This is a genomic window from Echinicola pacifica DSM 19836, from assembly GCF_000373245.1.
Taxonomy (GTDB): Bacteria; Bacteroidota; Bacteroidia; order Cytophagales; family Cyclobacteriaceae; genus Echinicola; species Echinicola pacifica.
The window spans coordinates 346,030-403,700 of the sequence record NZ_KB890750.1 but is presented as its reverse complement, the minus strand read 5'-3'; the positions used below and the strand labels follow the sequence as shown (position 1 = coordinate 403,700).

32 protein-coding genes and 1 tRNA gene (1 of these 33 running past the window's edge) are annotated in these 57,671 nt (G+C 43.5%); 12 read left to right on the top strand and 21 right to left on the bottom strand.

The annotated features are described in order from the left end of the window. From surE to B050_RS0112215, 5 genes are all read left to right on the top strand, one after another. Positions 1 to 65 carry the 3' portion of a 5'/3'-nucleotidase SurE gene (gene surE / locus B050_RS0112240; protein ID WP_026235843.1) on the top strand. The gene continues 706 nt to the left of window position 1, outside the view, so only the last 65 of its 771 coding nucleotides appear in the window; its start codon lies off the left edge, out of view; its stop codon occupies positions 63 to 65. A gap of 326 nt (positions 66 to 391) precedes the next feature. Next, entirely contained in the window at positions 392 to 970 is a 579-nt protein-coding gene (locus B050_RS0112235) for an RNA polymerase sigma factor (protein WP_018474212.1), read from the top strand. 254 nt (positions 971 to 1,224) lie between these two features. Next, positions 1,225 to 2,319 carry a FecR family protein gene (locus tag B050_RS0112230; RefSeq protein WP_018474211.1) on the top strand — a complete coding sequence of 365 codons (1,095 nt, stop codon included), beginning with the start codon at positions 1,225 to 1,227 and terminating at the stop codon, positions 2,317 to 2,319. Positions 2,320 to 2,576: 257 nt separating this feature from the next. Further along, positions 2,577 to 5,951: a SusC/RagA family TonB-linked outer membrane protein gene (locus tag B050_RS0112220; protein WP_044202344.1), complete on the top strand. Its 3,375-nt coding sequence runs from the start codon at positions 2,577 to 2,579 to the stop codon at positions 5,949 to 5,951. A gap of 4 nt (positions 5,952 to 5,955) precedes the next feature. Then, on the top strand, positions 5,956 to 7,620 hold the full coding sequence (locus B050_RS0112215) for a RagB/SusD family nutrient uptake outer membrane protein (protein WP_044202341.1): 1,665 nt from the start codon (positions 5,956 to 5,958) through the stop codon (positions 7,618 to 7,620). A gap of 171 nt (positions 7,621 to 7,791) precedes the next feature. Here B050_RS0112215 and B050_RS0112205 read toward each other — a convergent pair whose 3' ends face one another. The 8 genes from B050_RS0112205 to topA form a co-directional block, all read right to left on the bottom strand. Next, positions 7,792 to 10,218: a TonB-dependent receptor gene (locus B050_RS0112205; protein ID WP_018474206.1), complete on the bottom strand. Its 2,427-nt coding sequence runs from the start codon at positions 10,216 to 10,218 to the stop codon at positions 7,792 to 7,794. Continuing rightward, positions 10,215 to 11,540 (bottom strand): HTTM domain-containing protein, encoded by a 1,326-nt coding sequence (locus B050_RS0112200; RefSeq protein WP_026235841.1) that lies wholly within the window; start codon positions 11,538 to 11,540, stop codon positions 10,215 to 10,217. Before B050_RS0112200 ends, B050_RS0112205 begins: the two co-directional genes overlap by 4 nt. Further along, a complete protein-coding gene (locus B050_RS0112195) occupies positions 11,541 to 12,668 on the bottom strand; it encodes an imelysin family protein (protein ID WP_083923282.1) in 1,128 nt (375 codons plus the stop codon). It lies immediately after the preceding gene. Further along, on the bottom strand, positions 12,658 to 13,797 hold the full coding sequence (locus B050_RS0112190; RefSeq protein WP_157492771.1) for a DUF4856 domain-containing protein: 1,140 nt from the start codon (positions 13,795 to 13,797) through the stop codon (positions 12,658 to 12,660). The genes B050_RS0112195 and B050_RS0112190 overlap by 11 nt, the downstream gene beginning before the upstream one ends. Positions 13,798 to 14,051: 254 nt before the next feature. Then, positions 14,052 to 14,927: an inositol oxygenase family protein gene (locus B050_RS0112185; RefSeq protein WP_018474202.1), complete on the bottom strand. Its 876-nt coding sequence runs from the start codon at positions 14,925 to 14,927 to the stop codon at positions 14,052 to 14,054. Between the two features lie 139 nt (positions 14,928 to 15,066). Next, positions 15,067 to 15,783, bottom strand: coding sequence for a pirin family protein (locus tag B050_RS0112180; protein WP_018474201.1), 717 nt, complete (start codon positions 15,781 to 15,783; stop codon positions 15,067 to 15,069). Positions 15,784 to 16,039: 256 nt separating this feature from the next. Beyond that, entirely contained in the window at positions 16,040 to 16,729 is a 690-nt protein-coding gene (locus B050_RS0112175) for an SIR2 family NAD-dependent protein deacylase (protein WP_018474200.1), read from the bottom strand. A gap of 450 nt (positions 16,730 to 17,179) precedes the next feature. After that, the gene (gene topA, locus B050_RS0112165; protein ID WP_018474198.1) at positions 17,180 to 19,501 is read right to left on the bottom strand and encodes a type I DNA topoisomerase; all 2,322 of its coding nucleotides are present in this window, start codon (positions 19,499 to 19,501) and stop codon (positions 17,180 to 17,182) included. A 254-nt stretch (positions 19,502 to 19,755) separates the two neighbouring features. Between topA and B050_RS0112160 the strand changes: the two genes are divergently transcribed. The 4 genes from B050_RS0112160 (at position 19,756) to B050_RS0112140 (ending at position 22,771) form a co-directional block, all read left to right on the top strand. Beyond that, positions 19,756 to 20,235 carry a SixA phosphatase family protein gene (locus B050_RS0112160; RefSeq protein WP_018474197.1) on the top strand — a complete coding sequence of 160 codons (480 nt, stop codon included), beginning with the start codon at positions 19,756 to 19,758 and terminating at the stop codon, positions 20,233 to 20,235. A 254-nt stretch (positions 20,236 to 20,489) separates the two neighbouring features. Further along, positions 20,490 to 21,554, top strand: a complete 1,065-nt coding sequence (locus tag B050_RS0112155) for an agmatinase family protein (protein WP_018474196.1) — start codon at positions 20,490 to 20,492, stop codon at positions 21,552 to 21,554. Positions 21,555 to 21,646: 92 nt separating this feature from the next. Then, positions 21,647 to 22,537: a KPN_02809 family neutral zinc metallopeptidase gene (gene ypfJ, locus B050_RS0112150; protein WP_018474195.1), complete on the top strand. Its 891-nt coding sequence runs from the start codon at positions 21,647 to 21,649 to the stop codon at positions 22,535 to 22,537. Between the two features lie 153 nt (positions 22,538 to 22,690). Further along, positions 22,691 to 22,771: transfer RNA gene (locus B050_RS0112140), tRNA-Leu, on the top strand. A 281-nt stretch (positions 22,772 to 23,052) separates the two neighbouring features. On the opposite strand, the gene msrA is transcribed toward B050_RS0112140, so the two are convergent. The 3 genes from msrA to B050_RS22425 form a co-directional block, all read right to left on the bottom strand. Continuing rightward, positions 23,053 to 23,598, bottom strand: a complete 546-nt coding sequence (gene msrA, locus B050_RS0112135; RefSeq protein WP_044202473.1) for a peptide-methionine (S)-S-oxide reductase MsrA — start codon at positions 23,596 to 23,598, stop codon at positions 23,053 to 23,055. 192 nt (positions 23,599 to 23,790) lie between these two features. Next, positions 23,791 to 24,216 carry a DUF417 family protein gene (locus B050_RS0112130; RefSeq protein WP_018474192.1) on the bottom strand — a complete coding sequence of 142 codons (426 nt, stop codon included), beginning with the start codon at positions 24,214 to 24,216 and terminating at the stop codon, positions 23,791 to 23,793. Between the two features lie 51 nt (positions 24,217 to 24,267). After that, positions 24,268 to 25,137: an AraC family transcriptional regulator gene (locus B050_RS22425; RefSeq protein ID WP_018474191.1), complete on the bottom strand. Its 870-nt coding sequence runs from the start codon at positions 25,135 to 25,137 to the stop codon at positions 24,268 to 24,270. Between the two features lie 663 nt (positions 25,138 to 25,800). On the opposite strand from B050_RS22425, the gene B050_RS0112115 reads away from it, so the two are divergent. After that, positions 25,801 to 27,150: an alpha-L-fucosidase gene (locus tag B050_RS0112115; protein ID WP_229802405.1), complete on the top strand. Its 1,350-nt coding sequence runs from the start codon at positions 25,801 to 25,803 to the stop codon at positions 27,148 to 27,150. Between the two features lie 274 nt (positions 27,151 to 27,424). On the opposite strand, the gene B050_RS0112110 is transcribed toward B050_RS0112115, so the two are convergent. From B050_RS0112110 to B050_RS0112065, 10 genes are all read right to left on the bottom strand, one after another. Next, positions 27,425 to 27,643: a hypothetical protein gene (locus B050_RS0112110; RefSeq protein ID WP_018474188.1), complete on the bottom strand. Its 219-nt coding sequence runs from the start codon at positions 27,641 to 27,643 to the stop codon at positions 27,425 to 27,427. 312 nt (positions 27,644 to 27,955) lie between these two features. Further along, complete coding sequence (locus tag B050_RS0112105) at positions 27,956 to 28,978, bottom strand: DUF481 domain-containing protein (protein WP_018474187.1); 1,023 nt, start codon at positions 28,976 to 28,978, stop codon at positions 27,956 to 27,958. A gap of 64 nt (positions 28,979 to 29,042) precedes the next feature. Continuing rightward, positions 29,043 to 30,092, bottom strand: a complete 1,050-nt coding sequence (locus B050_RS22930; RefSeq protein WP_052308747.1) for a hypothetical protein — start codon at positions 30,090 to 30,092, stop codon at positions 29,043 to 29,045. Between the two features lie 40 nt (positions 30,093 to 30,132). Further along, a complete protein-coding gene (locus B050_RS0112095) occupies positions 30,133 to 30,870 on the bottom strand; it encodes a porin family protein (RefSeq protein ID WP_018474185.1) in 738 nt (245 codons plus the stop codon). A 16-nt stretch (positions 30,871 to 30,886) separates the two neighbouring features. Next, entirely contained in the window at positions 30,887 to 31,534 is a 648-nt protein-coding gene (locus B050_RS0112090; protein ID WP_018474184.1) for an OmpA family protein, read from the bottom strand. A gap of 28 nt (positions 31,535 to 31,562) precedes the next feature. Beyond that, positions 31,563 to 32,390, bottom strand: coding sequence for a tetratricopeptide repeat protein (locus tag B050_RS0112085; RefSeq protein WP_018474183.1), 828 nt, complete (start codon positions 32,388 to 32,390; stop codon positions 31,563 to 31,565). A gap of 84 nt (positions 32,391 to 32,474) precedes the next feature. Beyond that, complete coding sequence (locus B050_RS0112080) at positions 32,475 to 33,431, bottom strand: DUF6515 family protein (protein WP_018474182.1); 957 nt, start codon at positions 33,429 to 33,431, stop codon at positions 32,475 to 32,477. Between the two features lie 7 nt (positions 33,432 to 33,438). Beyond that, a complete protein-coding gene (locus B050_RS0112075) occupies positions 33,439 to 34,170 on the bottom strand; it encodes a DUF2092 domain-containing protein (protein ID WP_018474181.1) in 732 nt (243 codons plus the stop codon). Between the two features lie 426 nt (positions 34,171 to 34,596). Beyond that, positions 34,597 to 35,325: a hypothetical protein gene (locus B050_RS0112070; protein WP_018474180.1), complete on the bottom strand. Its 729-nt coding sequence runs from the start codon at positions 35,323 to 35,325 to the stop codon at positions 34,597 to 34,599. Positions 35,326 to 35,716: 391 nt separating this feature from the next. Beyond that, positions 35,717 to 36,922, bottom strand: a complete 1,206-nt coding sequence (locus tag B050_RS0112065) for a helix-turn-helix domain-containing protein (RefSeq protein WP_018474179.1) — start codon at positions 36,920 to 36,922, stop codon at positions 35,717 to 35,719. An 860-nt stretch (positions 36,923 to 37,782) separates the two neighbouring features. Between B050_RS0112065 and B050_RS0112060 the strand changes: the two genes are divergently transcribed. Then, positions 37,783 to 56,460, top strand: a complete 18,678-nt coding sequence (locus B050_RS0112060) for a T9SS C-terminal target domain-containing protein (RefSeq protein WP_018474178.1) — start codon at positions 37,783 to 37,785, stop codon at positions 56,458 to 56,460. Positions 56,461 to 56,463: 3 nt separating this feature from the next. Then, the gene (locus B050_RS0112055) at positions 56,464 to 57,441 is read left to right on the top strand and encodes a PorP/SprF family type IX secretion system membrane protein (RefSeq protein WP_026235838.1); all 978 of its coding nucleotides are present in this window, start codon (positions 56,464 to 56,466) and stop codon (positions 57,439 to 57,441) included. Positions 57,442 to 57,671 lie beyond the last annotated feature (230 nt).

The window sequence follows — 57,671 nt, the reverse complement described above, 5'->3', positions numbered from 1 at the left end:
CTTGTCAGTTTGACCTTACTGCCTACCATGCCATAACCCAGCTTAACGAAAACTGGGATTTGTAAATTATAACTGATTGATTTACTAGTGGTAATGGAATATTAGTTTATTCTTTACTTTAAGCTTAGCTATCACTATTAGAAGGGGAGAATCACGACTTATAAGAGGTTCTCATTGATAGAAGTACCTTTATTTTAAATGACATTGAAACCACCCGGGGAGAGGATCTTTGGGTGGTTTTTTTTGGAAAAAAAATATTCAAATCCCTTAAGTACTGATAGTTAATAATCAGCTAGAGATAAATAAAAGTATAGATTTATCATTTTTTTGGTACCTAATGAAAATATCTTTATAATTATTGTCAAATTGCAAATTCCCAAAATTACCTATTTTGAAAAACCTCAAAGGCCAAATTGATCTATATGACATTGATCTGCTTTGGAAGCAGCTGCGCAGTGGTGACAAAGCCGGCCTGGCAGGGCTGTACCGTCATTACTCCAAAATGCTTTTCATCCATGGCCTGACGATAAATTCTAATAGGGAGTTTATTCAGGATTGTGTGCAGGAGGTATATATTGACCTTTGGAAATATCACCAGAGCCTGCCAGCCGTCGAAAACATCAAACTTTATTTTTTCAAATCCCTCAGAAATAAAATTTATAAGGAGCATAAGAAGGAGTTTAAATGGACCATTGAGGAATCTATTGAATCCTTAGAATCAGTAGAGGCCTGCTATAGCTCGGAGTCAAACGAGAGCTTTCTGATCAATTTTCAACGCGAGGACTTATTGCAAAGGAAATTGGCCTATAAACTAAAGGAGCTTCCGATCAGGCAGAAGGAGGTTATTCAGTATCTGTTTTTTGAGAATTTTTCCTACGAAGAAACCTCCAAATTGATGGGGATCAACCTGCGTTCGGTATATACTCTTGCCTGGAAGGCCATCTCTAGTCTGAAAAAATCCATGAGCTGAAGCTTTTTTACATTTCTACCTTTTACTGTTTTTCGTTCCATCGTATTTGTTCTCTGAGGAGTTCTCATGTTTTTTCATAAGGAATATAAATTTTGGCCGTCAGGCTAAAAGTTTTCTATCCCGTTTATTTCCAGCTAATTATAAATGATAGAAGGCATTACTTGCCCATTATCTCAAAAAAGTTTGAAAATTATTCTTTAAGCAAGGATAACTTTTAATGTTTTGCTACTCTTTGTAATTGTAGTTAAATAATAATGGATAGAAGTAAGTACACCATAGAAGATTTTGTTCTCGACCCAGACTTTAAAGAATGGGTCTTGGCTCCCACTAAAGAGCTTAAGCTCTATTGGGATAGCTTTTTGGCAAATCACCCGAATAAGGCACAGGATATCAACATAGCCAGAACATTGCTGTTGAATATATCGCGTGACCTTCCCACTGTCGAGGATGAATTTCTTGAAGCTATATGGGAGAATATTGAAAGTGGCTTAATAGACGAGAACACAGCTCCTGAAGGAAAAGTCGTTCCTTTGGATGCATTAAGCAGCATCAAGAAATATCAAATTCATTATCCCAAGGAAAATAAATACCCATTTGTCCTACGCTGGGCGGGGATTATATTTCTATGTTTTGCGATGGCCATTACGATAAATTTAGCCCTTCCTTCCCCTCCAATCCCTCTTCCGCTCGAGCCTATAGTGTATGAAGAGCACTATGCTCCGCCGGGTGTAAAGTCTAACCTGACCCTTCAGGATGGGTCTAAGGTGATTTTGAACTCCGGCAGTACACTGATATACGCTAAGAATTTTTCTGCAGACAAACGGGAATTGGAGTTGTATGGAGAAGCGTTTTTTGAAGTGGCAAGGGACAGTTTACGGCCTTTTTCTGTCAAAACAGGCGCTGTGGTGACGCGAGCACTAGGAACCTCCTTTAATATTGAAGCTTATGAGAATGAAGACCTGAATATCTCCCTGGTGACAGGAAAAGTAGAAGTGGACCTTGACCTGGAGAGTTCCTCTCCAAGAAAGCTTCATTTAGACGCTGGGGAGGGATTAAAAATAGACCTCAGGGAAGAAGAAGTCAAGCGCATTAAATTCGATGAACATATCAAACTGGCCTGGACTCGGAAAACCATCTTCTTTGACTATACCCCGATGGATGAGGTGACCAGAATACTGGAAAATTGGTATGGCGTAAAGGTAATATTCATAAATCAACCTTCCAAAGACCTGCTAGTTTCAGCCTGGTTTCGCGATCAGACCTTGCTCAATGTACTGGAAGGCTTGAGTTATTCCGCCCGATTTAAATTTATAATAGATAAGGACCAGGTCTTTTTGACTTTTCATTAACCCAAAAATAAGCCTATGAATAAAACTTAAAATCTCTCAAAGCATAACCCATAAGTGGCTTAATACTGATGGGAAATGTGAATTCGGGGAATCCCAATAAATCATTTTTCTTGCCCATCTACATTAAAGCATTGGCAATGAGAAATCCAAGTAGAGGGAGCTACCGAGTTAATGCAGGTTTGCTGAGACGGTGGTCTCCGCTAGCCTGAATGTGAATCTAATTTTGTTTGAAAAACCTAAATTAACCATGTAAGAATATGAAAAAACCCATACCTAAGTATGTTGTGTACATGACCAAGTTGTTTACAATATCAATAATAGTCCAATGCCTGACGATGAGTTTCATTTTGGCGATGGAAGGAAGCGCTCAAGTAAAGAGCATTGAGGAAGTTAAGGTCAATTTTTCTATGGAAAATAGTGAGATTGAAAAGGCCTTTAAGGAGATTCAGAAGAATACCGATTATAATTTCGTATTCACCAGCAGAGAAATCAAAGGGCTTCCGCTCATCTCTTTTGATGGGGAGGGCAAGAGTCTTTACACTGTTTTGGTGGAAATAGGTGGTCAGGCCAATCTGAGTTTTAAGCAGGTGGATAAGAATATCCACGTCAAAAAAGCAGATAAGAGTCAAAGCGAATTGGTGCAGTCTGCTGATGAGGTCTCGATATCCGGGCAAGTAAAGGATGTCAATGGAGATCCTATTCCTGGAGTCACCGTTTCCATTCCCGGCACGGGCATCGGAACAGTTACTGATATTGATGGAAATTATACCATTTCCATTCCCGAAGGATCCACCTTGGTGTTTTCCTTTGTGGGCTTCAATAGTCAGTCGGTAGCTATCACGGGCCAGAGTATTATAAATATCACTTTGGAGGAGAATATGGAATCTCTAGAGGAGGTCGTAGTCGTAGGATATGGTACTCAGAAGAAGGTCAATGTGATCGGCTCTGTATCTCAGGTGACCTCTGAGGCTTTAGAAAACCGACCTGTGCCTGAAGTAAGCCAAGCTTTGGCTGGGCAGATGCCAGGTGTGACCGTAATCCAGCGCTCAGGGAGACCTGGAGATAGCGGAGGGACCATCCGCGTGCGTGGTGTGGGATCCTTTGGAGCCACACCGGATGCATTGGTTATTATCGATGGGATCCCTGGTACCTTAAATGATATCAACCCCAACGATATTCAGACGATTTCTGTGCTGAAGGACGCTTCCTCAGCGGCAATTTATGGAGCCAGAGCAGCCAATGGAGTGGTTTTGGTAACGACCAAAAATGGTGGGAAAAAGAAATTAACGATTGGATATAATGGCTATATAGGCTTCAACGAGGCTACTGAGTTACCTGATTTGGTGAATTCATGGGAATATGCAGAAATGTATAATATAGCTTCCGGAAGTAATAGTTTCTCTGAAGATGACATTGCTAAATTTAAGTCTGGATCTGACCCAGATAATTTCCCAAACACTAAATTCCTCGATGGTTTATTTTCCCGCAAGGGCGTACAAACCGGGCATAATCTTTCCCTTACTGGTAGTGGTGAATCTCATAAATATTTCCTTTCTGGTGGCTATCTGAGTCAGCAAGGGATTATTGAGAAGAATAATTTCAAGCGGTACAATTTAAGGTTGAATTTAGAAAGTGATCTTGGGAGTAATTTTACGCTGAGCACTAGACTATTTGGATCGTATGAGGAGAGAAATGAACCACAGGCTACCGCCAATAAAGGAGGGGATTTATCTTCTCAACTGATTCAAAATGCGGTTCGTTATCCAGCGGTATATCTAGGTCAGGCTTCCAATGGTGATTTTGGCATAGGCCCTGAAAGTGGCGGAACACCTGTATCCTGGTTGCAATCAGATTCCTATCTTATCAATCCCAAAACCAGAGGAGGGATAAATATGAAGCTGGACTGGAAGCCAATTGAAGGTTTGGTGTTTTCGGCAATTGGGGGTTATACCTTTGCCTTGTTTGAAGAGCGATCTTATCTGGCCTCGCAGCGGCTTAATGATCAGGTATATCATGCTCAGTCTTACCTGAACCAGTTCAGCAATAAAGACATCTATCGCACGGCACAGTTTTTAGGTGAATACTCCAAAAAATTCAATGCTAATTCCCTGGACATCCTGGTAGGCTATTCTTTCGAAAATCAGTTTAAAAGCTATTTCACAGGATATAGACAAGATTTCCCTTCCAATGATTACACTGTAATCGGTATGGGTGGCGCAGATAATCAGCTTACTGGTGGTTATGATGATGAATGGGCGATCCAATCGCTCTTTACCCGGGTGAAATTTAACCATGATGAAAGATACCTTTTGGAGGCCACGCTCAGGTACGATGGGTCTTCTAGATTTCCTCAGAGTAATAAATATGCCCTATTTCCTTCTATGGCGGTGGGCTGGAGAATTTCGGAGGAGGACTTCTTTGAGAACGTCTCATGGGTGTCTGACTTGAAAGTGAAAGCTTCTATAGGGGTATTAGGAAACCAAAATATAGGTAATTACCCTTATCAGCGGGTGCTGGAGTCTTCGAGAAATTATCCTTTTGGCGGTAATATCTCCACAGGTGCAGCCTATTCCACGTATAAGGATGAGAATATAAAATGGGAATCTACTCAGACCACTGATTTTGGGGTTGAGGCAGGCTTCTTGGAAGGCAAGCTGACCTTCAACGTCAGTTATTTTAGCAGAAATACCTCCGATATTCTCTTTAAGCCAACGGCCAGTGTATCGACTGTTTTGGGCGTGGACATGAGCGAAACCAATACAGGGGAAGCTAAAAACTCTGGTTTTGAGTTTGACTTAGGATTTAGAGACCGTAGAGGAGACTTCGAATATACCATTGCTGCTAATTTCTCATTGATCAATAATGAGGTGATTACCCTTGGTCTGGGCAATGTCGAGCAGCCAAATGGATATGTGGGCAATGGCTCCAATCTATTCATCGGTTACCCAATGGAGATGTATTATGGGTATAAGTCTGATGGAGTATTCCTCAGTGCAGATGATGTGGCTGCCTGGGCAGATCAGAAGGCGGTAAACCCAAATTCCCAAGCGGGAGATATACGATTCCAAGATATCAGTGGACCTGATGGAGTGCCTGACGGCAAAGTGGATCCTACTTATGATAAGACCTTCTTAGGTAGTCGTATTCCTAAATATACCTTTGGCTTGAATTTAGGATTTAAATACAAAAGCTTTGATTTTTCTGCATTGATGCAGGGAGCGGCAGGGGTAAACGGGCTGTTGGACAACTATGCCGGCTTAGCTTTCTTTAACCTGGGAAATATCCAAAGATGGCAAATGGAGGGAAGATATAACCCTGATAGCCCTGAGCGATATCCAGATTATCCAAGGCTGGAAGTACTCACTAATAGTGGAACTGCCAACACCCAATTGTCTGATTTCTGGGTGATGAACGCCTCTTACCTGAGACTTAAAAACCTTCAAATGGGTTATACCCTTCCAAAGGGAACCTTGGATAAGCTAGGATTGGGAACTGGCAGAGTATATGTAAGTGGTGAAAACCTCTTCTCCTTAAACTCCTATAGACAGGGTTGGGATCCAGAGATCAATACTTCTGGGGCTTATTATCCTATCCTGGCTACTTATACTCTTGGTGTAAACATTAAATTTTAAGGACATGACAATTTTCGAAATATCAAGAAGAAAGACAAATAGATATGCAGGGCTCATGACCTTGCTTTGCAGCATCGTATTATTCAGTGCCTGTGAGAGCAAACTGGAGCAGTACCCCACCAATGCATTTGCAAAGGAGAACTTCTGGAAGACAGAATCTGATGCATTAATTGCTTTGACAGGGATGTATCGGGGAGGAATAGAATATGGTACTCAGGTAGTGCCTTCCGACTGGTGGACGTATTGTGGAATAATATTCATGGATCTGGCCACAGACAATGGCTATGACCGTCGAGGGGACAATTCCACCATTAATAGACTTACTGATGGCACCCTGCTACCCAACAATAATGTGGTAAAAGGCTATTGGGAGGGATCGTATAAGAGAATAACCATCTGTAATGACTTCCTGGAAAATATAGAATCTGTGAATATGGATGTGGTTAAAATCCAGCGTATGGCTGCCGAAGCGCGCTTCATTAGAGCCACACAGTATTTCTATATGTCCCAGTTTTGGGGCTCGGTACCATTGGTTACGCAGACGCTGACCCCTGAGGAAGCCAATTCCGTGGTGAAAGCTGGCAAGGCTGAAATCGTGCAATTTGTCATTGATGAGCTGAATGCTGCGGTGGCTGATCTGCCAACTTATGGCGAACTGCAAGCCTCTGAAATGGGACGTGCTTCCAAGCAAGCGGCATTGGCCTTTTTGGGAAGAATGTACCTTAGCGAAAAACGCTTTACTGAAGCTGCTGCTACATATAAGCAAATCATTGACTTCGGAGACAATATCATTGACCCTGAGTATCAGGCATTGTTCAATACAGAAGGTGAAAATAGTGCAGAAAACATCTTTAGCGTGCAGTTTATCTCCGGTCAGGCACCAAATGCCCTTCCGCAACATGCTTATCCAGCTGCTGCTGGTGGATGGCACTTTATCAATCCTCTAGGTAGCTTGACGGATGCTTATGGTTTCGATGATGGCAGCCCACTGTCATATGATGATCCACGCTTCAACTATGCCGATATGGGCGAAAATAGAGATCCGAGATTCCGCTATAATTTCCTCTGGGATGGGTCCATGTTTGGCTCTAATATCTATGATTGCCACCCAGATCATGTAGGGTCTGTGGATCAACTTACGTATTCTAAGCAGGCTACCCGAACGGGATACGGTCTTAGAAAGTACTTTGACGAGTCCTTTAGCGGAAACCTAAGAACAGATTACGGAGGCAATATCCCAGTCATCAGGTATGCAGAGGTTTTGCTGGGGTTTTTGGAGGCTCAGCTTGAGGCTGGAGTTGCTATTGATCAATCACTATTGGATCTGACCATCAATGCTGTGCGTGGCAGAGCCTCCGTAGGGCTTCCTCCCATCCAGGAGACCAACCCTGATGCGCTTAGAGGGATTCTTCGAAACGAAAGACGAATAGAATTGGCTTTTGAAGGAAGCAGATTGTGGGATATATTCCGATGGGAAATCGGTGCAGAGGCCCTAAGCGGCGATTTCTGGGGAGCACCTTTCCCGGATTCTGAAAAATATGCCAGCACTTCTAAGAAACTAGATCCGCAATTCAGATGGTATGTGACTTCTAAGGCGTTTAGATCCACCGATTACCTGTGGCCTATCCCTGAATCTGAGGTAAATATCAACCCTAATTTGGCAGACTAAAAACTTGCTCTAAATTGATTAATCTAAAAATTGGCCAGTCATTAGACAATGACTGGCCATTATTTTTTGATGGATGATGGAATTAAGGAAGATGACAATCAGGTAAATCTAATCTTATCGATCCTTGGTAGGAGTAGATGATTCCCAGAGCTTTGTTCAGGCCTAATTCTCCTAAATATTGATCTCCAAAGTAAGAAAGAAAGACCTGCCGTCCGATGGTATTATTCCCGGGCCAGGGTATCCTGCCGCTCTGCGGGTAAAGTACATATTGTTGGTTAAATTATTAATAGAGCCTTCGACTTTATACCTCTTCCATCTATAGAAGGCCGAGATATCCATTACGGAATAGGAGGGGATGATCCCTTCCACTGCTGTGGCCGTCTGTACCGCATTAGAAGCATCGGTATAATGCTCCTGTACGTAAGCATATTGATAGGTTAGCTTCCAATGGTCTTTTCCTAGCGTAAGACCAGGGCGGAGACTAAAGGGAGGTACCAGCTCCACCTGATTGCCTTCCACACTTCTTTCGCTGCTCTTTAGGTATTTAGCATTGATCACAGAGAAGTTTGCGAAGACATTAACATCGATGGGCAGGGATTTAATAAAGGTTTCTTTAAGGTTTACTTCACCAAATGCCTCTAAGCCCATGCTATAAGCATCGGCAATATTGGTCCGGTAGCGATAAATCCTGAAATTTTCCGGGTCCACCTGTAGGATAGCCCCTATGCGGTCATTGTATCGGAGGTAGAAGAAGCTCAGGTCAAAATTATATTTATTAGGACTTCCACTTCCTCGGAAACCTAAGTCAAAATTATATCCGCTTTCATCCTTGATATTTTCATCCACCACTAGGTTGGGGTTGTTTACCCGAATATCATTGAAATTGATGGAGCGATAGTTTTGGGAAAAATTAGAATATACCTCTAAAAATTCATTGGGTTTATAACTCAGGCCTATGCCTGCAAAGGCGAAGGTTCTGCTATTGCTTTTGTACTCCTGCACCTGATAGGTCGAGTCCACAGCAAAGCCAGTATCGGGATCCAATACCTTGGTGGTCTGGGAATAATATCCGTCCGCCTCGGTAAGGATATGCTCAATTCGCATACCTGGCGTTACACTGAACCTAGGGTTCAAATTAAAAATATGCTCGGCGAAAAACGATAGGTTCTTGCCGGGGAAGTCATAATCTGAATCCTCCAGATGGTCCGGGTTTGTGAAGCTGAAATTTGCATCGCTGCCATCGTCACCGAGACCCTGCTTTCGGTCGGTAAGGCCATTATAATACCTAAACCCAATCAGTGCCACCTGGGGCTGATTATTGATCTGATAATGATACATCAGCCTGGATTCCGAACCGAAATTACTGAAGTCATCTACGAACAAATTACGAGGACCCATATCATCCACGCGGTCAATGCGCCCCAAATTCCCCAAGGCATCACGCCCTCCGATAAGGGCAAAATTTCTGATATTTAACTTTAAGCGATCCGAAAACCGATAATCAATGGTATTAGCTATCAAATTCCAATTGACCTGAAACCAATTTCTATCTCTAATCGACTGCCGTGGATCCTGATTGAACATGGCGTCTGTCAGTCCACCTGGCTGCTGCGCTAGGTATTTCATATAAGTATATTGAAGTCCAATGGAGAGCTTTTCATTCGCTTGGTATTTTACTGCGGCATAGGCCATTTTGGAATTGAATTGACTGTTTTCTCTCCAGCCATCTCCTCTTTTATATTGGAAAAAACCATAGTAATTCCATTTTCCGGAGCTTCCACCTAGGCTGGTGAAGGTATTATAGAATCCATAGGAACCGGCAGTATTGCGCAAGCGAACGTCAATTTCCTTATCTGGATGTCCGCTTTTCATCTGAAAATTCAATAATCCGCCAAACTGTGTTCCATATTGCAGGGAGGCAGCGCCCCTGACCACCTCGATGCGCTCCACGGCCTCCAGAGCAGGAGTATAGTAGCTTTCTGGATAGCCCAAGGCATCTGCGCTAATGTCATATCCATTTTGTCTTACATTGAAATTGGAGGTACGGTTGGGGTCCAGTCCTCGCGCACCAATGCCGAGTTGCAGGCCGGCGGCATCGCTTTCATAGATATTAAGCCCGGGAATTTTGGCATATACCTGACGACTATTATTCGTCGCCAGGTTGGCGGAAATTTCCTGGAGATTGATGACTTCTGTTTTCTTAGCCTCATAAATATTAGTGCCCTCCACAGCCTTGAGCCGCTCAATGCTCATTTGATTAAGCTGCTGATCCCTTACGGTGATATCATCCAACTCGGCATTGATCTCTTCCATGCTGAAGTCCATCGTCACTTCACCAGAGTTTTCATCCAGATTTATCGTTTTATGCAGGGTTTGATTTCCGGTATAGAAGACAACCAACTCGTGCTTTCCGGCAGGAATACCCCTTAGTCTATAATAACCATTGGCATCAGAACTCGCTTGGAAGCTAGAGCCGGGAATATAGATCAAAGCTCCAGGCAGCACCTGCTGGTTTTGGCTAATGATTCCTGAAAGGCTAATCTGAGCTTGCACAGAGAAGCTGAGAAGGATGAGGAAAAGGCTTAAATAGTGTTTCATCGGGAATAAGGTAATATCCATGTTTTATGACCAAAATCATCACGAATGGTGCTGAGGTCAAGGCTCGGGTCGATTAATAATTTGCTGGCTTGTCCATTGAGGCTGACGTAAACTTCTGCTCGTATTTCTGTGGATGACAAGCCTTCCTCACGAAGTTTGTCTTTCAGAAAATGGGCGAATTGAAGTATCATATCTGGCTGGGTGGACATTTGTTTTTCTTGCGCAGGAGTCAGATAGTCCTTAGCATATATTTCCCATGACCTATCGGTAAGGGGGTCTGTAATATGGAAGATGGCATAGCCGGCTTTTTCCATGAGCATGACGCGCCAGCTGAATCGGTAGCCTTGCTCTGTCCAGAATAATTTGCCCGGATAGGCCAAAAAACGCCAAGGAAGCAACACCTGTATCAGTAAGAAAACTCCCAGTAATAAGGCCTTGGATTTAAAGTGCTTTGAGTAATAAATGGTTCTATCCGTTGGGAGAGACTTTATTGGGAACAAACTCCACAGGCTTCTATGCCATTTGGAGGAAAAAAACAGGGTGGAGCTCGCTATCATTATGAAAGGAAACATTCCTATTGGAAATAATAGCCAGGTGCTCATATGGAATACTACGACCATAAAGAAAGCGTACTTTCTAGTTTTGCGATAGCATAATAAAAAAGGTATGCTCAAATCATATATCGCTCCAAACCAACTAAAGGCATAGGCTAGCCATAGTTCGCCCATGATGGGCCCCACGAGGGGGAGGTGAGAGTTGGCAGGAAGCCAGATCCTAAGAGGAAGGGCTTCGATAAGCCATTCAGGATTGAGTTTTGCGACACCGGCATAGAAGTACACGAGGCCTATTATAACTTTTGGGAGGAGTAAATATAGCTGAGGGATATGGGAGAATATAGGGCCTTCTTTTGGCTTGAAAAAGGAGACTCTTCCTAAAGGCAGAAAAACAAGTACCAATGCCATTACACTCACAAAGTAATAATGGTTAAGATAATAAGTTTTGTCAATCAGCTCCACATAGGTGAAGGTCAGGAAGAATAGCGCCGCAGACCAATGATAGGCCCAACCCATCATAATCCCTAAAGCGGCGAGGGCCATTATTCCAAAAATGGCATACATCAATAGGGGAGGAAGCACCTGTACCCACTCGAAACCGTAATAAGTAAAATGGTATTCTGGACGTATATATTGCTCATATACCCATCCTTTGGTAATAAATCTAAGGATACTACACAACATCATAAAGCCAAAAAGCACCCTGAATGTTATCAAGGGTGCGATGGATACTGGCTTTGAAAGAATGTTTTTTAGGGTAGATATCACTTAATCACCGTCATTATCCTGATAGGAAATTAAAATACCTAAGGCTGAGGACATCTCCACTTTGGTCATTACCACCAATTTCTGAAGGGCGGTATGAGCCTCGTTTACCAAGTCATACTCTTCCGTTATTGCTCGCTCGAGAGGTAAATTGATGGCTTCTACCTTTGTTAATGCCTCATCAAATTGATTTAGAATAGCATCTGCTAGCAGCTCTTCACCATAGCTGGCTTTGGTGCTCTTGACATAATCATATAATCCCATACCATGATTTGAACTAGTGCCAAGCAGATAATATCGCTTAAGACCATTGATATGAGAGCTGGCCAGGGCAATACTATTTTGAGAATAATAGCCTTCTACTGATTTCGGAATAGGTACTCCCTGAGATCGCTTCCCTAATGGAATCCCTATTCGGGCATCGCGGGTAAATGATTCCAGGTATTGAGAAAGCGAATTTACCATAAGCCCAAATGAGGAGCCGACCGCTGTGCCTTTATTACCTATAAAGGTGCCTCGGTAATTGCCACCATCAAAGGACCAAGCTTGGCTTACCAGGTTGCTGCGATCGACAATATCCTGAGCCAAGGCCACAAGATATTTTTTGCGATTTTCTGCAAATGGATCTGTAGTGAAATTTCCGATTACCTCCTCAGCAGCAGCTCCATTGATAAGGTAATCCATGGCAGGAAGGCCCTTCTTATTATAAGAGCTGATCTTGTCCAAATCAATTTCACCACTCTCAATAGCTATTTCTATAGCGAAATTGTCTGTAGGAAAGGTGTTGATATTAGCCCGAAGAGTGTGGGTAAAAGCAGGCCCAAAATCCAAAAAACCAATAGCTTCCCATTCATAATAGGCGTCCATCAATGTCTCAGATAGAGAAGTATAAGTACTAGGCGAGGGCTGCTCGGTAAAAGAATTTACCTCCTTCTGGAGAGAAATAGAGCTCTCTAAAAAGCTACTATAGGCCGGGATAATATAATCATCTGCAATATCCTCCAGGTAAGGTCCCTGATCGAGGGATAAGGTTTCCTCTTCATTTTCGCTTGTAACGCAAGAAGGCATCAGCAGAATTACTGCTGATGCTATACCTGTAAGGAGGGTTTTTGTTATACTATTAAAGCTCATCTTCTACATTCTTTAATGAAGGATAGGCTCTTGTCAATTTATCTTTGGCCGCATGTAAACCATCCATAGTTATGGTCCAGAAATCACCCTCAGTTCCAAAATCAGAATTTAGGATTTCATCGATGTTAGCCTGAGAAAGTTGCTTATTTGGGCTCTGCCCAATGGCTTTGATGAAACCATAGGCTTCCGATAGGGTATGAAATAAGCTTCCTGTATCACCTGTGCTTAGGCTATTCATGCTATTATTGATATAATGTACCGCTGTGGCTGCAGCCACCAATTCATGTAAGCCGATGATGATTGGTTTTTGAGCATTCTTAAGACCATTGTTTTTGGCCACGATCGCCGCACGACCTGTGATATATGCATTCATCAAAGGAGTATTGATATCCAATAATGCATCTCTACCATTGGTATAGCTAGCCCAGTATCTCTTATGTGCATCATCGAGGACCGGATCGCCATTAGGGAAATCCACTGGAACTCCCCAGTATCCGAATGCCTCATCCCAATGATGCTCCATTGGAGTATAGTTGGCACCATCTTCCAGATTTACGTTGTCCACATCATCTCCTGTCTTTGACTCAGACAGGTAAACGTTGAAGATTTGATGGTAAAAAACAGATCCCATCACACCTTTTTCAATGAATTCGGTGAATTCCCAACCTTTTTCAGTGACATTGATGATTTTTCCAGAGGTACCTCTTTCTATAGCTCCTGCCACGCCTTCGGCAGCCTGAGTGTTATTAGTCGCTACATCCTTGCTTACTTCCGCAGCTTGTACTAATAGAGACTTGATGAATTCAATATCCGCTGGATTGGTTTTATTTTCTAATTGTTTGCCTGATTCATTTAGCGCAGCGCTAGCAAATGGGGCGTTGGCATTGCTATACAAACTTAAAAGCTTGGAAGCTTCGATTACCATTCCGGCATTGCCTTCTGCAAGATAGGATTTTAGCTCGCTGAGCATGTCTAAGCGGTCAGTCTGTCCTTGAAAGTAAACTGAAGAACTTCCATTTCTTTCGAACTCATACGTCGTGGGAACTTGCACAGAAGGGGTTTCCTCAGTTTCAGAACAGGCAAAAAAACACATGGCTAGGCCTAAAAATGGTAGATAACTCTTTTTCATAATGGGTCTTGACTTTTTATTTAGACTGATTTTAATTATGATGCAAATATATAGATTGATTCAAAATAGTCAATAGTTAATTGGATTAATTTTAAATAAAGTAAAAAGAGATATTCACCACTGGTGTAGATTATGATCCGTTTATCTTAAAAAATGCAATCGGAAATGCATTTATCTAGGTGAGAAATGGAAAAAAAATAGCTCAGAAATATTATTTCTGAGCTTGAAATTGTTATGATATACGCTTATAAAACTTAGAACTTTAATACCGATGGAAGGTATTTGGCTACCAATTCCTGATAATAAGGCTTCAAAGCCTTGGCATCCGGAGGGGTAGGGAGCTTGGAATAAAGATCGTAAGGGTTAAATTTCTTCACCCATTCAAACATCTCCTTATCCTTTTCATTCATTAGGTGTTCGTAGGCATTTTCTCTATGCTGAGAATAGAAAGAATGGTAACGAATCATATATAAGGCGGGCTCTGGAAGATGGTCTTTTACCATTTGGTATAGGTATTCATCATGTCCCCAGGACATTTTTACCTGATCCAAGCCACAGTTTGGTGTATATACTCCATATTTAGTATTGTAAAGGGGATTTTGAGAATCTGGATTCAACTCAAAAAACTCCGGAAATACGATTTTGTCAGAGAAGGCACAGCCCACAGGGAAGGTATCCCCCACCACGGCCCACTGAGGCTCATCGAAGAGGCAAAGCACCTTACCAAAATCATGAATAAAACCCGTCAATACAAACCAGTCAGGATGCCCATCTGCACGAATGGCTTCAGAGGTCTGGAGCAAATGCTGCAATTGGTCAAGGTCTGTATCTGGATCCGAATCATCCACCAAGGTATTTAGAAAGTCCACGGCTTCCCAAAAAGCCATCTCCTTCTTGTTAAACTGTAGAAACTCCTTTTCCTTTTCTTGTACAAATTCGAAAGTCTGGTGCTGATGGTTTATCTTATAAAAGTTCTTTACCATCTCCTGGCGCTCACTATCAAGATAGTTTCTATACTCTTCCTTAGACTTTTCCGCATCGGTATCAGGATACCTATCCTTCAAGTCTGCTTCCCAATCTTCAATATCTTTTAGGGGAGAATGTTCTTCATTTGTATATAGGTCATTCATCGGAGTTATTATTTATTGATTAATAGCGTCTAATTTAGTGATCGTGATTTGTAAAAACAAGACTGATAGAGGTTTGTAAATTGATTTAGCACATAATTTTTTTCACCTCTCCGTCCACCATATTCTTTAAAGGTCAAAATTAGGAATTCATGGGTACTTCCATGACTAGCAGCTTGGAGGATTGGAGGGCAGCGATCGTAATATCTTTACTATCCCATAGACCGAAGCCATCCCTACGCTCCAGGGTATGCCCATCTATCTCCACTTTGCCTTCCAGAACGAATAGGTAGAGACCATTATTCTCAGGATCTTTTAAGTTATGAGTCAGGCTATAGTCCTTGCTTAGGGTTCCTAGATGAAACCAGGCTTGCTGATGAATCCATACTCCTTCATCCTCAGGATTTGGAGATAGGATTTGTATGAGCTCATTGTCCTTGATCGGTTGTGGAATTGTCTGCTGCCCGTAGCGAGGGCTTACATTCTGTTTATTTGGAATCACCCATATTTGAAGGAATTTCACCTCTTTGGTGTGACTCTTATTGTATTCGCTATGCACCAGGCCCGTCCCCGCACTCATGACCTGGATATCTCCTTCCTTGATCAGGGTGATATTTCCCATATCATCCTTATGCTCCAAATCTCCCTCCAAAGGGATGGAAATGATCTCCATATTCTGATGAGGATGGCTTCCAAAACCCCTTCCTGCTGCTACCTGATCGTCATTTAGCACCCGTAGCATACCAAATTGCATTCGCTGGGGATCATAGAAATTGGCAAAACTAAAAGTATGATAGGATAGGAGCCAGCCATGGTCTGCCTTTCCTCGGGAAGCGGCCGGATGATGAATGAATTTCATAGGCTTAAAGGTTTCTGGATTATATGCTAGATAAATTGAGAATCCCTATTCCCGCAGAAAAGTTCAAAATAGAAAGGCTCACCGCCTCCAATTTCATTTTTTTCAGATGAATTGATCTGAATTTATCCTACGCTGTGTTATTATATGGGTGTACAGCTTTATATTTCCGAAATTACCTTAGGGTTTTACAGCCTACCCCGATAGCTATCCTTAATATATAATGAGGAAAACAGGAATATAATATGCTATTTATAAGCTATTCGCTAGCCAGCAAATCTTTTAGTTCCTGCATACCAGTGCTGGCGTTCCCTTCTATGGCATGGAAATACTTGGTTAAGGGGCTATTAGGAATTTGTTTATCAATAATATACTTAGGAATGTCTCTGGAGGTATATTCTGATAATCCCGCTGCTGGATAGACCAATAGTGAGGTGCCCACCACTGCGAAGATTTCGGCCTGCTGAGCTGCATGGATTGCCTCCTCCATTTTGGGAACCATCTCTCCAAACCATACGATAAAGGGCCTTAGCTGGCTTCCTTTTTTGCAAGTATCCCCAATTTTCATCTCCCAATGTTCCAAATCATATACCAAGCGATGATCTACCGTGCTCTGGGCTTTTGAAAGCTCTCCATGAAGATGAATGACCCTGGTCGATCCCGCTCTTTCATGCAGATCATCCACATTTTGGGTGACGATGGTCATATCATAATCCTCCTCCATCTCCGCCAGAATATAATGCGCCCGATTCGGCTGCACTTCCCTGGCCTGCTTTCTGCGTTGATTATAAAAATCCAAAACCAAGTCCCGGTTTTTATGCCATCCCTCAGGAGAGGCCACCTCCATCACATCGTGTCCTTCCCATAGTCCATTACTATCCCTAAAAGTCCTGATGCCGCTCTCAGCTGATATTCCGGCACCTGTCAATACCACAAATTTCTTTTTCATCGCTCTATAATTTTCACTAGCCAATTCCCATTAAGCCTTCTGCTACAGCCTATATAGCTGGTATTAGTGGCACTTATTATTATCAAATTCTCTATGTTTCGCTTTTATTGCCATTCTAAGGAGAAAAAATAACTCCGAAAACTAAGGTCCAGCAAAATTTATATCCGTCCTATTCTTTCCCTTGCTTCACTTCGTGGACGCTGAGGATCCTTCAGGATTGTGTTTTTGATTTTATTATGGCCGAGCCAAAATTGATTATAGGCTTTAATATAATCAATCTTTATGAAGATAAATGAAAAGCATATTCCAGTCATTTCGAACTTCCTGATTGACAAGGAGTGCATCTTTGCTGCGCAATTATAATTTTGGAATAATTTGATGCTATTGAGCCCAGAGGGATAAAATGCGGTGTAAAAGCAAAAATGCCAGCTAAATCTAGCTGGCATTTAATTATTTTTTCTTTTTGGTGAATTTACCTTTTTTCTTTTCAGGCTGATTCTCTATTATTTCCAATGTTTCCTCATACTGTAAGTCTTCGGCTACCTTGTCCTTAGGGATTTTAAAATTGTTTTTGCCAAACTTAATATAAGGCCCCCATCGTCCATTGAGTATTTGGATCTCTGGGTTCTCCTCAAAGGTTTTGATATGTTTCTTAGCGTCTGCTTCCCGCTTGACCATTATCAATTCGATGGCTTCTTCCTCCGTGACACTCAGTGGGTCATATTCCTTACCGAGGGACACGAATTTGCTATCATGCCTAATATAAGGACCAAATCTACCTATGGCGGCCACGATTTTCTTATCCTCGTACATACCCACATCACGTGGAAGCTTAAATAGCTCCATGGCGTCCTCCAAGGTGATACTTTCGATAAACTGACCTTTTTTAAGGCTGGCAAATTTCTTCTCTTCATCCTCCTGATCACCGATCTGCACCAGTGGACCAAATTTGCCTAGTCGTGCAATTACCGGTTTTCCTGAAACAGGATCATTTCCCAATTCTCGGGAGGAGCTTACATTGGCACGTTCCACATTTTCGGCTTCTTCTACCGTATTATGGAATCGACCATAGAAATTGCCGATCATATCGTCCCACTGTTGATTTCCTTGGGCGATATCATCAAATTCCTTCTCCACCTTAGCGGTAAACTTATAATCAATGACGTTGGGGAAGTGCTCCACCAGGAAATCATTGACCACCATAGCGATATTGGTAGGGAAGAGTTTATTCTTATCAGAGCCTGCGTATTCGGTTTTCTCTTCTTTATTGAAGGCTCCACCTCTGATTTTCATTTCAATATATTGGCGCGCTTTGCCATCGCGGGATTCCTTGATGACATAGTTCCTTTTTTGGATAGTGGAGATGGTAGGGGCATAGGTGGACGGTCGTCCAATGCCCATTTCTTCCAATTTCTTCACCAAAGAGGCTTCTGTATAGCGTGCTGGAGGTCTGGTAAAACTCTGACGAGCTTTCATCTCTTCCATTTTTAATTCCTGGCCGATCTCCAATGGAGGCAGTAAGCCCTTATTTTCATTGGACTCATCTTCGTCCTCATCGTCGGTACTTTCGAGATATACTTTAAGGAATCCCTCAAACTTGATCACCTCACCAGATGCACTAAGAGTGCTGTCTGAATTACTAATGGCGATGGTTACGAGGGTTTTTTCCAGCTGAGCATCAGCCATTTGAGAGGCGATGGCTCTTTTCCAGATCAATTCATATAGACGTTGCTCGTTTCTTTCCCCAGGCACACTGTCCTCGGCGAAGTTGGTAGGTCGAATGGCTTCGTGAGCTTCCTGAGCACCTTCGATCTTGGATTTGAAACTTCTTAATTTATGAAAATCCTCCCCGAAGGCAGAGACAATTTGATTTTTGGCACTTTGGAGCGCATCCTGAGAGAGGTTTACGCTGTCCGTTCTCATATAGGTGATCTTACCAGCTTCATAGAGTCGCTGGGCCAGGGTCATGGTCTGAGCCACAGAGAAGCTTAGCTTCCGGCTGGCCTCCTGCTGTAGAGTAGAGGTGGTAAATGGTGCGGCAGGGGTTTTCTTTGCGGGCTTTTTCTCCAGGTTTTTGATGGAGAATTCCGCCTCTAGGCATTCTTTAAGAAACTGCTCCGCATCGTCCACCGATTCGAATTTCTTCGGAAGTTCTGCATTCAGGTCTTTGCCTTTTACGTCAAAAACAGCCGTGATTTTATAGGAGGATTTGGAGTCAAATTTTTCAACTTCACGTTCTCTTTCCACTATAAATCGTACCGCCACAGACTGCACCCTACCTGCGGAGAGACCCGCTTTTACTTTTTTCCAGAGCACTGGTGACAATTCGAACCCTACCAAACGATCGAGGATCCTTCGGGCTTGCTGGGCATTGACTAGGTCAATATCGATGTCCCGTGGGTTTTCGATGGCTTTTAGGATGGCATTTTTGGTGATCTCACGAAAAACTATACGCTTGGTATTGGCTTCCTTCAGCTTGAGGGTCTCCTTTAGGTGCCAAGAAATAGCTTCTCCTTCGCGGTCATCATCACTTGCTAGATAGATAGTCTCTGCTTCTTTTACCATCTTCTTTAATTCCCTGATGACATCCTTCTTGTCTGCAGTGACCTCGTAAGTGGGTTTGAAGTGGTTTTGTATATCTATAGCCTTGTCGCCCTTTGGCAGATCACGGACATGTCCATAGCTGGATGTAACTTTGAAATCTTTCCCCAGATAACCTTCTATGGTTTTGGCCTTGGCCGGTGATTCGACAATGACTAGATTTTTTGGCATAATGGTTTTTACTTAACAATGATCAGTGGTATTGGAATGCTCCACTAAATTCCAAAAATAGAAGCGATTCTATTCTCCTCCAAATAATAATTAATATCATATTGTCTTTGACCAGCTTATTTTATAGTATTATAAAATAGTTTTCATACTTTATAATATACTTACCATAGCTGCAAAGCGAGTCATATTCAGATCATTCTCTACAAGTTTAATAGGGCAGGTTTGGATGGTTTTCGGCTTGGAATAGACCTGTGATGATAAAAAGATTAATTTTACAAAGACACGGCACTGCCCTTACTGGATCGGGTCAAGCGGAGGATTTCAATCGGAAACTCAGTCAATCCGGCATTAGCAAGATTTTGGGAATTGCGGATATTATTAAGCAAAAAAATATAGATATAGACCTGCTTCTATGCAGTTCGGCGGTCAGAACCCGCCAAACGGCCAGTCTTATGGGCGACAAGCTATCCCTTGCCGAGGAGATCTATATGGATGATTTGTACCTAGCAGATATCGAGACCATGATGGCCGCCATTTCAGCCGTTCGGGAGGATCTTAATACCGTCATATTAATAGGTCATAATCCCGGTATTAGTGGATTGCTGGCGTATCTGATAGGAGAGTATCGCATAAATTTTAGCCCCGGCATGCTAGTAATCATTGATTTTCAAGCGGAGTCCTGGGAGATCGCCATGAATCGTGCCATGGGATCTTTAGTAGAAATTATAGAATAAACAGGTCTTTACGGGATAATAATAGGGCTGTAGTGCATATTTCATTGTTTTTTTGGAGAGAATAGTACCAATAAATATTCCGAACAACTATATTGAGCCTTGATGTGCTAGGATTGCCTCAACAAACCTTCATACAAATATTCCTTGCATGGTTTGGACTGGGGTATGGAATTTGTTTCAAAAGACAGCGAATAGTCAGCACATGGTTATTATCACACTATTATAAAGAGTATCATTGATAATTACAGTAGATAATGAGTAGTAAGAAACAAGAAATTATTGACGTTTTTGATCCTAATGGTGTATCCACCAACGATCAATTGTTTGGTTTGCCTTTTGGGGAAGATACCGCCTCTTTGGTGGTCATTCCAGTCCCTTGGGAAGTGACAGTATCGTACTCGAATGGTACGGCCCTGGGTCCCAAAGCGGTGCTGAAAGCTTCTGCACAAGTGGATTTATATCAGCCAGACATCGTGGATGCGTGGAATATGGGCATCCATTTATTGCCCTTTCCAGACGAATTATATGCGAGCAATCATAAGTATCGTATTCTGGCGGAAAATTATATTGAATGGCTGGAGCGGGGTAAGCCAAAGGAGGAGAATGAGCGCTTCGGTGCGGTGACCTCCCTGATTGATAAGGCCTGCGAGTCCATGAATCAATATGTCTATAAGACAGCCAAGGATCAGCTGAATAATGGTAAAATTGTGGCCTTATTAGGCGGCGATCATAGTACTCCATTGGGATTGATCAGGGCTTTATCTGAGAAATATTCCAGTTTTGGAGTATTACAAATCGATGCTCATGCCGATTTACGCGAAAAATATGAGGGCTTCAAGTACTCACATGCCTCCATAAGTTATAATATGCTTGAGATTCCGCAGGTAGAAAAGATCGTACAGGTAGGAGTTAGGGATTATTGTGAAGAAGAAGCCGAGCGTGCGGAGCATCATAAAAAGGTGAAAACATTCTATGACCAGCAGATCAAAGAGGGGCTATATGAAGGGAAGACATGGAGGGTGATTTGCGATCAGATCGTCGCTGCCCTTCCCAGAGAGGTGTATATCACCATTGATATTGATGGGCTAGACCCTAAGCTTTGCCCTAATACAGGTACGCCCGTGGCTGGCGGATTTGAATTGGATCAGGTTTTATACTTAATGAAATTGGTAGTAAAATCAGGCCGAAAAATCATAGGGTTTGATCTGGTGGAAGTTGCTCCAGGTGAGGACGAGTGGGATGGCAATGTAGGCGCAAGGATTCTATATCGCATGGCTAACCTGATGGGGGTCTCCCAAGGTAAACTATGGTGGGAATAATTTAAAATATTGCATATAAGAAATGATCATTCAGCCCTATTAACATTGCGTTTTTAGGGTTGATTTTTTGTTAACCCAAAATTTGTAAGCATATGAAATGGAAAGGGAGAAGGCAAAGCTCTAATGTCGAAGATCGTCGTGGTAGGAGTACGGGTGGGGGAGGATTTTCACCTTTATTAATTAAACCACTGATGAGACTCTTGTTCTCTAAGGTCGGCCTGATTGCCATAGGTGGATTTCTGGCCTTTTCATGGTTCACAGGCAATAACCCACTGCAGCTGGTCCAGCAACTGTTGGGGGGCGGTGGCGGCATGTCGCAGGTGGCTACTGACTATCAGGGAAGTCCCGAGGAAGAGACCTTGGCCGAATTTTCCGCCACGGTTCTCGCAGACACCGAGGATGTATGGAATCAATTATTGGAAAACTATAGGGAGCCTACTTTGGTACTTTTTACCGATCAGGTGCAGAGCGCCTGTGGTTCAGCCTCTTCCTCCACCGGTCCATTTTACTGTCCGGGGGATGAGCAGTTATATATCGATTTGAGTTTTTTTGAGGATATGGACACGCAGCTGCAGGCAGCGGGGGATTTTGCCCAGGCTTATGTCATCGCCCATGAGGTGGGTCATCACGTGCAGCACTTATTAGGTATCACTGACCAGGTACACTCCCAAAGGTCGAAATTGTCCCAAAAAGAGTATAATCAATTGTCTGTAAGGTTGGAGCTTCAGGCTGACTTTCTGGCTGGCGTATGGGCTTATCATACCCAAAAAATGAAAAATTCCTTAGAGGAAGGGGATATTGAGGAGGCGCTAAATGCTGCCAATGCCATCGGGGATGATCGCTTACAGCGTCAATCCACAGGTCGGGTGGTGCCTGATTCCTTTACGCATGGGACATCCGCCCAGCGTATGAAGTGGTTTAAGAAAGGATATCAAACTGGTGATATTAACCAGGGCGATACTTTTAATACTGATGATTTATAAGCTTGAATATTTATGGATATTAAAGTGCTTGATTCTGAATAAGATACTAATTGGAAGTCTAAAATGGGCAATAATAATTCCTGTTAGCATTGCAAAATAGGATCATTGTCCATTTATTTGCGCTCCCATTAGATACAAAATCAGCTGGGAAAAGCGGACGTGGCGAAATGGTAGACGCGCTGTCTTCAGGTGGCAGTGCCTTAGGGTGTGAAGGTTCGACTCCTTTCGTCCGCACAAAAAAAAACACCTCCCCAAAAGGGAGGTGTTTTTTTTACTTATGGCCCTAATTGAGTCCCGTTGATTCATTAGGGTAAACATTATTAATAGTTCGATTTATCAAGCTTGCTAGCCCAATGGCATCGTGAGTTGATTACTAAAGCAGCTAAGAGCAGATCGCCTGTATAGTGCGATCTTGCTATTTTTCACTATAGCTATAGTACTGCCATAATCAAGCCAACTCATCAAAAGACTATTTCTTATCTTGCTTTCAGCAGGGTTTTGAAGGCTCAGCTATATTAAACCGTCTTCTTAAGTTTATCTGAAAACATAGCTCTCAGCTTATTTATCTTAGGCTCGATGACTACGCGGCAATAGCCAGCAGAAGAATTTTGATTATAATAGTTCTGGTGATATTCCTCTGCAACGAAGTAATTGCGAAGTGGCTCTATTTCCGTCACGATAGTTGATGAATAATGCGCGGTCAATTCCTTCACTACCAGTTCAGCGGTTTCCTTTTGAGCGTCATTTTCATAATATATTCCAGAGCGATATTGAGTGCCTCTGTCCGCTCCCTGCTGATTGAGTGAGGTAGGATCATGGCTAGTCATAAAGATCAATAGTAAGTCTTCATAGCTAATTATCTCAGGGTCATAGCCTACTTTTACCACTTCCGCATAGCCAGAGTCACCCTTACAGACATCTCTATAATTCGGCTCTTTGGCATGCCCATTAGCGTAACCTGATTCCACAGTAAGTACCCCATTGATACGCTGCAATACCGCCTCTATACACCAAAAACAACCGCCGCCAAAAATGGCATAATTTACATTTGTAGCATTCATATTAATCCTTTCTATTTTAGTTTCTATTTTTTTCATCCTCCAGCCCATTCCCCATCACTACCTGATAACTACTTGAGGTCCTAAAGAAGGAGGAGTACTATTTGTTTTACATTTATAATAACAAATTTACCATATGTAAGAGCAATTTGGTTAGGGGAATTCACCTATTAACTTGGCTATTATTCCCTGTGGTTAACTATTCTTTGCCCAAACCCATAAGGAGAGCGCCAGTAGCCCTAAATCCTTAAGAATAAAAAAATCGGTGAGTAATATACCATCCACTGTTTTCCATACTCCTGGAGTGGTAAACATGAAACTTAAAGTAGTAATGAATATTATGGTGGATCCCATGGCTGCATATCTCCCTATTTTGGAATTCCAAAAAGAAAGAATAAGGCCTATAGCCACCAGGATCTCTGATACCCCTATGATATTAGAAACACCCTGATCACTGGTTACACTGTACATCCATCCCATAGCAAAGTGATTTACCACCAGATGTTTTATGGCTGCAGCTTCTGTAGGGGTAAACTTAAATATCCCTATCCATAATAAGGGAAGGACTAAGGCTGCCACACCAATCAGATAGGCTAGTTTTTCTAATAATTGCTTTTTCATCCTTTATGGGTCTTTTTGCTGATCGTATATTTAAAAGTAATTTTACTGTTATTAGGTTCCATGCAAGCTTCCTATAATATTGGCAAAATTTCCCTTAGGTTCCATTTCTCTAAATTCCTTAGGGCTTATCCCTTCTTTTTTCTTAAAAAATCTACTGAAGGTCTGTATGTCGGCAAATCCCAAGTCATATCCTATGGTAGAAATCCCTGTATCGGTATAGCGAAGATGTCTGCGGGCTTCTATCATTATCCGCTCATGAATATACTCCAAGGGTGATTTGGTGCCCATATCTCGGAAGACATTAGAAATTGTTTTTGGAGATTTGAAAAGCATATCTGCATAGGCTGCCACCGAATGCTCCGTCTTAAAATGCTTTTCTACCAGGTAACAGAAGTTCCTGACCAAATCCATCTTTACGGGATTGATATCCATAAGGTGATGAGTCTTCTTAAATATCCGCGTCGCCAAAATCAATAAGCGTTTCATTACGGTCTGGAGCATTTCCAACTGCAGGTTATCCGTATATACCATTTCCATATCCATGGTCTCCCAGATCAGTGAGAAGGCTCGTATTCGCTCCTCAGGAATCTCTATATAAGGGACCTGAGAGGCTCCAAAAAATAATAGCCCATTGCAGCCTACCTCGCTGTCATGGTCCTTGATACAATAAAATGGCCTGTTGAATCTTAATAATTTTATGCTATAAACTTCCTTAATATCGACTTTATGAAACTCGGTGAGAAATAATAAGGTGTTCTTATTGAAGGTATATGGAACAGCGTCCACGGTCACCTTGCAATGATCCTCGGTAAACCATAAGACACTTAGTGGATGCTCCATGGATTCATTTAATCCAAGACTGTTGTTACATTGTATTTCCTCCATCTGGAAATATTCACCTGTATCGCCTCTAAAAATCATTTTATTTTATTGAAATGGTAAATTGGGAATGGCTTTATGCTATAATCTTAAAATAGAAGGTAAGGGATTTCTGTGGTTTATTGTTGAAATATTTTAAAAAAATAATTGACTTTTTGAATAATTACCCTATAAAAAGTAATTATTATAGGGTTACTCATATTTTTCTACCAGAATTGAGTATTCCAATTTAGAACTTTTGTCCTTATTTTTTCGGCTTGCTCCTTATATTATTTATGTTCATTTACTAAAAAAGTAGCTTGGCAGCCAATTATATTGTAAATCCGTAAGTCCTGAGAACAGGTTATAAATATAAGGCTTACCCAGCCCGCTAGCTAGTGAAAATGCTGAGCCATTCTTAAAGTGTTTCTTTTTATGGAGAATGGGATCATCCCATTTAAGTCCTTTTTAATTCCCTTTTCTACCAGTAATGATCCTACAAAAGTCTTATTAAAGATGGAGGGTTTTGAATAACTTTTGAATTAACCCATTTTATTCTCTATATTATTTAGCAGAAGTGGCCACAGAAATTTTACATCAGCCTTAAATAGATCAACTAGCGCTAATGATGAGGTGCTGGGGTTTTTAGAAATGATTTTTATACCCACTCGTTTTTGTCTTGACTTATTACAAAAATATACTTTCAAAATAACCTAAATGAGAACTATGAAGAGTTGTTATTCCAGCATAAAGATGTTTAGAAAGAGGTTTATCCTTTTCATCTTTCCCTTGCTGATTATTCACAATGGATTTGCTCAGGAGCAGGAGCTTTTAAATCTCAATAAACCGGACCGCCAGGAATGGTTCACCTCTCTTGGCTTTGGGATGTTTATCCATTGGAGTATGGATGTACAGCTTGGGATGGTCATTAGTCATAGTATGGTGGGGGCATCGGAGGATTATTTGAACCGATATACCAAGGAGCTGCCCAAGACCTTTAACCCAGAAAATTTCGATCCTAAAGAATGGGTAAATGCAGCTAAGCTAGCCGGCATGAAATACATTGTATTTACGGCTAAGCATCATAACGGCTACTGTATGTATGATACCAAAACCACCGATTTTGGGATAATGAACAGTCCTTATGGTAAGGATGTGACCAGCATGATCGTGGAAGAATGCCGTAAAGCTGGGCTGGCAGTAGGGATATATTTTTCGCCGGACGATTTCTATTTTCTCTATAACCAAGGAACGCTCATCAGTAGGGTGCGGGATGAGGCCTGGCCGAGTCATAATCCAGCGCTGACCGCCTATATCAAAGAGCAGATGAGTGAGCTGATGACTCAGTATGGTAAAATCGATATTGTATTTTTGGATGGCCTTGACCCCTATGGCCAAACTGAGCTGGCCAAGGTATGCTGGGACATAGATCCTGAGGTGGTCGTCACTCGGGGCGCTATCACCACACCAGAACAAAAGCTACCAGAAATGGCTATACCAAGCCCCTGGGAAGCCTGTTATACCCTTGGGAACCAATGGCAATATCGCCCAACCAATGAGAGGTATAAGTCAGCAAAAGACGCTATTCTCAAATTGATAGAAATAAAAGCAAAGGGAGGTAACTTCTTATTGAACTTTGGTCCGGATGCTTTAGGGAATTTCCCTCCTGAGCAAATGGCAGTATTGAATGAAATGTCCTTGTGGATGTTTATCAATAAAGAAGCCATGGAACATACCATTCCTCATCATAATAAGATCCGACAGGATAATATGTGGTTTCTCACCTCCCGGGATCAAAAAACACTTTATATCCTTATTGACGAAGATCAGTGGAAATTCGGAGATCGAAAAGTATTCACTTTAAAGGGCTTTGAAACTAGTTCCGAAAGTCAGATTTCAGTATTGGGCCATAATGGAGAAGTACTCGAATACAATAAAGAAGCAGACCCCGGCCCATTTTTCACACCTACCATGGAAGGGACAGAAATATCCGTTACCCGCTCTCAACGCATTTATAATGACCGAAAATGGAATAACCCCGTCGTGGTCAAATTGACAAACTTAGCATTGGAATAAGCTTAATAGTCCATAGATTGAGTGGATATTTTATTAATCGCTGGCCATGAAGGAACATGGGAGAAAGTAAGAAATGCTTTAGCAGGAATGGGCGAAGAGGTAGTTGATAAAAAGTGAAACTTTGATTGGCCGATGTATTGGTTTAAAAAAATAGAGAACTATTAAATAAAAAAATAGGGGCCATAGGCCATTAATCGTAGGATAAGCGGGCTATAGCAAAAAAAAAGATGCCTGGATCCAGGCATCTTTTTTTAAAAGTTGGTGTAGCTAATGCTTAGTTTACGCCTTCTTCGATTTCCTCAGAAGTTTCATTTGCTTTTCTTTCTACATCATCTGCAGCATCGTCAATGGCATCGCCAGTGTCTTCCATGCCATCCTCGATAGCATCACCTGCGTTTTCCATTGTATCTTCTACGTCGTCATTTTTGTCATTTCCACAGGAATATAAAGAAAGCATCCCTGCAACAGCGAATAATGCTAGTACCTTTTTCATAATTTCGATTAGTTAAAATTTAGTGTTTAGATTTCGGGTAGTATTAAACAATGTATGTGCCAAAAGCATGTTTTAGACTTGGAAATTTTTGATTATTGTGTGAAAACCATTCTTTTTCTGAATATTATTCTTCTAATAATCCTGTTTTAGCTGATTTATTAATGAGTAAAAATAAGTAAATGCCAACGATAATTTGGCAGGATATTCGGATGATCTTCAATTAAGGAGACTTGAATTAATTAAAAAGCTGTTAATAAAAAAAGCGGTGGTATCGAAAGATAGCACCGCTTTTTTAAATTATGGGCTGGGAAATTATAGTTCCCAGCCTATCCCTGTTTGAAAAACGTAATCGGCGCGTGTGGCACCAGTTACGGGTTGGTTATCAAAGTTGAGGGTAAAGCCTACTTTGACATATAGGTCCCAGGGTAAGTCGTATTTGGTATCAATATTATAATCAAATCTCCAACGACCCTTTTCCGTGATCCCAGGATATATTGTGGCACGAGTGAGGAGGTTTAGGTCACCGATATCATATAGGTTAAGTTCGGCACCTACATAGCCTTCCAAACTGTTTTTCTTTGGGTCTTCGGTGGTATAGATTTCATTCACATAGGAGAAACCACTTTCTACCCCAAAATAGGAGTCATTAGTGTGGATGATGTATTTACCAATACCCGCAGAGAAGGTACTTCTTAGATCGATCAACTGCTCCGTATTGGAGAGGAAGGAATAGTTGACTGGTAAATAGAAGTCCTTTGGTAGGAATTTCTTATAGTTCAGGCCACCATCTTCACGTCTGGTGGGTTCCACATCGTCCTGATTAGAGCGGATAAGGTTATAATTACCACTGGCAGACCAGCTGCTGGCGACATAGCCCACAGAACTTCGGATACCTGTCTGGACGTAATTATTGGCTTTGGTAAAGCTATAGCTGAAATCTACTGAGGCAGAGAGCCTGCTCCAGATATCATTTTCATAGGTTTTGAAATAAACGATCTCATTGACTTTTACATCCATAGTTCCACCTTCCGTTCTCCTGATGATAATATTTTTTGGTGAATCTGTGGAAAATGAGCCATTATGTCTTTCACCTGAGGTAAGGGTGATAAGATAGTTTTGGTCGGAATAGATTTCCAATACATCCTGCCAGGAGATCTTGAAGTCTGTATCACTATAATCCGTTTCAATGGTGATGACCCCACGGTCCATGGATTTGATTTCTCCTACAATGATATTGTTGTTTTTAAATACCAAAGAGTCCCTTACGTCGACTGATGCATGCGCTAGCTGCGAAGCCGCAAAAACCAATAACAATAAAGTAAATAACTTTTTCAATAGCGTAAAATTTAATATTTAAACATAATTTCAATTAATGGCTTAGTCTAATTGTGATTAAGCCTTAGAAGATTTTATATCCTTTTCTAAACCCGGCAAAGCGGTAATTTAGGTTGAGTAAAAACTGGCTTCTTTTACCAAAGACCCCTAGTTCAGTACGAAGCATAATGCGTTTATTAAACTGATATTGGGAGCCCAGGACGATATTAAATGGCGCTGCCACCTTTTTGTCCAGGGTATAATCGATAGTGGCATCTTCCACATCGATGCCATTGCTGATATCCTCTATTTTATCGATAATCTGATTGGCGATTACCCTTTGGGCGATTGGCAAGTCATCTGCCCAGGTTCTGAGGTCATCGATGATAATTCCCTGACCTATTCCCGGGAAAATTTCCTCGACCTTGATATTTCCACGGGTATCATTAGAGATGTTTTGGTAAAACACCCCAACCCAGGCAGATAAGGATTTTTCTGGGTTAGTCGCGTTGAGCATGGTGTGGCCCACTCTAATTCCACTATTGAAAGCCGGAACAGGCTCCACCACCACTTCAATATTGGCGAAGTTATAGTTATTATCCCAGGTCAGCCATACCGGCCCCAGTGAACCAGCAAGGGTCATCCCCAGCCCATAGGAGTTTACATTGAATCGCTGGGTGGTCTGAAGATTAATAGGAGCGTTAAGATTTACCTGTGTTTCGGTAGTTCCCATACCTATGATCCCGTAAAGATTTAAGAAAGGCATCACCCAAATATCTGGCCGGAAGGTATAGGCATTGGTGGTACCGATGGTGGGACCAAATTGGATGAAATCGCTAAAATCGGCCTGAGGGCTACCATTAAATCCCAGAAGTATTTTCTCCATAAGGATTTCCTGACGCTGGGTAAAATAAATAGCACTTAATCCATAAGCCAAGGGGATATCATAGCCTCTTTTATAAGCTTGCTTCCCCCATATAGGAAGGGTAAATGGATAGTCCATACTCTTCAGACTATCATAATATGGCTTATACGCAGGGATATCGGACCGATCCTTCCCCTGACCCATACTGTGAAGAGGAAGAAGGACAATGGCTAAAGCCACCACACCGATTAATTTTATTACAGATTGCATTCTGATTGTTGAGTTAAGTATATATTGGTTCAAATATTTATTAATTAGTTTTTTTACTGCGTTTTTCTTCGGCTTTTCCAGCTCCAATAGGGATGCCTACATAAAGGTAGATTGCGTTGTTTTTGAGGGATTCTCCGGACTTAGCGATATTCATTAGCCCTAGATAATATCTCATTCCAATATTCATCCCATGGCCGTGCATGAGCCGATATCCGACTCCAGAGGTGATTCCCAGATCAAATCTCTTATAGTCATCGCCAATCTTATTATTATATTCAAGGTCATCCTTGTCCAGGATACTTCCTGTAAACTGATCCACGGCCTTATACCTAAGACCTAGCTGAGGGCCGGCTTCTACAAAGAAGTGGCTGTTCGGGAAATGGTATTTCGCGAGGGCCGGAATGCTGAAATAGCTTAAGTTTCTCCTTACCTCTGCATCTGCGAGAAGAAGGTCCAGATTTTCGTCCCCTAGGGTATAGGAGGGGAGTCCCGTTGCTCCCATGGTGGATTTTACAATCACGCCTGTATGCAATTGCCAATTCTCCTTCATTTTGATGTCGAAATAGAATCCAAGATGAAGGGAATTCGCAAAATCGCTGGTAGGAAGCCCATTCATATTGGTAAATGCGATGCCCCCATCAAGACCAAATTCTATTTTATCTGAATTTAAATCATCACCCAGTATCAAGGAAATCAATACTTGAGAATGAGCTGCTGGCATATGACTAAGGAGCATGGCCAGGGTAAAAACTGAAAATACTATTAATTTATTTTTCATTTAATCATTATGGTTCTTAAAGGTCGCCTGTTTTGGCATCCTGCTTCATGTCTTCATTGGCGTAGATAGCCATCTCCACTCGTCTGTTTTTGGAGCGGTTTTCCTCACTGTCATTCGCATATTTAGGTTGAGTTTCTCCGTACCATTTGTTGGTGAGACGGTTTGGGTCCACGCCCTGGGATACCAGAAAACTCGATACAGCTTTGGCTCTTTTTTCTGAAAGCTGCATATTAAAATCCTCTGATCCGGTATCATCAGTATGGCCTTCTATCAGGATATTGGTATCAGGATATTTCCCAAATACCTGAGCGGCACTGATCAGGTCTTCTTTATAGGAGTCGCTAAGGGTGGCAGAGTTGATTTTGAAAGCTAAGCTGGCGTCAAAGGTCACGTTAATGCCTTCATCCACTCTATTTACCTCGGCGGTAGGAATGGCCTGCTGTAGCTCCTGGGCTTGCTTATCCATCTTTTTGCCAATCAGGTTTCCTGCGGCACCACCTATCGCGGCACCGGCTAGGATGCCCCAAATGCTCCCTTTAGATACTGCAGCTCCGGCTGCGGCACCACCTGCAGCGCCTATTGCGGTTCCTTTTTGTTGATTGTTCCAGCTGGCGCAGCTGGCCAGAAGGAGGATGATCATTGAATAGGCTATGATGTTTTTCATGGTATTCTTGGTTTTATATAAAAATGTTTTATTTGCAGATAAGAGCAGAGAACATATCCATATTCATGTCTCTCCAGCCCAGCTCCAGTGCCTGATTGATATCCTTACAAAGTTTTGTTTTTTCTTCTGCACTCATCTTTTTGCGCAGGTCCTGAGTTTTATCGGTGCCATATTTCTGTTGCACTTCCTTTAGGCCGGTATTGGACCTGCTGATATAAACTTCCTGAGCATCATGACCCTTGGCTAGTGCTTGATCATATGCCGCATAGGCGCCTTGGTAGTCATCATGATAGAGTTTCATATCACCTTTTTGAATCAGGAAGGAGGTGTTTGATGGATCCAGGCTGATGGCTTTTTCTAAGTACCAATCTGCCGAATCCTGCTCCATGAGCTGCTGATCATATACCCTCGCCATGAGCGCATAGTTTTTTGCTCGCTCAGGAGTGTTTTGATTTTTTTCAGTCAGTGTGATGACCTCTTTCAGTTCCATTTGTGAACCCTGTATATCGCCTGTTTTCTGCAAGGCTATACCTTTTTGAAAATGAGCGGCCAGACTTCTGTTTTTAGTGACTTTCAGCGCCAGATCCGCCTGAGTGATGGCCTGATCATAGTTCCCTACCTGGTTATAAGCTTCGGCTTTCATTACCGCGCCTTGTTCCTTAGCGTCTTTGGTTTTGCAGTCTGAGGAGAAGGTATTGAGCAGGGTAAGTGCCTCATTGTATTGCTGTTGATCCATGAGTTTTTGGGCACTAGCGAGGGTCTCCTTGCAGTTTTTCCCCATGGTGAAGGTTTGTGCCAGGACTGGCGTGGAGAGGCAGAATATAAAAGTGGCAAGGAAAAGAAATGTATATTTCATTATTGCTCTGGGTTAGTTCTATCAAAAATAATAAGAGGTGCATGCTGGTGGACATGCACCTCTTTCAATGCTGAATAAAAGGACTTAATTATCGTCTTCCTGTACGTCGGCTACTTCATATTTATCTTTGCCATCCACCTGTACGGGCTGATAGTAGGTGTCACCATACTTTACATAAGTTTGATCACCTACTTTTACTTCCTCAGCACCTTCCGGAAGGTTAGTTACCACGGTACCAGAGGTAGGAGGAACGACTGTATAGCCGTCACCAGATTTCTCATAATAGGTACCTCCATAATAATAATTATTAGTTTCATTGACGGTGACATTCTCAGCCCCGCTAGGGATGGTGGTGACGGTGGCACCAGCAGGAGCTTCCACCACGGTGTATCCACCATTGCTTTGGGCATAGAATACCCCCTGATCATAGTGATATTGCTGATTTTCTATAGAGATGATGACTGCTGTGGTGGCTAGAGAAGCGATAAAGAAGCCCCATGGATGCCATACAGGACCCCAGTAGAATGGACGGTAAGGGTGATAATAATAAGGATGGTAACTATAGAATCTATAATGACCATAGTGATAAGGAGGACGCGCATATGGTCGAGGATTTCTCCTTACCACTGTACTTCTATTATGCGTTTTCACTTTATTACCACTCACATTGACATTTACATTCTTGCTATTGTCAATATTTACGGAATTATGACCGCCGCCAATTTTATTGTTATTTCCCTTAACCTCAGAGAGACGACTATTGGAATTTTTCGTGTTATTGGTTTTGATATTGCTACCTCTATTGGCGGTAGAGGTATTATGCTGTTGGAAGCTGGAAGTTCTCTGCTGGGATCTTACCGCTCCACCATTGATCGTTCTTCCTCCGGATGGTCTTGCAGCCGCTGTACTACGAGCAGCTCCTCCGCCTCCGCCGCCGCCATGTCTGAGACGCTGGGCCTGACTTTCCATTGGCATTGCCAGCAGGGCAAGTATAGCTAATGATAAGGCTATATATATAGATTTATTCGTGTATTTCTTCATATCTAAATCAGTGTTTTTTTGGTAAAATTGCGATTAACCTTGCTCCTGGAGGTGGCGTAAAAGAGAAAATCGAAGTGGGCAATACAGGATTGAACTCCCATGAAGTAAAGGTGGCTTCATATTGGGGGGAGTGAGGCTGGTCATTATGGATGATCAGCATTTTTACCGGCATATTCATGGCGTCATTCGCCACCCAAAGCTGTACATTCAGCTTGTCATTAGTAGCCGCTATGTGGAAGCAGTCTTTGCCCTCTACATATTTGTTTCCTAGAAAAACTAATTTGTCGAAATTTTCTAAAAGATCATCGGTGAAGGTAGGGTAGAAGAAGTCAGCGGCAGGGAAGTCAACACCATATTGGCTGTTGATGGTGTCTATCATAGAAATGATAGTGGATGGCGCTTCCACCGTGGTATAATTGTTTTCGCTGTACGAATAATGGGTAAATAATTCACCATCATAGTAGAATCCACGATGACCATGTTTTCCTTTCGAATGAATAAGAAGTTTGTCCGGACCTTGCAAGAAAACTTCGCTTTCAGTAAAATCCTTTTCATATTCCACCTCTGTGGAAGGATGATCCATGGAGGTGGTAATCTGATATCTGCAAGATTCCAACTGGCCGATTACCTCAGACATATGATCTAAAATAAATACGGCAGTGGAATCAATTTTCTTTTCCTGAGCCGATCCAATAAATGGAATTATAATGCTCAGAAGTACTAAGAACGTTTTTTTCATGTTTGTAATTTTTGGTCCTAAAAGAAAATATGCCCGGCACATCCTCCTAGTTTTAATTCTATTTTAATTTATTTAAAGTAAGATAGTAAGTAAAAAGCTTAGCATCTATGGATAAGCCCTGTTCACCTGCCAATATTTATAGATTTTGGCCATTATTTACCAGAACATTCACTGATTCTGGGGAGTACAGGGAGTTTTTTACTTGTTGAATTGGTTCAAAATGCCATTTATCACGATTATTAATGCATTAAAAATAATAGGTTGGTTTTTATTAACATTTGATAGTCAAATAGTTATTAGCTATCGAGCATTAAAACTGCAAAATTGAAGTCAAAAATAATGAAATTTTTAATTATCACTTAGAAAGTCAAAGTATTATTACTGTATTTTCTTTTGATCTTACTATTTATAAAATGCCCATTCTACTTATTTAGGAGGCGTAAAGCCTTGTTTTTTAAAGTGTGAATTGCGCGGAATACGACCCAATCCAAACAGCAGATAGGGATAAAATAACAGTACAATAGTAAGGAGAAATAAGGTCGATGAAAGCACTAAGAGAATGACCGTGTTTTGGATAAAGTTGATATGGTAAAATATCAGTTGGACCAATAAAGGAAGGGTAAGCCATGGCAAAATCTTCAAGGTAAACCGAGTATAATTGCTCCATTCAGAATTGATTTTTAGCAAGCCCTTTTTTCTTAAAATCCCCAGCGTGCGGAAATAATCGTGGAATACCTTATAGCTGGTAAGCATTTGTATCGCTAAAATCAGCGAAGGGTATTGAAAGGGAAGCGAAGAAACACAAAGTAGTAATATTAATATGGTGGTAAGTAAATTTAACCAGACGTGCCCTAAGCTTATAGGCCCGGTAAGAGACTGGAAATAAATATAATACAAGGAGAAAAAGAGACTCAATAGGGGCAGGATATAGACAATTTCTTCCTTAGATAATCCTCCATAAGGATCAGGAAAGTAATTATAAAAACATAGTAATTGAATAAGAAAGATACAAATGAAGGTGGCCGCAAAAAGTCTCCTGGACTGTAGCTTGGTGAAGATTTGTGAGGGAAAAAACCATAGAACTACCGCTATTGCAGCGGCGGTGAATGCTGCAATCAGGTGAATATAATAGGAAATGACACCTATATCTATCATGGTTTAGTCAATGTGAAAAAGATATTCGTTTTGTGGAAAGACTGAAATTATGATGTAATCTTACTTATTATTTGGTCTAGGTCTGCCATAAAAGATGAAAATGTTGCCAAATATTATGAACCTAACAGGCCAAACGAAAGATTGCCTAAAATCGATAGGTTCTGCCTTAAAGACCTAACCCTAAAATCGGTTTCCTACTCTGAGACAGAAAACTGGCGTAATTAAGAAATGGAATGCGAAAATGGACCGTTTGTACGGGGCCGTGGAGAAAAATAATGGGTATGAATAATGATATCAAATATACCTTAGGAGCTATAGAAGCTATTATGATATCAATTAATATGTCTATCAAGGTCACTTCCGACCTTCTAAGACGCAGAGGATAAAGGTATCAGGCTGTTTTCTCCTGATTTTTGATGAATTCAGAGGGGGTCTGACCAGCCCATTTTTTGAAAGCCGAAGTGAAAGAATTTCTATTTGAGAATCCACAGTCATAGCCTAGGGCTTCTAGGGTAATGCTCTTCCAGCCTCCTTTATAGATAATTTGCTTGCAATGTTCTATCCTATATTTATTCAGAAAGTCGTTGAAATTAAGGCCTTTTTCCTTATTGATAAAGGAGCTTAGTATATATAAAGGAACATCGAGGTCCTCTGCCAGGTTTTTGAGATTGTATCCCTGATTGAGATAAGGAGTATTCTGTTCAATATGAAGCGTAAGCTTTTGATCCAATTCTATTACTTTATCTTGAGATAAATACTTGGTGTTTTCCACTTTTAATTTGGGTGAATCTGCCTCGATCACCATCACAGTTTCCAAATTATCTGCTGAGATTATCATATCTCCAAGTCCGTATAGGAGCTTTGGTTGGGCAAATAGATAACCTGTACATATTAATACAAATAGGGCGCCAGTGGTTTGATAAACCATTCCTAAGGTATTATTACCTATAAGGTTGGTGCAATGGATCAGGTAAGGGTAAAATAGAATAAATTGCATTCCAGCATAAAAATACAACCAATTCACCATGGACTTGCTGACCTTGTTTTTATCATTCGTATCCTCCTGAAGGTATCCAATAATCAAACGCAGTTGGCCAAGCCAATAAAAAGCAAAAATGATATGAAACAGGAGTAATAATCCCTCCACGGGAACGGGTATAAAGGAATAATTTAGGAACTGAATCGGATTATTTTGCTCCATCATCAGCTGAACCACCCCTTGCTGACCTGCATGATCCAGGAGAAAGAATGGAGTGACATTGAGCAGGTATAATACAAAGGGTAAAAAATGAATAAAGTCCTTAGTAGAAAGGGACTGGTTGCTTAGGACAGAGCGGATATATAAATAGGAAAAAGGTATGAAAACTAATAAGGATAGGAGTGCAAAGGGGAGGAGCTGAGGCGTGAAATACAGCAAATTGGAATGAGTGAGCTGGCTTACGACCAAGCTGATGATAAGGGAAACAAAAGCCACCCCAAGGTATCTTCTATGTTTATTTTCTGTATTGGTAAATACCCATAATATGGCTATAGTCAATATTCCTGCGGTGATAGCAAGTGCTTGGGTAATCAATAAAGCAGTAAAAGAGTGGCTCATACCAAAGGTATTTTAAGTTATAAAAAGGAACTCAGATATGTTTTTCAGTTTTGGTAATCTTAAGGAAACCTATTCCTTCTATAAGAATCAAATTAGTTTTATGTCAATAATTCATTAATTCCTACTATTCATTTGTTTTAAGGCAATTAGGATTTTTTACTTGCCATAGCGTGGTTTTGCCCTATGAATGGGGCCTAGTTCTTTTTACCTAAATTTTCTTGAGGATTTATCGAATCATTTTGTGAGAATAGAATTCTTTAAGCTCAGGAAATATGTATTTTGTACTTATAAATATGTATATATTTTTCTTAATAGTTTGATTTTTTTATGTTAAAAAATCACTAATTAAGACTTATAATACTTTTTCAAAACATAATATGACTTTTCAATTAGAAATTATTCCTTACTTTTATTGAAGGTTCTTGGTAATATGTACTGAAATAACTCCTAAAAAATATACGAATTATTATTTAGGATTGCCAATTTGAATAGGTGAATTGACCTGATTTTGTCGAGAATACTAGTGATAAATGAGGGGAAGGCGGGAATATAAATGAAGGGATGGATGCAATATGAGGGGTATTTTGCCAATTTTCAACGAAAATGCCCAAGGAATATTGTTCCATTTTTTTTTATGTGAATTTTTATTGGAAGATTGTTAAAATCCCTTTATAAAAACTGATTTCTGGTGAAAACCTGATAAAATCTTACGCTATCAACAGTAAAAAATACCAAGTACCGCTAAGATCCAAAAGGTCTTTTTTGAAAGATTAGAATTGTATAACTATCAACGGAAGGAAGCAGTGTCATCCTGCTAGGAATAGTAAGGGGCATAGGCTTCAATTAATTCATTAAACACTATGACTTTGGTGCGTCAAAAATTTCTATTTTTTTTTCTGATTCTCAGCATGGCCTGCATTCATTTGGCCTATTCTCAATCAGCAACTAATGACCTGAAAATTAGCCTTACTGCTGATTCAGCAAGGCCTCAGGTCGGGGATCAAATTACCTTCAGCCTTGAGGCCTCAAATATAGGGTTTATCATAGCCACCGGCGTGGTGGTCGATGACCTTCTTCCCTCAGGATATACCTATGTCTCGGATAATGGCGGCGGAAGTTACGATCCATCCACCGGTCAATGGGGGATAGGTGTGCTGCGACAAACCAATAGTACCACCTTGGAGATTGTCGCTACGGTAAACCCTTCAGGGGAATATCAAAACAGTGCCAGCATATCTTCCAATCAAGAAGATGAAAACCCCGCTGACAATACCTCCACAGTAAACATCCGACCGATAGCGGTTTCCTCAGTATCCATCGTCCAAAGTGTATCCAATGCCAGTCCGGCCATTGGAGATATCGTTACTTTTACGATCACCGTAACGAATGATGGCCCTTCCACTGCTACCAATATCCTCATCCAAGATGACTTTGGATCCGGGTTTCAATACAGCTCTGCAAATGCCAGTGTGGGAAATATCAACCAAAGTAATAGGCAGTGGAATATTGCTAGTCTTGGAGCTGGAGCCTCTGCGACATTAAATCTGAAATTACTCGTATTACAACCACTGGATGGATCCGTCACCTATGAAAATAGTGTTGAAATCAGCTCCTTGAATGAAGAAGATCCCGACAGCTCAGATAATGAGGCCTCCAATTCCATCAACCCGGTAGCAAATCCCTCCTGGACGGTGGACAAGTCCTCTACAAGCCCTAACTATACTAGCCCTGGCGAATCGGTATCCTTCCAAATCAAAGTGGCCAATACTGGTAATGTAAATATCAGTGAAGTTCAGCTAAGCGATGACCTGGCAGATGAAGCTCCCACTCTTGTCTCGGGAGATAGTAATTCAGATGGAATCCTAAATCCGGGAGAAACCTGGACCTATTCGGCAGAATATACGGTGAGCCAGTCCGATATTGACAATGGAAGCATTACCAACAGCGTCCAGATAAATGGTGATCCCCTCGCGGGAAATTTGGACCCGGAAGAAGACTCGGCCACTGTGCCCGCTCAGCAGTCTCCGGCCATGGTGCTCACCAAGGAAAGCACCAGCAACCCCAGCGAATACACCAGTCCCGGACAGGAACTTAGCTATGAGTTTACCCTTAGCAATACCGGAAATGTATCCATCTCAGACTTGGTTCTAAATGATCCGGATCTTAGTACAGGTCCCGATTACAGCTCAGGGGATACCAATAATAATCAGATTCTGGAAGTGGGGGAAATATGGACCTATACCGGTAGCTATACCGTGACTCAGGAAGATGTGGACCGCGGCGAATTTACCAATAATGCAAGTGCAGATGGCAGCCCCGCAGGAGGCGAACTGGATACCGCCACGGCAAATGAAGTAGTCGATGCCGATCAGCAGCCTTCATGGACCCTAACCAAAACCTCCACGACTAACCCGAATAACTATACCAATCCAGGAGAAACGCTCAACTATGATATTAGCCTTAGCAATACAGGGAATGTCTCCATTTCGGACGTACAGCTAAGCGATGCTGGAGCTGATGCCGCACCGCAGCTTATTTCAGGTGATGATAATGGTAATTCTATTCTGGATGTAGGTGAAACCTGGAATTATGAGGTAAGCTATACCGTGAGCCAGGAGGATATAGATAATGGGCAATACCAAAATACGGCTACTGCTTCTGGTGATCCAGCTGGTGGAACACTACCCGATGCCTCCGACGATGAGACGATTCCTGCCATCCAGAACCCCTCATGGGACATAAGTAAGACGGCTACCGATGCCTTGGAATACTCCTCTCCGGGGGATGTCATCGATTACCAAATCGTGGTGACAAACACGGGGAATGTTTCCATAGATGATATTGCGATCCTTGATCCAGGTGCTAGCGTAGGTCCCAACTATTCCTCAGGAGATAGCAATTCTAATAATAGCATGGATGTGGGAGAAGCCTGGACTTATACGGCGAGCTATACCGTCACCCAAGCAGATATCGATGCAGGAAGCTATACCAATACTGCCACTGCTTCAGGCACTCCCGCAGGTGGAGACCTGCCTGATGCTTCGGAAGATGAGACCGTACCTGCGGTGCAAACTCCCGAATGGACCATCACTAAGGGTACGGATGAAATCAACTATAATTCCGTAGGACAAACTCTGGAATACACCATTGAAATCACCAATACAGGAAATGTATCCATCAGTGAGGTGCTTATTTCTGATCCACAGGCCACCACCGGGCCCACTTATATAAGTGGCGATCAGGGGGTAGATGATATTATGGCTCCCGGGGAGACTTGGATCTATTCTGCTACCCATGTGGTGACGCAGGACGATATGAATAATGGCTCCTTTACCAATACGGCTACCGCTTCTGGTACCCCTGCCGGAGGAGACTTGGTGGATGTCACAGATGAGATTACGATCCCGGCAGTGCAGGATCCTTCCATACGTATAGTGAAAGTTTCGGATCAAAGTGGCTATAGTGAGGTAGGAGAGGTGATTACCTATACCCTATATGTCCAGAACAATGGGAATGTCTCTTTGAACGATGTAGAGGTGGTCGATCCCCTTACAGGCTATACAGAGACCATAGAGGTGCTCGACGCTGGCGAACTCATTCTGCTGACCACCACCTATACTGTGACACAGGAAGATATAGACAATGGAAGTATTTCCAACCTAGCCACAGTGACGGGAGATGATCCAAATGGTGATCCTTATAATTCTGAGGATGATGAAACAATAAATGCCTCTCAAACGCCAAAAATTACCGTCCTAAAAACGTCAACACTAGGATCTTATGATGAGGTAGGAGAAGAAATCACTTATACCATTGCGGTAGAAAATACTGGCAATATCACGATCAATANCCCTACCGTAAGCGATCCGCAAGCGACTACCGGACCTACCTATGTATCGGGAGATAGCAATAGTGATGGGGTATTGGATGTGGGTGAGATCTGGAACTATGAGGCTACTTATGCGGTGACTCAGGAGGATATAGATAACGGAAGCTTCACCAATACCGCTATGGCTGGAGGTGATCCCGCGGCAGGCACTCTCCCAGAAGATTCTGACTCTGAGACAGTGGACGCAGACCAGCTTCCGGAATGGACCATTTCAAAAAATAACACCAATGCCTCCGGCAATTATTCTCAGGCTGGAGATATTCTTACTTATGATATTGTAATTGTAAACACTGGGAATGTTTCCATTACCAATGTAGAGGTATTTGACCCCACAGCAAGCGCTGGTCCTGATTATATAAGCGGCGATGACAATTCGGATAATATTCTGGATGTGGGAGAAAGCTGGACCTATGAAGCCAGCTATGAGGTAAGTCAGGCTGATGTGGATGCAGGAAGCTATACCAATGTGGCCACTGCAAATGGTATCTCCATTGGAGGTGATTTACCGGAGGTAAATGACAATGAAACCGTTCCGGTGGTTCCTGATCCTAGTTGGACCCTCACCAAAACCGCCGGTCAGCCCACTTACCAGACCCTGGGCGAAACGGTTGCTTATACCATTGAGGTGGAAAATACCGGCAACAGTTCGATACAGAACCCTGTCATCTCCGATCCCCAGGCTGATGCAGATCCCACCTACCAATCTGGCGATACAGATCAGGATGGAGAGATCGATCCAGGAGAAGTCTGGGTTTATACTGCTAATCATACCATTACCCAAGAGGATATTAATAACGGAAGCTATACCAATACCGCTAGCGCCTCAGGAACTCCAACCAACGGAGAGCTGGATGACGTCACCGATGATGAGACCATCGACGCCATAAAAGTACCTTCTTTAAGCATCGAGAAGACGGTTTCACCGCAAAACTACGATCATGCAGGCCAGGAAATTACCTTTAGTATCACAGTAACCAACGATGGTAATATGCCGCTAGTCAATGTGGTGGGGGTAGATCCTCAGCTGGGCTTATCAGAAAATATAGGAGACCTGCAGCCTGGGGAGAGCCAGACCTTTACGGGGACCTATATCGTCACCCAAGCCGATATGGACAATGGAGGCTTTACCAATACCGCTTCCGCTTCAGGGCAGGATATCGATGGGGTGGACGTGGATGATACTGATGATGTGACTGCCAATGCCAGCCAAGATCCTACTATCAGCATCGAAAAAGACCTGGATGAGCAAGGTTATGTGCAGGCAGGGGATGTACTTACCTATACGCTTACCGTCACCAATACAGGAAACCTCACCCTGGACAATGTCGTGGTTACGGACGAGCTGACGGGCACAACAGAAGATATAGGCACTTTGGCTCCCGGTCAAACTGTTGAAATCCCAGTCACCTATACCGTAACCCAAGCGGATGTGGATGCAGGTTCAGTAACTAATTCGGCCACTGTAACTGCCGAAGATCCGGACGGAAATCCGGTGGAAGATACCGATGATGTCACTATCAATGGTGGGCAGACCGGCTCAGTCAATATTCTAAAGACGGTGGACCAAAGTGGTTTTTATGAAGCAGGTGATGAGCTAGACTATACCATCACCGTGGTGAATACAGGCAACGTAAATATTAGCGATGCTACCGTAGTGGATCCGTTGACAGGCCTTACAGAGACCATTCCTTTAATGGAGCCTGGTCAAACATTCACATATACCACCACCTATACTGTCACCCAGGAAGATGTGGACAATGGTTCAGTGACCAATGTCGTCGATATTGACGGGGTAGATCCGGATGGCAATGAAGTTAAGGACTCCGATGATATCGTAATCAATGGAAATCAGAATCCAGATATCCTGGTTATTAAATCTGCCAACCCAGATGAGTTTACCCAAGCGGGAGATGAAATCACCTATAGCATCACCGTTACCAATACGGGAAATGTGACCTTGACCGATGTGGAGGTGACTGATCCACTAACGGGTTTTACTGATGTGATTCCTAGCTTAGCACCAGGGGAAACAGTGACCTTAACCACCACCTATACGGTTACCGCTGCCGATGTGGCCAATGGCTCCATCACCAATACCGCCAGTGCTTCAGGTACCTCGCCGGATGGTGATGATATTTCGGACAATGACAGCAACACCATATTTCCTGATGGGCAGAATAGGCCTTCAATCAGGATAGACAAAAATGTAAGTCCTCTGGGCTATAGTGCAGCAGGCGAAACACTCACTTACACCCTTAGAGTCACCAATACTGGAAATGTCGATCTGACCTCGATAGCAGTGACTGATCCATTGGCAGGGTTCAGCGAGCAGATCCCTTCCTTGAGTCCTGGTAGTTTTGAGGTATTCACCTTCCCTTATGAGGTGACTCAGGAAGATGTGGATTTGGGAGAAATATCCAATACCGCCACTGCCCAAACGGACAATCCGGTAACCTTGGCTGATAGTGATACCAAAATCATCTATGGTAGTCAAAGCCCAGATTTGAAAATAAGAAAAACCGTCGCTGAGTCAGGTTATAAAAATGTTGATGAAGTACTGAACTATACCATTTTTATAAGGAATGAGGGGAATGTAACCCTTTCTGATGTGCTCATCACGGATGATAGGATGGGAATAAGCCAGAGCTATGCCAGCCTTGCCCCTGATCAGCTGGAGCGAGTGGACTTTACCTATTCGGTGGTCCAGGAAGATCTGGATAGAGGCTATGTGGAGAATATCGCTGATGTGGTCGGCACAGCTCCCAAAGGCGAGGAAGTAAGCGACCTGGACACGGTTAGAATCTATGGAGCACAGAATCCTCAATTGGTATTTACAAAAACCGCCACGGAAACTTCCTTTTCTTCCGTGGATGAGGAAATACATTTTACGGTGACTGTTGCCAATGAAGGAAATACCTCCTTCTTTGATCTGGAAATTGTCGATCCGTTAATTGGGCTGAGCACGACCATTGACGTTCTTTCCCCAGGAGAAAGCGAATCTTTCCCGGCGACTTATAGTGTCACCCAGGAAGACCTGGATGCTGGCAATGTGACTAATAATGCTCAGGTGAGTGGCAGTGACTTTTATGATAATCCAGTTGTGGAAACAGACACGGCGGTGGTCCCTGCTCAGCAAAACCCTCAATTGACCGTCACTAAAACACAAGATATCGCCATTTTTGACCAAACGGGGCAGGAGATTAATTATGATATTACGGTAAGTAATTCCGGTAATATCACTATCAGCGATCTGACCGTCACTGATGCCACCGCCCTTTCTGGCCCTACTTATACGGGTGGAGATACCAATGAAAATGACATCATGGAGGTAGGCGAAATTTGGACCTATACTGCTTCCTATACCACCAATCAGGATGATTTGGATAATGGTGGATATACCAATACGGTCATCGCCACTGGAACTCCTGCCGGGGGTAACCTCAGGGATGGCAGAGCTAGTGTGACAGTACCTGCGGATCAGCAGCCCGAATGGGAGATCACCAAGGTGAGTACCACGGTTCCTAATACCTATGCAGCAGTCGGAGACCTTATGACTTTTGAGATTAGCCTGGCTAATACCGGCAATGTGGTGGTCAGAAATATCCAACTTTCCGATCCGGAAGCAGACAGTCCTGCAGCACTGATCAGCGGTGACCTGGACTCAGACGGCCAGTTGGATGCTGGAGAAACCTGGGTATATACCGCAAGTCATATTGCCACTCAGGCGGATATTGATGCGGGAAGTTATACGAATACTGTCACCGCTTCTGGTGAGCCTGCGGGAGGAACCTTAGAGGCGGTAGAGGATGAAGAAACCATTCCTGCTGACCTACAGCCTTCCTGGACGCTCACCAAAACCAGCACTACACAGCCTAATTCCTTCAATAAGCCTGATACGTACCTGAACTATGCCTTTGAACTGGAGAATACAGGGAATGTAAGTATTCGCGATGTGAGTGTGGAAGACCCGAATCTGCTGGAAGGCCCCACCTATAGAGGCGGTGATACCGATAAAGATGGGGTGCTGGATGTAGGAGAAATTTGGAATTATACCGGAAAATATAAGACGGTCCAAACAGATGTGGACAATGGAGAATTTCAAAATACCGCTACTGCAAATGGAACCGTCCAGGCTGGTGACTTAGCAGATGCCATAGGTCAGGAAACGGTACCGGCACTGATCCGACCTGAACTTACCCTATTGAAGTTTGTACAGCAAGCTGGATATATTAAGGTAGGGGATTTCTTAAACTATTCCATTTTTGTCACCAATACAGGAAATCAAACCATCAGTACCATTAGGGTTCAGGATCCTTTGACTGGAATGGATAGAACGATTGCCTCCCTGGCACCTGGGGAGACGACTACCTTTCATGAACTCTATAGGGTCACCCAAAATGACCTGGATGTGGGGACTATAGAAAACACGGCCACTGCAGATGGCTTTGATCCGGAAGGTAACCTTATCCATGTGGAAGACACGGAAATCATCAATGGTTCCCAATCACCCTCCATAAACCTAATCAAAAATGTAGCAGAAAATGGCTATATCTATGCTGGCGAGGAAGTCCACTACTCCTTATTTGTGCAGAATACAGGCAATATAACCTTATTCGATGTGCAGGTCACTGATCCTCTGATCAATCTTGATGTGACTGTAGATCAATTAGATCCGGGTGAAAGACATGATTTTGAAGACCCTTATACCATCACCCAAGCGGATGTGGATCGGGGTGAGCTAGCCAATACCGCCACCGTGGTAGCACTGGATATTAATGGTAATACGCTTACCGATTCTGATTCAGAGTTATTAATAGGCACACAATTGCCTGGAATACAGGCCACAAAATCTTCCTCCACCGCCAATTATGACGCAGTGGGCGAGGTGATCCAATATACTATTTCCGTGAAAAACACCGGCAATGTCACCCTTTCTGAGGTGCTGGTGACTGACCCTAATACGGTGATCACTGGAACGAACCCTATCCCGAGCATTGCTCCAAATGAAACGGTGACTGTCACCGCTGAGCATACAGTGGTGCAGGCAGACCTGGATGCTGGCAAATATATCAATCAGGCCAATGCCTCCGGAGATGATCCTTTTGGGAACCCCATCAGCGATAATACTAATAAGGTCACTGTGCCTGCTGTACAGAATCCTCAGCTTACCCTGACCAAATCCTCCAGTACGGAGAGCTATGATGAGGTTGGAGACATCATCAATTATACCATCGTGATGGCGAACACGGGTAATGTCACGCTTAGCAATATTACCTTGTCAGATCCCAAAGCAGACATCCAGGGCTCCACCAATATCGCAACGATGGCGCCTGGGGAGGAACTGAGCTTCACCGCTACACATACCGTCACGCAGGCCGATCTTGACGCCGGAGAATATAGGAATACCAGTTCGGCCACTGGCAAAGACACCAATAATAAATCAGTATCTGATAGTTCGAATGAGGTTATCGTGCCGGCCATTCAGACGCCAGATATGCAAGTGGTGAAATCCAGTACCAAGACCACCTACAGAAGCGTCGGCGAGGAAATCCCTTATACCATTACGGTCACCAATACCGGTAATGTCACCTTGACTGATATCGAAGTGAGCGATCCGAGGGCGGACATTTTGACTGGCAGTCCTATTACAAGATTATCACCAGGTGCATCGGCAGATATTACCGCCCGACATATCGTGGTGCAGGCGGATATTGATCAGGGGTACTATACCAATCAAGCTACCGCCAACGGCAAGGATCCACAAAACAATACCGTAGCGGAGGTTTCCAATGAGGTTACCCTTAATGCCATTCAGGAACCTTCCTTTATTATTGAGAAATCTACCAGCACCCCAACCTACGATGCGGTAGGTGATAATAGCCTATATCAAATCAAAGTCACCAATACTGGGAATGTCACACTTCATAATATTGTGGTGGCTGACCCTAATACGGACATTACCCAAGGCAACCCTATCAGCCTGCTAAGTCCTGGTGAAGTGGCCTATATCAGTGCACAGCACAGCATCAGTCAGGAAGACCTCGATGCAGGAAGCTATGCCAATACCGCCACCGCCACGGCTTTGGATGTGAGTGACAGCAGACTCGATGTCCAATCCAATGAGGTGATCGTATATGCTGTTCAGAATCCACTTATTGAGATTACGAAGACGGCTTCGCCTCAAAATTATGATACGGTAGGCGAGACGATTACTTATACGATCAAGGTATCAAACACAGGAAATGTCACCTTGAACACCATTACTGTCAATGATCCATTGACTGGTTTGTCCAGGTCCATCGCTAGTCTGAGCCCTGGTGATAGCCGTACTTATACTACCAGCATCACCATTGACCAGGAAGATCTGGATCAGGGACAAATAGATAATACTGCCAGCACACAAGGATTCGATCCTAATGGAGAAATGGTAGCGGACAGTGCGGATGAGCAGGTACTCGCTATTCAGGATCCTTCGATTTCTATCCTGAAAGAAGCGGATAAGTCTAAGGTTTTTGATAAGGGCGAAGTCATCACTTATACCTTTACCATCACCAATGATGGAAATCTAAGCCTGACAGATATCGAATTTACCGATGCCCTGACGGGCAATAATGAACAAATAGCTAGTTTGGCCCCAGGCCAACAGTTAGTGTATACTGGCACCTATACAGTGAGTCAGCAGGATATGGACAATGGAGAAATCCCAAATACTGCCGTGGTAAGTGCTAAAGATCCAAATGGCGATTTGCTAAATGATACCGATGATTACCTGGTACTCACTGATCAGATAGAAGCCATCCAGATTACCAAAGAAGGCGACCTATATACTTATGATGAGGTGGGGCAGGTAATCTCCTATACCATCGTGGTGAGTAATGTGGGGAATGTCACTTTATCTGAGGTGATGACTTCCGATGATCAATTGTCCTTCAACCGAAATATCGGCGTACTGAGTCCTGGTCAAAGCAAACTATATACCGTCCAATACATCATCACACAGGAGGATATAGACAATGGTTCATTTACCAATATTGCAGATGCGACGGGTCTAGCGCCGAATGGTGACACCATTAGTGATCAGGATACCTATACTGCCGATGCCCAGCAGGCAGGAAGTATTCTAGTGACCAAATCTGCAGTTCCTAGAATATTCGATAAAGCTGGTGATGAGGTAACCTATACTGTTACAGTGAAAAACACCGGTAATGTCACCCTAAGCAATGTGGTGGCAGTGGATCCATTGACCAATATGGAAGTGGAAGTGGGCACCATGGCCCCTGGGGAAGCCAAGACGAATAATACCATTTATACCATCACCCAAGAGAATGTCGATAGCCGATTTGTACTGAACACCGCTACCGCCACTGGCAATTTACCAGATGGAAGTACGGTCAGCGATACCGATCAAATACGGGTTTATAGTAATGGGGAGCCTGCCGTAGAGATTACCAAAACACCAAACAAAAACACTTATGCTGCCGCTGGAGAGCAAATAGAATATGTGTTGATGGTGGAGAATATAGGCAGCCTAACCTTGGAAAACTTAATAGTGAAAGACCCATTGACGGGTTTTGAGCAAACCATCGCTAGCCTGGCTCCTGCGGAGCAAGTGCTCTTGAACACCAGCTATACGGTAAGTCAGGAAGACATGGACCGAAGGGAAGTGAGCAACCGCGCCACGGTAGAAGGTACCGGCAGCAATGGCCAGGCGGTATCGGATGCAGATGATGCTCTGGTGGTGGCTTCCTGGGCAGCGAGCCTGGACCTTCAGAAGACTTCTGATCCTCTATTGATCGATTACGCTGGTCAGGAGATCGTTTATACCTTTGTGCTTACCAATAATGGAAATATTACTCTTCAGCAGGTGAAGCTCTCTGATACCCTGATAGGTGCTGAAGTGGAGGTAGGTACCATGGCGCCGGGAGATATACGTACTTTTACAGTTCCGTATAATGCCACGCAAGCGCAAATTGATTTTGGAAGAATTACCAATATTGCCACAGCGACAGCAGTGGCGCCAAATGGTGTTTCTGGATCCGTCCAGGATCGTGCTGTGGTACTGGTACGTCGATCAGGAGAGATCACTGTCACCAAAACCCCTGATGAAACTCATATCGACACTGCCGGAGATATGATCAACTATACCATTGCAGTAAGCAATTCTGGTAATGTGACCCTCACTGATGTCACCGTAACTGACCCTCTTACCGGTATGGCAGAGGACATTGCGACGATGGCTCCAGGAGACGAGATGATCTTCAGGACCAGCTATCAATCCAGCCAGGTAGATATAGATAATGGAGGAGTAAACAATACCGTCATTGCAATGGGCTTAACCCCTACATTGAGTTCAGTAAGCGATGAGGCGGAAGCTTTTGTTCCAGCTGATATCAATGGAGACCTTCAAATTATCAAAACCCCGAATATCGCTCAATTTGATGCGGTGGGAACCCTCATCCCTTATACCATTGTGGTAACCAATACAGGGAATGTCAGCTTGAGCTCAGTAGCAATCACCGATCCACTCACGGGAATGGATGAACTTGTGGAGCTTATGGAGCCGGGAGCGGAACTTACTTTTGCCACCAGCTACACCTCCCAGCAGAAGGACCTGGATGCGGAGGGAATAGAAAATATAGCTACTGCGCAAGGGCTCACCCCTAAAGGGCAAATTATAATAGATAGAGATACAGCACAGGTTCCAGCAGTACAGTTACCAGCGGTGCAACTGGTCAAGGAGGCTAATATAGCCACCTATACGCAGGTAGGGGAAGAAATCACCTATACGCTCACCGTCACCAATATTGGAAATGTAACGCTTAGTAATGGAAACCTGAATGATCCACTGATAGGGATGAACCTCAGTGGGGGAAGGATGTTGCCTGGCGATTCTCAAGCTTTCCAGGGACAATACACCATTCGACAAGCAGATCTTGATCGCGGCTATCTGGATAATCAAGCCACCGTGATTGGCTATTCTGATGCCGCGGAGGCTGCAAGAGACACAGCGATCCTGACCCTTCCAGGAAGGCAGGAACCAGCCATTAGCCTCGAGAAATCCAGCAATATTAATGAATTTGACGCTCCAGGGACGGTAATCAGATATACCCTGGTGGTGACCAATACAGGGAACTTAAGCCTGACTGAGGTGCTGGTAACCGATCCACTTACTGGATTAAACACCAGCATCCCGACTTTGGCGCCAGGAGAAAGTCAGGAATTCATCACCCGATATACCACTAGTCAGGCGGATCTGGACAATGGGCAGGTGATCAATGATGCCCATGCTAGCGGCTTGGATCCACAAGGAGAAACCTTGGTGGATAGTGCATCAGTTACAGTATATGGTATTCCTGATCCAGATGTATTGCTGACCAAGGAAGCTGATGTAAATAGTTATGATGAGGTAGGAGATGTCATCACCTATACCTTATATGCAGAGAACACTGGGAATGTCACCCTCCTAGAGGTCCACCTGGTGGATCCACTCACAGGGCTGGACAGAGCGGCAGATAATGTGGCCCCTGGCCAATCCGCAATTCTCACTACTCAATACACCATCACCCAAGCTGACCTAGATAGTGGAAGGGTGATCAATGCTGCCTTGGTGACTGGCATCAGTCCACAAGGAGTGGAAGTGGCCGATGAGGATGCCGTCACCGTCCCAGCTGTACAAAGTCCTTCCATCACCTTGGAGAAAACTGCCGACCTGGACTCTTATCGTCTGGTAGATGAGACCATCACCTATACCCTTACCGCCACCAATACCGGCAATGTCAGCTTGAATGAGGTGACCATACGTGATCCTCATAATGGTTTCCAGGAAAATATAGGACGCCTGGAACCAGGAGAAGCTATCACTGTCAACAGTACCTATAATGTTAGCCAGCAAGACTTGGATGATGGTGAGATCGTGAATAGGGCTAATGTGACGGGGATATCCGATTCGAAGCAGCAAGTAAGTGATGAAACCTCACTCAGCCTGCCAGCCGATCAGTATAGCGCCATCTCTATTCATAAGACGGCAAGTCCGAAAACCTATTCCGAGCTTGGCCAAATCATCACCTATACACTGGTGGTGACCAATGAAGGAAACGTCACCTTGACGAATGTGAATACGGTGGATCCACTGACTACTTTTGATGAGACTGTGGCGAGCCTCGCTCCGGACAGTACCAGCACTTATACTATAAGCTACGAAGTGACTCAGGCGGATCTGGATAATGGTGAGATCATCAATGATGCTACGACCAGCGGGCAAGCGCCGGATAATACCAGCGTATCCGACTCGGATCGTGCAATTGTAATTGCGCAGCAAGCTCCAAGTATCATTATCCATAAGACGGCAGATCCGAAAACGTACGATAGCCCTGGAGATATCATCAGCTATACCCTGGAGGTAATCAACGATGGTAATATCAGTTTGGAATCAGTACAGGTAGAGGATCCTTTGACAGGATTTGACCGGGAAATCGATAAACTCGCTCCGGGAGATAGCAGAACTTTTACCACGAGCTATTCGATCAAGCAAAGTGATATTGACCAAGGGGAAGTCATTAATACGGCGACTGCTCTGGGCTATACGCCTGGTGGGGTGATGGTAGAAGATGACGATACGGAGACGGTGAAAGCCCTGCAAGCGGGAGCGGTGGAGATCGATAAAACGGCCAGCCCACGTATTTTCGAAAATGCCGGGGAAGTGGTAGTTTATACCCTTACCGTTACCAATACTGGGAACTTAACCCTTAGCTCCGTGGTAGTAGAAGATGATAAGGTGGGATTTGCCGAGAATATAGCCTTGCTAGGTCCTGGTGAAAGCCGCACTTATACCATCAATTATACCCTTAGCCAGGCAGATATCGATGGGCTTATCCTCATCAATACCGCCACCGTGACCGCCGATACCCCGGATGGAGAGCAGGTATCGGATACCGATAAGGCGGTGGTAGGAGCCAGAGGAGAAGGTGCAATAGAAATTAAGAAAACAGCGAATCCTAAATTATATTCCAGCCCGGATGAAGTCATCGATTATACCCTGGAGATAGAGAATATAGGAAATGTCACCCTGTCCAATGTGCTGGTTACCGATCCTTTAACTGGATTGAATCAGAGCATTGGAGAAATGGAACCGGAGGAAATCGTAACTATTAATACCTCGATTACCATTAGTCAAGAGGATATTGATCGTGGATCTGTCAGCAATACCGCCTCAGTCACCGGCACCAGCCCGACCGACAAAGTGGTGGAAAGTGACGACTCGGCTCTGGTGAAAGCATTGCGCTCAGCCAGCATCAGCCTCGTGAAAACCGCCGATGTGCAGTTTTATGATGCTGCCGGAGATATCATTCCTTATACGCTAAGTCTGACCAATACCGGAAACGTAACCCTTACAGAGGTGGTACTCACTGATCCTCTGACCGGCTTTAGCACTCAGATTAATAGTTTTGCCCCAGGAGAGACTGCCACCTATTCCACTTCTTATACTATTAATCAGGAGGATATGGATATCGGTCTGGTGAGCAATACGGCGACAGTCCAGGGGATCAGCCCAGCAGGTCTGACGGTTTCCGATCAGGATGATGCCAAAGTCCGCGGACGACAGGCTTCTTCCATATCTATTGATAAGGTGGCCAGCCCTAGGGTATACTATGAGGTGGATGAGCAAATCAGTTATACCCTTACCATCAGCAATACCGGAAATACCACGCTCACCGATGTGCATCTCAGCGATCCATTGACGAGCCTCGAAGAAGACATCAGTAGTATGGCTCCCGGTGATACGCTTATTTTTAATACCACGTATCAGATTACCCAGGCAGATATAGATGCTGGTTCCGTGACCAATACCGCAGTGGTGGAAGGTACAGATCCTTCAGATATTATCATTAGCGATGAGGATGATGCTAAAGTCAATGCCGTGAGAATTGGAAGGGTGAAAATTGAGAAAAACCCTTTAACTGAAAGTTATAACCAAACCGGACAAGAGTTATCCTATGAGCTGATCGTCACCAATACCGGAAATGTGACGCTGGTTCGACTGACGGTGACTGACCCACTGACGGGCATGAATGAGTCCATAATCCGACTAAGCCCAGGGGAAAGTAGAACCTATAATACCGCCTATACGGTGGATCAGAATGACCTTGATTTTGGACAGGTGGATAACACCGCTACGGTGTCTGGTGTATCTCCTTCGGGCAGGTTGGTGGAGGATGTTGATTCGGCTATCGTCCCTGCGGTCCAAGAGGGAGCTATCTCTATCAGCAAAACACCTTCGGTAAGCAGTTTTGAAAATGTAGGGGATCAAATTGATTATACCTTAGAGATCACCAATACAGGAAATGTGACTTTACTGGGAGTAAGGGTGAGCGATCCGCTGACCGGCTTAGACCAAGCCATCGGTAATCTGGATCCGGCGGAGAGCGTCAGCTTATCCACGGAGTACCTCATCACCCAAGCGGATATTGACCAGGGATCTGTGAGCAATACGGCAACGACTAGCGGTAGGACTCCGCTGAATATCCAGGTTTCTGATGAGGCTACTGCCGAGGTGGATGCCATTCAAAACCCGACGATTGTCTTGGTGAAATCGGCCAACAAAACGGAAGTTTCTACGCTTGGTGAACTAATTACCTATGAACTTACGGTGAGCAATCCTGGGAATGTCACCTTATATGATCTGACTTTACTGGATTCCATGACGGACTATAAGGAAACTGCGCCAATGATTGTTCCGGGAAGATCAGGGACCGTCCAGACTTCCTATGCTGTGACTCAGGCAGATCTTGATGCCGGTTTTGTCCAAAATACCGCCAGTGTGGTGGCATATAGTCCTGAGGAAATAGAAGTAAGTGCTGAGGATATGGTGCTGATCAATGTGGTTCAGTCTCCTTCCATTAGCATAAGCAAGTCAGCCGATAAGGACACTGTATATCGAGCCGGTGAGACCGTGGTATATAGCTTGACGGTGAGGAATACGGGGAATGTCAGCCTCGATCAGGTTCAGATTAGAGATCCTCTTACTGGCCTGGACAGGACCATTGGCACACTGATTCCGGGCCAAAACAGGGCGGTGGAAAGCAGCTATCAGGTGCAGGTTGCGGATATTGATCGAGGATATATTGACAATACTGCTACCGTTCAGGGATATAGCCCGGCAGAATTGCTCGTGGAAGATGAAGATAGCTATCAGGTGATTGCCATTCAGCAGCCTATGATACTTCTGGAAAAAATCGCAAGCCCTGATAAGTACAGTACGGTGGGACAGGTGATCAGCTATACCCTGACCTCTACCAATACCGGAAATACAAGCTTGAGTTCGGTCATCCTTAGGGATCCTCTCACAGGCCTCAACCACAGTATTGGTGATCTGGCGGTGGGCGAATCCATGGAGCTGCAGAGTACTTACTCCATCGTGCAGGCGGATCTGGATGCAGGGTCTGTAATTAATATTGCCACGGTAAGTGGCCAAAGTCCTAATGGCATAGAAGTCAGCAGCCAGGATTCTGCCAGAGTAAGGGCGACCCAGCTGCCAGCGATCTTACTCGAGAAGTCAGCTGATAAGCAAATGGTATCAGCGCCTGGGGAGCTAATCACTTATACCCTGACTGCTACCAATATGGGTAATGTGCTCCTGACGGCTGTGACCATCCTTGATCCTATGACCGGGACGGAGCAGCTGATAGGTGACTTGATTCCTGGACAGTCCAGCTCCATTACCGCAGAATATACCGTAACTGCTGAGGATATAGCGGCTCAGGTGGATATCGTCAATATCGCCAGTGTAAGTGGTACAGGCATCAATGGCCAAATAGTGGAAGACTCAGATCGTGCAGCGGTAGAAGTGGTCTGCGAAGGCAATACCTTCATCGCCGGCCAGGTGATCGACACCGACACCAATACAGGCTTGGCAAATGTTCCTGTGGTATTGATACCAGTAGGTGCTGACCGTGGTGAAGGATTGATAGCGATCACCGATGAGGAGGGAACCTACCAGTTTGAGGGAATAGCCATAGGCGCTTATACCTTGACGGTATTTGACAGAAACCTCAATAAGGTCGATGAGCTCTATCCAGTCAATGAGAGATCGGTTAATGTAAATGTCGCCGATTGCCAATACATCCTTCAGGATTTCGCCTATGCCGCCACCGGCGTACCGGTAATTCATGGCTATGCATGGTATGATCAGAATGCCGATGAGACCCAGAATGAATGGTATGATGCCAATAATGATGGCCAAGTCACCCTCAATACCCTGGTGCCTGGTGCGCTATTGGATATTAATAATTGGGAGTGGTTTGACTTCAATGGGGACGGCAGCTATGAAGGCCCTACCAATGAAGGGGAACTAAATAAGGGTGGTTTTGGAAATTCCACAGGCTTGAATATAGAGATCGAAGGACCCAATGGTTATTTCCGTAAGGAGAAAATAAATGAATATGGATTCTGGCAACATCAACTGACGCAGTCTGATCCGTTTGGAGAATATACCATTACGCTGAGGCCTGATAGTACCTTTGCCGAAAATGGCATCGGTCTAGCGGCCACCAGACAGGTGAAGGTGATTCCAAATAGCAATGGAAGGACGGCTGCTTTACAGGAGAATCTGCTTTGTGAATTTACCACACCGCAGACCCTGGTGCAGATGATCAGTCCTGGTGATGTCCCTGATTTTGATTATGGATTAAGTTGCCGCCTAGTGGAAGAGGAGATTATTGCCAATGATGATGCCTTCGGTGAATTCTTCCTGAGCTATGATGGTGTGATGGGCAATGTGCTCACCAATGATCTATTCGATGGGGAGGAGGCTCAGCCAGCGGAGGTGACGATTGTCATCACAGATGATGCCGGATTGCTAGGCCTCAATGTCGCTAATAATGGTGACCTCAGTCTGCTACCTGGAGTGAATGCACCAGGTGAATATCAGCTGAGCTACCGTCTGGAGGAAACTGGTGATGAGGAGAATTTTGACACGGCGATCATCACCTTTACCTTGGTAAATGACGAGGTGGATTTGGCCATTACCAAGACTTCTTTTGGACTGGAGATCTTCGAAGGTGACCAGTTTGAATATGAGCTGGTCGTGACCAATGTCCATGATACCGACGGCACCAATGTATTTGTCAGCGATATACTTCCTGACGAACTGAGGTACCTGGGCTCTGTCATCAGCACCAATAATGATGATATTCTGGTCAATACTAATATAAGTGGACAGGAGATCATCTGGGCGATGCCTTTACTTCCGGTAGGAGGAGAGGTAAGGATTACGGTCAGCGTGGAGGCCGGTGCACCTTCCACCCTCATCAACACCGCAACGGTGGAGGCGATGGAAACGGATATTCAGCCGGAAGATAATACCGCCACAGACATCAACCAGATCAATCCATTCCGAATCCCGAATGTCATCACGCCAAATGGGGACGGAGACAATGACACCTTTGAGGTGCTCGGCCTAGGGAAATATGCAGGTAATAAGATAACGATCTTCAATCGATATGGTGACCATGTACTAGAGCAGGAAAATTATCAGAATGATTGGAATGCTCCAGGGCAGGTCGCCGGCACCTATTTCTATATTCTCCTTTGCTATGATGAGCAAGGAAATGAAACGGAGTTTAAAGGTTGGATTCAAGTGATTAAAAAGTAAAAGATGAGATCAATTTATAATAAAATAATTTTGGCAGCAGCTCTCCTATTTTGTGGAGGGCTGTCCGCTGCCTTTTCGCAACAGCTGCCACAGTTTAGTCAATACATGTTCAATGGCCTGCACATCAATCCTGGCTATGCTGGATACAAGGGAGAATCGTATATCCAATCCACCTATCGTAGCCAGTGGGTGAACTTTCCCGGTGCCCCAAAAACCTTTACCGTGACGGGGGATTTTAGTGCTAATGAAGGACGCATGGGTTTCGGCTTTGCAGTAATGAGTGACCAGCTTGGCCCCACCGTGACCAATGGTTTATTAGTCAATTATGCCTATAGGATACAGACGGGCAACGAATCCTTTTTGGGGCTGGGCCTCAGCGGAGGAGTCTCCGAATATGTAATCGATGGCTCCATGCTGGATCCCAATGACTATCCGGACTCGGAACTGCCGCAAGGAAGGGTAAATTTATTTACTCCCAACTTAAATGGTGGTCTGTTCTTTAATACGCCGAGATTTTATGCTGGATTAAGCATGTATAATTTGATTGGCAAAAACTCCCTCGAGCGGGAAGATATTGCGCTAGCCTATCATGATTTTCATTACTATCTGACAGCGGGTGCCCTGATCCCTCTGAGCCAAAATGTCCAAATCAAACCTTCTTTCCTGGTAAAAGAGACCAAAGGCGCGCCCACGAATTATGACCTGAATGCGATGTTTCTCTTCTACCAAAGCTTCTGGATCGGCAGTTCTTACCGCTCCAATGTGAAATGGGGAAATGACAACCTTCCCGAGAATCTTAGCAATCGAAATTCCATCGCCATACTTTTGGAATTCTTTGCCTTCAATAATCTTAGAATTGGCTATGCCTATGATAATAATCTGAATGTACTGAATACCTATAAAAACAATTCCCATGAGCTATCCATCGGCTATTACCTGGTCACTAAGAATCGAAGACTTAGCAATCAACGCTGGTTTTGACCCTAGCGGATAAGGATGATTTATGACGCTTTTAGATTTTATCACGGGGGAAAGCTATATACCAAAGGATTTCCCCCTTTAGTTTTTTTATAAATATTAATCTTCCACTAGCTACCTTATAAATTAAGGTAAACTACCTCAAATTGCTCTTTGCTGATGATAGCTAAAGTATCCTGGAAGTGGCCAAACCACCTACAGATTTACCAGTGCAGGCAATAGTGGTTTAGTAA

What these genes read in the sequence shown, in the direction of transcription:
- B050_RS0112075 (WP_018474181.1), bottom strand. Translation starts at nt 34,170, where the DNA reads ATGAAAAAAACGTTCTTAGTACTTCTGAGCATTATAATTCCATTTATT.
- B050_RS0112130 (WP_018474192.1), bottom strand. Translation starts at nt 24,216, where the DNA reads ATGAAAAAGCAATTATTAGAAAAACTAGCCTATCTGATTGGTGTGGCA.
- B050_RS0112215 (WP_044202341.1), top strand. Translation starts at nt 5,956, where the DNA reads ATGACAATTTTCGAAATATCAAGAAGAAAGACAAATAGATATGCAGGG.
- B050_RS0112070 (WP_018474180.1), bottom strand. Translation starts at nt 35,325, where the DNA reads ATGATAGATATAGGTGTCATTTCCTATTATATTCACCTGATTGCAGCA.
- B050_RS0112080 (WP_018474182.1), bottom strand. Translation starts at nt 33,431, where the DNA reads ATGAAGAAATACACGAATAAATCTATATATATAGCCTTATCATTAGCT.
- B050_RS0112155 (WP_018474196.1), top strand. Translation starts at nt 20,490, where the DNA reads ATGAGTAGTAAGAAACAAGAAATTATTGACGTTTTTGATCCTAATGGT.
- B050_RS0112205 (WP_018474206.1), bottom strand. Translation starts at nt 10,218, where the DNA reads ATGAAACACTATTTAAGCCTTTTCCTCATCCTTCTCAGCTTCTCTGTG.
- B050_RS0112085 (WP_018474183.1), bottom strand. Translation starts at nt 32,390, where the DNA reads ATGAAATATACATTTCTTTTCCTTGCCACTTTTATATTCTGCCTCTCC.
- B050_RS0112190 (WP_157492771.1), bottom strand. Translation starts at nt 13,797, where the DNA reads ATGAAAAAGAGTTATCTACCATTTTTAGGCCTAGCCATGTGTTTTTTT.
- msrA (WP_044202473.1), bottom strand. Translation starts at nt 23,598, where the DNA reads ATGAATGCTACAAATGTAAATTATGCCATTTTTGGCGGCGGTTGTTTT.
- B050_RS0112115 (WP_229802405.1), top strand. Translation starts at nt 25,801, where the DNA reads ATGAAGAGTTGTTATTCCAGCATAAAGATGTTTAGAAAGAGGTTTATC.
- B050_RS0112095 (WP_018474185.1), bottom strand. Translation starts at nt 30,870, where the DNA reads ATGAAAAATAAATTAATAGTATTTTCAGTTTTTACCCTGGCCATGCTC.
- topA (WP_018474198.1), bottom strand. Translation starts at nt 19,501, where the DNA reads ATGCCAAAAAATCTAGTCATTGTCGAATCACCGGCCAAGGCCAAAACC.
- B050_RS0112230 (WP_018474211.1), top strand. Translation starts at nt 1,225, where the DNA reads ATGGATAGAAGTAAGTACACCATAGAAGATTTTGTTCTCGACCCAGAC.
- B050_RS22930 (WP_052308747.1), bottom strand. Translation starts at nt 30,092, where the DNA reads ATGCAATCTGTAATAAAATTAATCGGTGTGGTGGCTTTAGCCATTGTC.
- B050_RS0112220 (WP_044202344.1), top strand. Translation starts at nt 2,577, where the DNA reads ATGAAAAAACCCATACCTAAGTATGTTGTGTACATGACCAAGTTGTTT.
- B050_RS0112055 (WP_026235838.1), top strand. Translation starts at nt 56,464, where the DNA reads ATGAGATCAATTTATAATAAAATAATTTTGGCAGCAGCTCTCCTATTT.
- B050_RS0112185 (WP_018474202.1), bottom strand. Translation starts at nt 14,927, where the DNA reads ATGAATGACCTATATACAAATGAAGAACATTCTCCCCTAAAAGATATT.
- B050_RS0112090 (WP_018474184.1), bottom strand. Translation starts at nt 31,534, where the DNA reads ATGAAAAACATCATAGCCTATTCAATGATCATCCTCCTTCTGGCCAGC.
- B050_RS0112180 (WP_018474201.1), bottom strand. Translation starts at nt 15,783, where the DNA reads ATGAAATTCATTCATCATCCGGCCGCTTCCCGAGGAAAGGCAGACCAT.
- B050_RS0112160 (WP_018474197.1), top strand. Translation starts at nt 19,756, where the DNA reads ATGATAAAAAGATTAATTTTACAAAGACACGGCACTGCCCTTACTGGA.
- B050_RS0112110 (WP_018474188.1), bottom strand. Translation starts at nt 27,643, where the DNA reads ATGAAAAAGGTACTAGCATTATTCGCTGTTGCAGGGATGCTTTCTTTA.
- ypfJ (WP_018474195.1), top strand. Translation starts at nt 21,647, where the DNA reads ATGAAATGGAAAGGGAGAAGGCAAAGCTCTAATGTCGAAGATCGTCGT.
- B050_RS0112065 (WP_018474179.1), bottom strand. Translation starts at nt 36,922, where the DNA reads ATGAGCCACTCTTTTACTGCTTTATTGATTACCCAAGCACTTGCTATC.
- B050_RS0112195 (WP_083923282.1), bottom strand. Translation starts at nt 12,668, where the DNA reads ATGAGCTTTAATAGTATAACAAAAACCCTCCTTACAGGTATAGCATCA.
- B050_RS0112175 (WP_018474200.1), bottom strand. Translation starts at nt 16,729, where the DNA reads ATGAAAAAGAAATTTGTGGTATTGACAGGTGCCGGAATATCAGCTGAG.
- B050_RS22425 (WP_018474191.1), bottom strand. Translation starts at nt 25,137, where the DNA reads ATGATTTTTAGAGGCGATACAGGTGAATATTTCCAGATGGAGGAAATA.